51 protein-coding genes and 1 pseudogene (1 of these 52 cut by a window edge) are annotated in these 57,166 nt (G+C 72.7%); 28 read left to right on the top strand and 24 right to left on the bottom strand.

From position 1 onward, the window contains the following. Positions 1–663, bottom strand: a 663-nt coding sequence (locus HHX41_RS25345) for an acyltransferase (protein ID WP_182907990.1), incomplete at its 3' end; no start/stop codon positions are given. Positions 664–819: 156 nt separating this feature from the next. Between HHX41_RS25345 and HHX41_RS25350 the strand changes: the two genes are divergently transcribed. The 9 genes from HHX41_RS25350 to HHX41_RS25390 all read left to right on the top strand — a co-directional run bounded on the left by HHX41_RS25350 (position 820) and on the right by HHX41_RS25390 (position 10,479). Next, complete coding sequence (locus HHX41_RS25350; protein ID WP_169978244.1) at positions 820–2,490, top strand: CTP synthase; 1,671 nt, start codon at positions 820–822, stop codon at positions 2,488–2,490. After that, positions 2,487–3,128, top strand: a complete 642-nt coding sequence (locus tag HHX41_RS25355) for an NUDIX hydrolase (protein ID WP_310742170.1) — start codon at positions 2,487–2,489, stop codon at positions 3,126–3,128. The genes HHX41_RS25350 and HHX41_RS25355 overlap by 4 nt, the downstream gene beginning before the upstream one ends. 35 nt (positions 3,129–3,163) lie before the next feature. Beyond that, the gene (locus HHX41_RS25360) at positions 3,164–4,090 is read left to right on the top strand and encodes a site-specific tyrosine recombinase XerD (RefSeq protein WP_396795141.1); all 927 of its coding nucleotides are present in this window, start codon (positions 3,164–3,166) and stop codon (positions 4,088–4,090) included. A gap of 99 nt (positions 4,091–4,189) precedes the next feature. Next, positions 4,190–5,077: a ParA family protein gene (locus HHX41_RS25365; RefSeq protein WP_142557039.1), complete on the top strand. Its 888-nt coding sequence runs from the start codon at positions 4,190–4,192 to the stop codon at positions 5,075–5,077. Between the two features lie 28 nt (positions 5,078–5,105). Beyond that, on the top strand, positions 5,106–5,981 hold the full coding sequence (locus HHX41_RS25370; RefSeq protein WP_182907991.1) for a ScpA family protein: 876 nt from the start codon (positions 5,106–5,108) through the stop codon (positions 5,979–5,981). Between the two features lie 99 nt (positions 5,982–6,080). Further along, positions 6,081–6,734 (top strand): SMC-Scp complex subunit ScpB, encoded by a 654-nt coding sequence (scpB, locus tag HHX41_RS25375; protein WP_169978240.1) that lies wholly within the window; start codon positions 6,081–6,083, stop codon positions 6,732–6,734. Continuing rightward, positions 6,734–8,782, top strand: coding sequence for a pseudouridine synthase (locus HHX41_RS41940; protein ID WP_182907992.1), 2,049 nt, complete (start codon positions 6,734–6,736; stop codon positions 8,780–8,782). Before scpB ends, HHX41_RS41940 begins: the two co-directional genes overlap by 1 nt. Before the next feature lie 117 nt (positions 8,783–8,899). Then, positions 8,900–9,259: a chorismate mutase gene (aroH, locus tag HHX41_RS25385; RefSeq protein ID WP_142645137.1), complete on the top strand. Its 360-nt coding sequence runs from the start codon at positions 8,900–8,902 to the stop codon at positions 9,257–9,259. 125 nt (positions 9,260–9,384) lie between these two features. Beyond that, positions 9,385–10,479 carry a prephenate dehydrogenase gene (locus tag HHX41_RS25390; protein WP_169978236.1) on the top strand — a complete coding sequence of 365 codons (1,095 nt, stop codon included), beginning with the start codon at positions 9,385–9,387 and terminating at the stop codon, positions 10,477–10,479. On the opposite strand, the gene HHX41_RS25395 is transcribed toward HHX41_RS25390, so the two are convergent. Both HHX41_RS25395 and HHX41_RS25400 read right to left on the bottom strand, forming a co-directional pair. Further along, a complete protein-coding gene (locus HHX41_RS25395; protein ID WP_182907993.1) occupies positions 10,436–11,833 on the bottom strand; it encodes an MFS transporter in 1,398 nt (465 codons plus the stop codon). The two genes, HHX41_RS25390 and HHX41_RS25395, sit on opposite strands and share 44 nt — an antisense overlap. Beyond that, positions 11,830–12,936: a MerR family transcriptional regulator gene (locus HHX41_RS25400; RefSeq protein WP_182907994.1), complete on the bottom strand. Its 1,107-nt coding sequence runs from the start codon at positions 12,934–12,936 to the stop codon at positions 11,830–11,832. The genes HHX41_RS25395 and HHX41_RS25400 overlap by 4 nt, the downstream gene beginning before the upstream one ends. 212 nt (positions 12,937–13,148) lie before the next feature. Here HHX41_RS25400 and cmk point away from each other — a divergent pair, with 212 nt between their 5' ends. Together cmk and der are read left to right on the top strand one after the other, a co-directional pair. Continuing rightward, a complete protein-coding gene (gene cmk, locus HHX41_RS25405) occupies positions 13,149–13,796 on the top strand; it encodes a (d)CMP kinase (RefSeq protein WP_169979661.1) in 648 nt (215 codons plus the stop codon). A gap of 141 nt (positions 13,797–13,937) precedes the next feature. After that, complete coding sequence (gene der / locus HHX41_RS25410) at positions 13,938–15,368, top strand: ribosome biogenesis GTPase Der (protein WP_182907995.1); 1,431 nt, start codon at positions 13,938–13,940, stop codon at positions 15,366–15,368. Positions 15,369–15,413: 45 nt separating this feature from the next. Here der and HHX41_RS25415 read toward each other — a convergent pair whose 3' ends face one another. Next, a complete protein-coding gene (locus HHX41_RS25415; protein WP_182907996.1) occupies positions 15,414–16,160 on the bottom strand; it encodes a hypothetical protein in 747 nt (248 codons plus the stop codon). Between the two features lie 263 nt (positions 16,161–16,423). Between HHX41_RS25415 and HHX41_RS25420 the strand changes: the two genes are divergently transcribed. Further along, positions 16,424–17,671, top strand: coding sequence for a sensor histidine kinase (locus HHX41_RS25420; RefSeq protein ID WP_182907997.1), 1,248 nt, complete (start codon positions 16,424–16,426; stop codon positions 17,669–17,671). Beyond that, entirely contained in the window at positions 17,662–18,309 is a 648-nt protein-coding gene (locus HHX41_RS25425) for a response regulator transcription factor (RefSeq protein WP_182907998.1), read from the top strand. The genes HHX41_RS25420 and HHX41_RS25425 overlap by 10 nt, the downstream gene beginning before the upstream one ends. A 9-nt stretch (positions 18,310–18,318) precedes the next feature. Here HHX41_RS25425 and HHX41_RS25430 read toward each other — a convergent pair whose 3' ends face one another. From HHX41_RS25430 to HHX41_RS25445, 4 genes are all read right to left on the bottom strand, one after another. Beyond that, positions 18,319–20,250 carry a multicopper oxidase family protein gene (locus HHX41_RS25430; RefSeq protein ID WP_182907999.1) on the bottom strand — a complete coding sequence of 644 codons (1,932 nt, stop codon included), beginning with the start codon at positions 20,248–20,250 and terminating at the stop codon, positions 18,319–18,321. Beyond that, positions 20,247–20,705 carry a DUF6220 domain-containing protein gene (locus HHX41_RS25435; protein WP_169978220.1) on the bottom strand — a complete coding sequence of 153 codons (459 nt, stop codon included), beginning with the start codon at positions 20,703–20,705 and terminating at the stop codon, positions 20,247–20,249. Before HHX41_RS25435 ends, HHX41_RS25430 begins: the two co-directional genes overlap by 4 nt. A gap of 206 nt (positions 20,706–20,911) precedes the next feature. Beyond that, the gene (locus tag HHX41_RS25440; RefSeq protein WP_182908000.1) at positions 20,912–21,328 is read right to left on the bottom strand and encodes a cupin domain-containing protein; all 417 of its coding nucleotides are present in this window, start codon (positions 21,326–21,328) and stop codon (positions 20,912–20,914) included. Between the two features lie 65 nt (positions 21,329–21,393). Then, positions 21,394–21,771: a cupin domain-containing protein gene (locus HHX41_RS25445; RefSeq protein WP_182908001.1), complete on the bottom strand. Its 378-nt coding sequence runs from the start codon at positions 21,769–21,771 to the stop codon at positions 21,394–21,396. A gap of 62 nt (positions 21,772–21,833) precedes the next feature. Here HHX41_RS25445 and HHX41_RS25450 point away from each other — a divergent pair, with 62 nt between their 5' ends. Next, positions 21,834–22,301 carry a MarR family winged helix-turn-helix transcriptional regulator gene (locus HHX41_RS25450; protein WP_182908002.1) on the top strand — a complete coding sequence of 156 codons (468 nt, stop codon included), beginning with the start codon at positions 21,834–21,836 and terminating at the stop codon, positions 22,299–22,301. A gap of 41 nt (positions 22,302–22,342) precedes the next feature. Here HHX41_RS25450 and HHX41_RS25455 read toward each other — a convergent pair whose 3' ends face one another. From HHX41_RS25455 to HHX41_RS25465, 3 genes are all read right to left on the bottom strand, one after another. Then, entirely contained in the window at positions 22,343–23,944 is a 1,602-nt protein-coding gene (locus tag HHX41_RS25455; protein ID WP_182908003.1) for an MFS transporter, read from the bottom strand. After that, entirely contained in the window at positions 23,941–24,588 is a 648-nt protein-coding gene (locus HHX41_RS25460; RefSeq protein WP_182908004.1) for an LppX_LprAFG lipoprotein, read from the bottom strand. Before HHX41_RS25460 ends, HHX41_RS25455 begins: the two co-directional genes overlap by 4 nt. Before the next feature lie 125 nt (positions 24,589–24,713). Next, positions 24,714–25,181 (bottom strand): MarR family winged helix-turn-helix transcriptional regulator, encoded by a 468-nt coding sequence (locus tag HHX41_RS25465; RefSeq protein WP_169978200.1) that lies wholly within the window; start codon positions 25,179–25,181, stop codon positions 24,714–24,716. Positions 25,182–25,219: 38 nt separating this feature from the next. Between HHX41_RS25465 and HHX41_RS25470 the strand changes: the two genes are divergently transcribed. Beyond that, positions 25,220–26,161 carry a cation diffusion facilitator family transporter gene (locus HHX41_RS25470; protein WP_182908005.1) on the top strand — a complete coding sequence of 314 codons (942 nt, stop codon included), beginning with the start codon at positions 25,220–25,222 and terminating at the stop codon, positions 26,159–26,161. Here HHX41_RS25470 and HHX41_RS25475 read toward each other — a convergent pair. Beyond that, positions 26,141–26,788: a 4'-phosphopantetheinyl transferase superfamily protein gene (locus HHX41_RS25475; RefSeq protein ID WP_169978196.1), complete on the bottom strand. Its 648-nt coding sequence runs from the start codon at positions 26,786–26,788 to the stop codon at positions 26,141–26,143. The two genes, HHX41_RS25470 and HHX41_RS25475, sit on opposite strands and share 21 nt — an antisense overlap. 97 nt (positions 26,789–26,885) lie before the next feature. Then, positions 26,886–28,280, bottom strand: a complete 1,395-nt coding sequence (locus HHX41_RS25480) for an aminopeptidase P family protein (protein ID WP_182908006.1) — start codon at positions 28,278–28,280, stop codon at positions 26,886–26,888. 165 nt (positions 28,281–28,445) lie between these two features. Here HHX41_RS25480 and HHX41_RS25485 point away from each other — a divergent pair, with 165 nt between their 5' ends. The 4 genes and pseudogenes from HHX41_RS25485 to HHX41_RS40915 all read left to right on the top strand — a co-directional run bounded on the left by HHX41_RS25485 (position 28,446) and on the right by HHX41_RS40915 (position 32,681). Next, positions 28,446–28,874 (top strand): CBS domain-containing protein, encoded by a 429-nt coding sequence (locus tag HHX41_RS25485; RefSeq protein WP_182908007.1) that lies wholly within the window; start codon positions 28,446–28,448, stop codon positions 28,872–28,874. A 75-nt stretch (positions 28,875–28,949) separates the two neighbouring features. Then, positions 28,950–29,204: a Smr/MutS family protein gene (locus HHX41_RS25490; RefSeq protein ID WP_169978190.1), complete on the top strand. Its 255-nt coding sequence runs from the start codon at positions 28,950–28,952 to the stop codon at positions 29,202–29,204. A gap of 116 nt (positions 29,205–29,320) precedes the next feature. Beyond that, positions 29,321–30,205 (top strand): annotated as a pseudogene (locus HHX41_RS25495) (IS481 family transposase); the annotation flags it as partial. Positions 30,206–31,223: 1,018 nt separating this feature from the next. Then, positions 31,224–32,681, top strand: a complete 1,458-nt coding sequence (locus tag HHX41_RS40915) for an arabinofuranosidase catalytic domain-containing protein (RefSeq protein ID WP_182908008.1) — start codon at positions 31,224–31,226, stop codon at positions 32,679–32,681. Between the two features lie 151 nt (positions 32,682–32,832). On the opposite strand, the gene HHX41_RS25505 is transcribed toward HHX41_RS40915, so the two are convergent. The 3 genes from HHX41_RS25505 to HHX41_RS25515 form a co-directional block, all read right to left on the bottom strand. After that, complete coding sequence (locus HHX41_RS25505) at positions 32,833–33,312, bottom strand: cupin domain-containing protein (RefSeq protein WP_169978186.1); 480 nt, start codon at positions 33,310–33,312, stop codon at positions 32,833–32,835. 93 nt (positions 33,313–33,405) lie between these two features. Next, positions 33,406–33,987, bottom strand: coding sequence for a hypothetical protein (locus HHX41_RS25510; protein WP_182908009.1), 582 nt, complete (start codon positions 33,985–33,987; stop codon positions 33,406–33,408). A gap of 68 nt (positions 33,988–34,055) precedes the next feature. Beyond that, entirely contained in the window at positions 34,056–35,126 is a 1,071-nt protein-coding gene (locus HHX41_RS25515) for a hypothetical protein (RefSeq protein WP_182908010.1), read from the bottom strand. Between the two features lie 122 nt (positions 35,127–35,248). On the opposite strand from HHX41_RS25515, the gene HHX41_RS25520 reads away from it, so the two are divergent. Then, entirely contained in the window at positions 35,249–35,404 is a 156-nt protein-coding gene (locus tag HHX41_RS25520) for a hypothetical protein (protein WP_182908011.1), read from the top strand. 197 nt (positions 35,405–35,601) lie between these two features. Here HHX41_RS25520 and dhaM read toward each other — a convergent pair whose 3' ends face one another. The 4 genes from dhaM to HHX41_RS25540 form a co-directional block, all read right to left on the bottom strand. Next, complete coding sequence (gene dhaM / locus HHX41_RS25525) at positions 35,602–35,976, bottom strand: dihydroxyacetone kinase phosphoryl donor subunit DhaM (protein ID WP_169978180.1); 375 nt, start codon at positions 35,974–35,976, stop codon at positions 35,602–35,604. 33 nt (positions 35,977–36,009) lie between these two features. Next, positions 36,010–36,636 carry a dihydroxyacetone kinase subunit DhaL gene (dhaL, locus tag HHX41_RS25530; protein ID WP_182908012.1) on the bottom strand — a complete coding sequence of 209 codons (627 nt, stop codon included), beginning with the start codon at positions 36,634–36,636 and terminating at the stop codon, positions 36,010–36,012. A 28-nt stretch (positions 36,637–36,664) separates the two neighbouring features. Next, complete coding sequence (dhaK, locus tag HHX41_RS25535; protein ID WP_169978176.1) at positions 36,665–37,657, bottom strand: dihydroxyacetone kinase subunit DhaK; 993 nt, start codon at positions 37,655–37,657, stop codon at positions 36,665–36,667. 116 nt (positions 37,658–37,773) lie between these two features. Next, positions 37,774–39,315: a hypothetical protein gene (locus tag HHX41_RS25540; protein WP_182908013.1), complete on the bottom strand. Its 1,542-nt coding sequence runs from the start codon at positions 39,313–39,315 to the stop codon at positions 37,774–37,776. A 148-nt stretch (positions 39,316–39,463) separates the two neighbouring features. On the opposite strand from HHX41_RS25540, the gene HHX41_RS25545 reads away from it, so the two are divergent. From HHX41_RS25545 to HHX41_RS41950, 6 genes are all read left to right on the top strand, one after another. Continuing rightward, entirely contained in the window at positions 39,464–40,237 is a 774-nt protein-coding gene (locus tag HHX41_RS25545) for a cyclase family protein (RefSeq protein ID WP_182908014.1), read from the top strand. Beyond that, positions 40,234–41,976 (top strand): thiamine pyrophosphate-binding protein, encoded by a 1,743-nt coding sequence (locus HHX41_RS41945; protein WP_182908015.1) that lies wholly within the window; start codon positions 40,234–40,236, stop codon positions 41,974–41,976. Before HHX41_RS25545 ends, HHX41_RS41945 begins: the two co-directional genes overlap by 4 nt. 566 nt (positions 41,977–42,542) lie before the next feature. After that, positions 42,543–42,806 carry a hypothetical protein gene (locus tag HHX41_RS25555; RefSeq protein ID WP_182908016.1) on the top strand — a complete coding sequence of 88 codons (264 nt, stop codon included), beginning with the start codon at positions 42,543–42,545 and terminating at the stop codon, positions 42,804–42,806. A gap of 25 nt (positions 42,807–42,831) precedes the next feature. Then, complete coding sequence (locus tag HHX41_RS25560) at positions 42,832–45,441, top strand: lanthionine synthetase LanC family protein (protein WP_182908017.1); 2,610 nt, start codon at positions 42,832–42,834, stop codon at positions 45,439–45,441. A gap of 53 nt (positions 45,442–45,494) precedes the next feature. Continuing rightward, positions 45,495–46,232: a 1-acyl-sn-glycerol-3-phosphate acyltransferase gene (locus tag HHX41_RS25565; RefSeq protein WP_182908018.1), complete on the top strand. Its 738-nt coding sequence runs from the start codon at positions 45,495–45,497 to the stop codon at positions 46,230–46,232. 678 nt (positions 46,233–46,910) lie between these two features. Continuing rightward, positions 46,911–49,835 carry a LuxR family transcriptional regulator gene (locus HHX41_RS41950; RefSeq protein ID WP_182908019.1) on the top strand — a complete coding sequence of 975 codons (2,925 nt, stop codon included), beginning with the start codon at positions 46,911–46,913 and terminating at the stop codon, positions 49,833–49,835. A gap of 60 nt (positions 49,836–49,895) precedes the next feature. On the opposite strand, the gene HHX41_RS25575 is transcribed toward HHX41_RS41950, so the two are convergent. After that, positions 49,896–52,121, bottom strand: coding sequence for a M4 family metallopeptidase (locus tag HHX41_RS25575; RefSeq protein ID WP_182908020.1), 2,226 nt, complete (start codon positions 52,119–52,121; stop codon positions 49,896–49,898). 402 nt (positions 52,122–52,523) lie between these two features. Here HHX41_RS25575 and HHX41_RS25580 point away from each other — a divergent pair, with 402 nt between their 5' ends. Next, a complete protein-coding gene (locus tag HHX41_RS25580; RefSeq protein WP_169978152.1) occupies positions 52,524–52,949 on the top strand; it encodes a PPOX class F420-dependent oxidoreductase in 426 nt (141 codons plus the stop codon). 258 nt (positions 52,950–53,207) lie between these two features. Here HHX41_RS25580 and HHX41_RS25585 read toward each other — a convergent pair whose 3' ends face one another. Genes HHX41_RS25585 through HHX41_RS25595 form a run of 3 tightly spaced genes read right to left on the bottom strand, consistent with a single transcriptional unit; the run spans position 53,208 to position 54,616 of the window. Continuing rightward, complete coding sequence (locus HHX41_RS25585; protein ID WP_182908021.1) at positions 53,208–53,714, bottom strand: SDR family oxidoreductase; 507 nt, start codon at positions 53,712–53,714, stop codon at positions 53,208–53,210. Then, the gene (locus tag HHX41_RS25590; protein ID WP_182908022.1) at positions 53,711–54,184 is read right to left on the bottom strand and encodes a DUF6789 family protein; all 474 of its coding nucleotides are present in this window, start codon (positions 54,182–54,184) and stop codon (positions 53,711–53,713) included. Before HHX41_RS25590 ends, HHX41_RS25585 begins: the two co-directional genes overlap by 4 nt. A 21-nt stretch (positions 54,185–54,205) precedes the next feature. Beyond that, positions 54,206–54,616, bottom strand: coding sequence for a hypothetical protein (locus HHX41_RS25595; RefSeq protein WP_169978150.1), 411 nt, complete (start codon positions 54,614–54,616; stop codon positions 54,206–54,208). A gap of 433 nt (positions 54,617–55,049) precedes the next feature. On the opposite strand from HHX41_RS25595, the gene HHX41_RS25600 reads away from it, so the two are divergent. Continuing rightward, positions 55,050–57,166, top strand: partial view of a ThuA domain-containing protein gene (locus HHX41_RS25600; RefSeq protein ID WP_182908023.1) — the 5' portion only. 283 nt of this gene lie beyond the right edge of the window; the window shows 2,117 of its 2,400 coding nt (coding positions 1–2,117); the start codon lies at positions 55,050–55,052; the stop codon falls past the right edge of the window.

Consider the following 57,166-nt stretch of genomic DNA (forward strand, 5'->3'; position numbering starts at 1 on the left):
GCGGGGGTCGGCGGGGAGGGGGGAGGCGCGGCGGGCGGCCGAGGGGCTGTGCCAGCCGAGGTCGGGGGAGTGCCGCCGGACGACCTTGGCGGGGACCCCGGCGATCACCGAGTGGTCGGGGAACTCGCCGCGCACCACGGCGCCGCCGGCGACCACCGACTGGCGGCCGATCCGCGTCCCCGGCAGGATGATCGCCCCCGTTCCGATCCAGGACCCCGAGCCGATGGAGACCGGCTTGTTGCGCGGCCACTGCCGTCCGATGGGCGTCTCGGGATCGTCGTACACGTGGTTCTGGTCGGTGATGTAGACGTAGGGGCCGGTGAAGACGTCGTCGCCGATGTCGATGGACTGGTGGCCGACGATGTGACTGCCTCTGCCGATCGAGCAGCCCCGGCCGATCCGCACGATCGAGTCGGGTCCGAGATCCACGCCGGGGCCCATGCCCGCCGAGATCGACACCCGCTCTCCGACGAGCGTGTGCGGGCCGATCTCGATCCACTGCTCCCCGAAGATGGCGCCCTGCGGGAAGGACAGGCACACTCCCTCGCCCATGCTGCGGAACCGGTAACCGCCCGGGACGGCCGGGCTGATCGCCGCGGCCTCCCGCACGTAGGCCCACCCCCGGTGGACCAGACGGCCGACGGCGCGCTTCACGAACGACATAACGCGACAAGTTACCGTTAGGTCGGCTTGTCCGCTATGGCAGGTTAGCGCACGTGGCAAGCCCAATGTTGCCCAGCGTTTGATATTCTGAGAGCCCGTGGGCATCGCGGCGTCCAATCCGGACGGCCGGATCGACATCGACCACGGGAGCTCTTCTTGCGCAGCGCCGCACAAACCAAGCATCTGTTCGTCACCGGCGGCGTCGCCTCCAGTCTCGGCAAGGGACTCACGGCCTCCAGCCTCGGTCGTCTCCTCAAGCTTCGCGGCCTCCGCGTCACGATGCAGAAGCTCGATCCCTACCTGAACGTCGACCCCGGCACGATGAACCCCTTCCAGCACGGCGAGGTGTTCGTCACCGACGACGGCGCCGAGACGGATCTCGACATCGGCCACTACGAGCGCTTCCTCGACACCGAGCTGCACGGCTCCGCCAACGTGACGACCGGACAGGTCTACTCGAACGTGATCGCGAAGGAGCGCCGCGGCGAGTACCTGGGCGACACCGTCCAGGTCATCCCGCACATCACCAACGAGATCAAGGACCGCATCCGGGGCATGGCCGGCCCGGACGTCGACGTGGTCATCACCGAGGTCGGCGGCACCGTCGGGGACATCGAGTCGCTGCCGTTCCTGGAGGCCGTCCGGCAGGTCCGCCACGAGGTCGGCCGCGACAACGTCTTCTTCCTGCACGTCTCCCTCCTGCCGTACATCGGTCCGAGCGGCGAGCTGAAGACCAAGCCCACGCAGCACTCGGTCGCGGCGCTGCGCAGCATCGGCATCCAGCCCGACGCGATCGTGCTCCGGTCCGACCGCCCGGTGACCAACGCGATCAAGCGGAAGATCAGCCTGATGTGCGACGTGGACGAGGACGCCGTCGTCTCGGCGATCGACGCCGCCTCGATCTACGACATCCCCAAGGTCCTGCACGCCGAGGGGCTCGACGCGTACGTGGTGCGCCGGCTCGGCCTGCCGTTCCGCGACGTGGAGTGGACCGAGTGGGACCAGCTCCTGCGCCGGGTGCACCGCCCGGCCAAGGAGGTCACGATCGCGCTGGTCGGCAAGTACATCGACCTGCCCGACGCGTACCTGTCGGTCACCGAGGCGCTGCGCGCGGGCGGCTTCGCCAACGACGCGCGCGTCAACATCCGCTGGGTCAAGAGCGACGACTGTGAGACCCCCGAGGGCGCGGCCCGCGAGCTGGACGGCGTCGACGGCGTGCTGATCCCCGGCGGCTTCGGCGTGCGCGGCATCGAGGGCAAGGTCGGCGCCGTACGGCACGCCCGCGAGCAGCGCGTCCCCCTGCTCGGCATCTGCCTCGGCATGCAGTGCATCGTCATCGACGCGGCCCGCAACCTGGCCGGGATCGAGGACGCCGACAGCACCGAGTTCGACGCCGAGACGATCAACCCGGTCATCTCGACCATGGCCGACCAGAAGGACGTCGTCGCCGGTGAGCGCGACATGGGCGGCACCATGCGGCTCGGCCTCTACCCGGCCAAGCTCGTGGAGGGCTCACTGGCCCGCCGCCTGTACGGCAAGGCCAAGGTGGAGGAGCGCCACCGGCACCGCTACGAGGTGAACAACGCCTACCGTGAGCGGCTGGAGAAGGTCGGCATGGTGTTCTCCGGCCTGTCGCCAGACGGCCGCCTCGTCGAGTACGCCGAGCTGGCCACCGACCAGCACCCGTTCTTCATCGGCACGCAGGCCCACCCGGAGTTCCGCTCCCGCCCGACCCGGTCGCACCCCCTGTTCAAGGGGCTGGTCCAGGCCGCCCTCGAGTACGCGGGCCGGCGCGAGAACGTGGCGAAGGCGGGGCGGGCCAAGTGACGGCGGAGAACACGCCGGAGCACACGGTGAACGTGGAGGACACCGAGGAGTCCTGGAACGTCGTCGCCTCCGCCGAGCGCTTCGCGGGGCGGATCATCACCGTGCGCACCGACACGGTGGAGATGCCGGGCGGGGTGACCGCCGACCGCGACTACGTCGTCCACCCCGGCTCGGTCGCGGTGCTCGCCCTCGACGGCGAGGACCGGGTGCTGCTGATCCGCCAGTACCGGCATCCCCCGCGCCGCCTGCTGTGGGAGCTGCCGGCCGGCATCCGCGACGTGCCGGGCGAGCCGCTGGTGGAGTGCGCGGCGCGCGAGCTCGCCGAGGAGGCCGCCTACCGGGCGCGTACGTGGCACACGCTGGTCGACCTGCGCACCTCCCCGGGCATGTCGGACGAGCGGATCCGGGTCTTCCTGGCCCGCGACCTGGAGCCGATCCCCGACGAGGAGAACACGTACGTGCGCCACCACGAGGAGACCGACATGCCGGCGGCCTGGATTCCGCTGGGTGCGGCGGTCGACAAGGCCCTGAGCGGAATGATCCACAATTCTCCTGCGGTCGCCGGTATCCTCGCCGCGTACGCTGCTTCCGCCGACGGATTCAAGGGCCTTCGACCCGCCGACGCGCCGGAGGCATGAGTCCGTAGGGAGACGTCCTGAGCGAGCCCGAGGCGGTGCTGTCCAGCTACCTCGCCCATCTGGCGGTGGAGCGGGGGCTGTCTGCCAACACGCTCGCGTCCTACCGTCGCGACCTGCGCCGATACCTCGAGCACCTGCGGGCGCGCGGGCTCGAGACGTTCGCGCAGGTCGCGGAGGCGGACGTGGTCGCCTTCCTCGCCGCACTCCGGGAGGGCGACGAGGACCACCCGGCGCTGGTCGCGAGCTCCGCCGCCCGCGCCGTGTCGGCCGTACGCGGGTTGCACCGCTTCGCCCTGCGCGAGGGCGTGGCGGGTCACGACCCCGCGCACGAGGTGCGCCCGCCGCGCCAGCTCCGGCGGCTGCCCAAGGCGATCACCGTCGCGGAGGTCGAGCGGCTGATCGCCGCCTGCGGTCCGGAGGACTCGCCGCTCGCCCTGCGCAACCGCGCGCTGCTGGAGGTCCTGTACGGCACGGGCGCCCGGATCTCCGAGGCTGTGGGGCTGGCGGTGGACGACGTGCCCACGGGCCCGGCCCACGAGGAGGACCAGGACCAGGACCAGGTGCGCCTGCGCGGCAAGGGCGGGCGGACCAGGATCGTGCCCCTCGGCCGTTTCGCCCGTAAGGCGCTCGACGCGTACCTGGTCAGGGCGAGGCCCAGGCTGGCGGCGCACGGCCGGGGGACGCCCGCGCTGTTCCTCAACGCGCGGGGCGGACGGCTCACGCGGCAGGGCGCCTGGGAGGTGCTGCAGGCGGCGGCGGAACGAGCCGGACTATCCGGTGTATCGCCGCATATGTTGCGGCATTCGTTCGCAACCCACCTCCTGGACGGAGGCGCCGACGTTAGGGTTGTCCAAGAGCTGCTCGGCCACGCCTCGGTGACCACCACCCAGGTGTACACGCTGGTGACGGTCGACAAGCTCCGGGAGGTCTACGCGGCGGCACATCCCCGCGCCTTGCGCTGAACACGTGCATCTCGGCGGCCTTTGGCGCGCCGCCTTGCCGACCACGTGCCGACCCTTTAGATTCGATCAGGTTCGAGGGCCGTCAGGGAGGACCAACAGGTGACTGCGACCACAGAGGGGACGTGGGTGGGGGCTCCCGGCGCGATCGGGCCTACCGGCCGTCCCCGTCCGGTGTTCCCCGAGCCGACACCGCCGGAGTCCCACGGGCCCGCGCGCATCGTCGCGATGGTCAACCAGAAGGGCGGCGTCGGCAAGACGACGACCACGATCAACCTGGGCGCCGCGCTCGCCGAGGTCGGCCAGCGGGTGCTGCTCGTCGACTTCGACCCGCAGGGCGCGCTGTCGGTCGGTCTCGGCATCGACCCCCGGCCGCTCGAGGCGACGGTCTACGACCTCATCATGGAGGAGCCCGACGTCACGGTCGAGGACGTGCTGATCGACACCACCGTCGAGGGCATGCAGCTCCTGCCGAGCAACATCTTCCTGTCCGGCGCGGAGATCCGGCTGGTCAACGAGGTCGCGCGGGAGTACGCCCTGCAGCGGGCGCTCGAGCCCCTGCTGCCGCACTACGACATCTGCCTGATCGACTGCCAGCCGTCCCTCGGCCTGCTCACGGTCAATGCGCTGACCTGCGCGCACAGCGTGATGATCCCGCTGGAGTGCGAGTTCTTCGCGCTGCGCGGCGTCGCGCTGCTGATGGAGTCGATCGGCAAGGTCCAGGAGCGGCTCAACAAGAACCTGGAGATCGACGGCCTGCTCGCCACGATGTACGACCCCCGGACGTTGCACGCCCGTGAGGTGCTGCAGACGATCATGCAGGGCTTCGGCGACAAGGTGTTCCACACCGTCATCAACCGGACGGTCCGCTTCCCTGACGCCACCCTGGCGGGGGAGCCGATCACGCAGTTCGACCCCGGCTCGATGGGCGCCACCGCCTACCGCGAGCTGGCCCGCGAGCTGCTGGCCAGGTGGCCCGCCCGCGTCTGACCCCGCGGGGCCGCGACGGTAGGGGACAATGGCAGGCGTGACGACCGGCCAGGAGATCGACCAGGGGAGCGAGGAGAGCGCGCCGAGCGGCTTCCAGGTGCACCTGGACGTCTTCGAGGGGCCGTTCGACCTGCTGCTCGGGCTGATCTCCAAGCACAAGCTGGACATCACCGAGGTGTCCCTGCACAAGGTCACCGACGAGTTCATCGCGTACATCCGGTCGCGGGGGCCGGAGTGGGACCTCGACCAGACCAGCCACTTCCTGCTCGTCGCGGCGACCCTGCTCGACCTCAAGGCGGCGCGGCTGCTGCCCACCGGAGAGGTGGAGGACGAGGAGGACCTCGCCCTGCTGGAGGCCCGCGACCTGCTGTTCGCGCGGCTGCTGCAGTATCGGGCGTACAAGGAGGTCGCGAAGATCTTCGCCGGCCGGATGGCCGAGGAGGCGCTGCGCTTCCCGCGCGCCGTGCCGATGGAGAAGCGCTTCGCCGACCTGCTGCCGGAACTCGTGCTCGGCATCGGGCCAGAACAGCTCGCCAAGATCGCGGCACGGGCCTTCACGCCGAAGGCTCCGCCGTCGGTGTCGGTCTCGCACATCTATCAACCGCTGGCGAGCGTCCGGGAGCAAGCCGCTATCCTTGTCGAGCGGCTGAGGCGGCTGCACACGGCGACCTTCCGGGCGCTGACCGCCGACTGCGCGGGGACGTTCGAGGTCGTCGCCCGCTTCCTGGCCGTCCTGGAGCTGTTCCGGGAGGCCGCGGTCTCCTTCGAGCAGGTCGAACCGCTCGGCGACCTGTACGTCACCTGGACGGGCACCGACGACGGCGATGTCACGGTCGGCGACGACTACGACGAGGGCCGGCGCGAGGAGCGGCCCGCCGAGGCGGACGCGGCACGGGACGAGTGAGGCGGGACCACCCCGTCACACCGCCGCGCCACACGCCGAGGCGGCGCGGGGCCGACGGCGGCGGCAGAGACGGAACCACCGCACGACGAGCGAGGAGCGATGGAAGCGAGCGACATCCCCCGTTCCGGCGACGACCCCGGCGCCGGACCGCCCGCCGGGCGGCGGGATCAGGCGTTGGAAGCCGCAGAGCCCGGTGGGGACGGGACGGCGGAGGGACCCTCGCTCATCGCCGCGCTCGAAGCGATCCTGATGGTGGTGGACGAGCCGGTCGCCGAGGTGACCCTCGCGCAGGTGCTCGAACGCCCGACGATGGAGGTCGCCGCCGCCCTTCGCGCGCTGTCCGAGGAATACACGGCCTCCGGCCGGGGTTTCGACCTGCGGGAGGTGGCCGGAGGCTGGCGCTTCTACACTCGTGCGGATTGCGCCGCGCTGGTGGAGAGGTTCGTCAGGGACGGCCAGCAGGCGCGGCTGACGCAGGCCGCGCTGGAGACCCTCGCCGTGGTCGCCTACCGGCAGCCGGTCAGCCGGGCCCGGGTGGCGGCGGTGCGCGGCGTGAGCAGCGACGGCGTCATGCGGACGCTGGTCGCACGCGGCCTCGTGGAAGAGGCCGGAACCGACCCGGAGAGCCAGGCCGTGCTCTACCGGACGACGAGTTACTTCCTGGAGAGACTGGGGCTGCGGAGCCTCGACGAGCTACCCGAACTCGCCCCCTTCCTCCCGGACGACGTGGAAATTCTTGAGGAGCAGAAGTAGTGAACAACAGGCGTGGCACCCCGTCCGGTGAGGGACGCGGTCGGAGCCGGAGCACCGGTCAGCAGGGCGCGAGCGCGCGTGGATCCCGCGGTGGATCCGGCGGCTTCCGCCCCCAGGGCGACCGGCGCGGCGGTTCCCGCGTCCCTGGTTCCCGGTCCGGGTACGGGTTCGACTCCAGGTCCGACAGATCCGACAGGTCCGACAGGTCCGACAGGCCGGACTCTCGGCGGTTCCGCGACGAGGACGCCCCGCGCGGCGGCCGGTACGGCGACCGCCGCACCGGCGACGCACGCGACGACCGTCCCCGCGGCCGTCAGGGTGACACCGGTCGCCAGGGTGACACGGGTCGTCAGGGTGACACCGGCCGGCGCGACGCGCGTTCCGGCGGCGAGCGGTATCGCGACGACGCCCGCGCCCCCTTCAGGTCCGAGCGGGACGGCTCCCGCGCCCGCTACGGCAGGCCCGAGGGCGGCCGTTCCGGCGACCGCGGCTTCAACCGTGAGGGCGGCCGCGGTTTCAACCGTGAGGGCGACCGTGGTTTCGACCGTGAGGGCGACCGTGGTTTCGACCGTGAGGGCGACCGTGGTTTCGACCGTGAGGGCGACCGTGGTTTCGACCGTGAGGGCGGCCGCGGTTTCGACCGTGAGGGCGGCCGCGGTTTCGACCGTGGCTCCGAGCGCGGTTTCGACCGTGATCGCGGCTCCGGCCGGGAGCGCGGCGGGCGGGACGGCTACTCCGCCGAGCGGCCCTCGTTCCGCACCGAGGGGGCCGGTTCCCGTGGCCGTTACGGCAGGCCCGAGGGCGGCCGGGATCGGCTGCGCGACCGCGACGGCGGCTACGAGACGTCCCGTGAGGGGCGTGCGGCCGGGCGGCCGGCCTTCCGCGACGAGGAGCGTGGCGGCGGCAGGACCGGCGATCGCGACAGCTACGGCAGCCGGAGCTTCGGCGGCGACCGCGCGCCCCGGCGTGACGACCGCGACGGCCGGAGCCACCGTGACGACCGCCAGGCGGGCGGCGACCGTGAGGCGCGCGGCGCGCGGCCCGGGCGCGGCGACTACCGCGCGGGGCGCGACGGCGGCAGGGGCCGGGCGAGCCGCGACGAGGTGCAGACGATCGGCCGCCTGGGCGGCGGCACGCGTGGCCGGTCCGGCGGCGCGGGAGCGGGCGCGGGCTCACGGAGCGCGGCCCGGCCCGCCGGCGGTCCCAAGCGTGCCGGCGTGGGCGGCCCGGTGGGCAACCCGTTCAAGACTGCCCGGCAGCCGCTTCGCGACCCGGACTTCTACGACGAGAACTACACCGACGAGCGCGACACGACCGAGGTGCCGGGCGGCGAGCGGCTGCAGAAGGTGCTCGCCCAGGCCGGGGTGGCCAGCCGCCGGGCCTGCGAGGAGATGATCGGCGACGGCCGGGTGAGCGTGGACGGCCAGACGGTGCGCCGCTTCGGCGCCCGCGTCGACCCCGCCAAGCAGGTCATCCGGGTCGACGGGAAGCGCATCCCGACGTCGTCCGACACCGTCTACTACGCGCTCAACAAGCCGATCGGCGTGGTGAGCACGATGGACGACCCCGAGGGCCGGCCGTGCCTGAACGACTACGTGCAGGATCTCGCGCCCCGGCTGTTCCACGTGGGGCGGCTCGACACCGAGACCGAGGGCCTGCTGCTGCTGACCAACGACGGGGAGCTCGCCCACCGGCTGACCCACCCGAGCTACGGCGTGCAGAAGAAGTACTGGGCCAAGGTGCCCGGCCCCGTCGCGCGCGACCTGCACAAGGTGCTGCGCAAGGGCGTGGAGCTGGAGGACGGGCTCGCCAAGGTGGACGAGTTCCGGGTGGTGCAGGAGCACGGTCAGCAGGCGCTGGTCGAGGTCGTCCTGCACGAGGGCCGCAAGCACATCGTCCGGCGGCTCATGGAGACGGTCGGGCACCGGGTGATCGACCTGGCCCGCATCGAGTTCGGCCCGGTCAAGCTCGGCCGGCTCAAGCCGGGGACCATTCGAGCGCTCACCGTGCAGGAGATCGGTGAGCTGTACGCGGCGGTCGGACTGTAGCCTTTCCGCGCGGCGGGCGAAAGTCGCAAGTCGAGCAGAATTGGCTAAAAGCGTGTAGATGGGCCGGACTCGTCCTCTCGGGGAGAGACCGGCCCGTCCCAGCGAGAGGGGAACGACATGGTGCGGGCGATTCGCGGAGCCATCCAGGTCGACGGCAACGATCGCGACGCGATCCTCGCCGGGACGACCGAGCTGGTGACCGAGGTGATGGGGCGCAACAACCTCACGACCGACGACGTCATCAGTGTGATCTTCACGTGCACGCCCGACCTCACCGCCGAGTTCCCCGCCCTGGCCGCGCGCAAGCTCGGGTTCCACGACGTGCCCCTGCTGTGCGCGACCGAGATCGACGTGCCGGGCGCGCTCCCGCGCGTGGTGCGGCTGATGGCCCACGTGCAGACCGACCGCCCCCGGCAGGAGATCCAGCACGTGTACCTGCGCGGCGCCGCCGCGCTGCGCGTGGACATCGCCCAGTAGACGTCCCCAAGGCGTCCCCTGCGGGACCGGGCCGGGACGACGGGTCCGCGCACCATCTCCATCCACCCACGACACATCCGTCGCAGAACAGCGTGTCCGAGGACGGCGACGGCAGGAAGAGCACGATGACTCCCATCGAGGATGCCGGTATCGGCAGTGTGGTCGTTGTCGGGACGGGCCTCATCGGCACGTCGATCGCACTGGCGCTGCGGCAGCGGGACGTGCGGGTCTTCCTGGCCGACCGGGACGCGGGAGCCGCACGGCTGGCGCGTGAGCTGGGCGCGGGGGAGGACTGGACCGGTGAGCGGCGGGTGGACCTCGCGGTCGTCGCGGTGCCGCCCCAGTTCGTCGCGCAGCAACTGCTCGATCTGCAGAAGCGCGACAGCGCCCGCGTCTACACCGACGTGGCGAGCGTGAAGGCGCTGCCGCTGGCCCAGGCCGCCCAACTGGGCTGCGACCTGTCGTCGTACGTCGCGGGGCACCCGCTCGCGGGCCGCGAGCGGTCCGGCCCGGCGGCGGCCCGCGCGGACCTGTTCCTCGGCCGTCCGTGGGCGTACTGTCCGACGGACGAGGCGTCCCCGCGGGCGGTGGCCGCGGTGGAGCGGCTGATCTCGTTGTGCGGCGGCAACGCCGTGCGGGTGGACGCGGCCGAGCACGACCGCGCCGTCGCGGTCGTCTCGCACGCCCCGCACGTGACGGCCGCCGCGGTGGCGGCCCGGCTGGCCGAGGCGTCGGAGACAGCGCTCGGGCTGTCGGGGCAGGGCGTACGCGACGTGACCCGCATCGCCGCCAGCGACCCGTCGCTGTGGACGGGCATCCTCGAGGGCAACGCGCTGCCCGTCGCCGAGGTGCTGGAGGCGCTCGTGGCCGACCTGAGCGCCGCCGCCCGGTCGCTGCGCGCGCTGGCGGGCGACGGCGCCGCATTGGAGCAGGTCACCGACCTCCTGTCGCGTGGCGTGCGGGGGACCGGCAGGATCCCCGGCAAGCACGGCGGCCCGGCGCGGACGTACGCCGTGGTCCAGGTGCTCATCGGCGACCACCCCGGCGAACTGGCCCGCCTGGTCCAGGCCGCCGGCGAGACGGGCGTCAACATCGAGGACATCCGCCTGGAGCACGCCACCGGGCTGGAGCTCGGCGCGGCCGAGCTGTACGTCCGGCCGGAGGCGGCGGAGACCCTCACCGAAGGCCTGCGCGAGCGCGGCTGGCAGGTGCCGGGCTGACCCGGTCTCCCGGTGCGGCCGGTGACGTCCGGGCGGCCACCGGCCCTGGGGTGACAGCGGGGGCGGAATCGGGGGCGGTGTAACGGCGCAGGCCGGGGATCGCCCAGGCGATCGCCGCGACGGAGGCAACGGTGAGCAGGCCGCCCGCGCAGATCACGACGCGCGGGCCGTACACCGCTCCGGCAGCACCGTGCAGCACGTTCGCGATCTGCGGCCCTCCCACCAGCACCACGGTGAGCGCGCCCTGGACGCGTCCGCGAACGGCGTCGCCGGTGTGCGTCTGCACGATCGTGGTGCGGAAGGTGCTGAGAACGAAGTTGACCGCGCCGCCGAGCACGAGCGCCGCCAGCGCGACCCACAGCTCGGCGGCCAGGCCGACGAGCACGACGGCGATCCCCCACGCGACGGCGGCGCCCGCCACGAGGGCGCCGTGGCGCCGGGCGCGGGTGAACGTGCCCGACAGCAGCCCGGCCGCGAAGACCCCGGCCGGGTAGGCCGCGTAGAGCAGCCCCGTCTCCGGGCCGCCCCCGGCCGCGCCGCCGAAGACGTGCCGGGCCAGCTCGGGATACAACGCCGAGGGCATGCCGAAGACCATGGCCGCGAGGTCCACGGCCAGCACCGCCACCAGCAGCCGGTCGGCCGCCAGGTGGCGGAACCCGGCCGGCGTCCGGCGGGCCATCGAGGAGCCTCGGCCGCCGTCCGCCGCGCTCGCCGTGCTCTCGGGGGGAGGCGGAGGCAGCGGCGGCAGCATGGCGACGGCCCACACCACGGCGAGCAGTGCGACGGCGTCGAACAGGTACAGCATGCCGAGCCCGACGACCGGGACCAGCACCCCGGCGAGCATCGGCCCCAGGACGGACCCGCCGTAACGGACCAGCGAGCTGAGGCTGTTGGCCGCCGGCAGCAGCTCGGCCGGGACGAGGCGGGGCACGACGGCCCCCGTCGTCGTCATGACCGTCCCGTAGGCCGCCCCCTGGAAGGCCACCGCCACCAGCAGGACGGGGACGGAGCGGCCGCCCAGAGTCGCCTGGACCCACAGCGCGGCGTACGTCAGCGCCAGGCAGAGGTCGGCGGCCAGCAGCACCGTCCGCCGGTCCATCACGTCGGCGAGTGCGCCGCCGCACAGCGCCGCCGCGACCAGCGCGGCGAACGACACCCCAGCGGCGGCTCCCACGGCCGCCGAGGAGCCGGAGATTGTGAACAGCTGCGTCGGCACCGCGACCACGCTGAAGGACCCGCCCACGGCACAGATCACCGAGGCGACCCACATCCGCCGGAACGCCGGGATGGCCAGCGGCCGGCGGTCGACGCCGAAAGTCCGGGAACGGGGCGGCCGCACCGTCGTGGCGCTCATCGCGGGGTCCCGTCCGCCGCGCACTCCTCCTCCGCCACCACGTCGGCGACCACGCAGGCGACGTTGTCGGGGGCTCCCGCGGCGTACGCGAGGTCGATCAGCTCGTCGACCGCCTGCCGCGGGCCGCCGGAGCCGGCGAGCGTCTCGCGCAGCACGCCGGCCGGCACGACTCCCGGCAGCCCGTCCGAGCAGAGCAGGTACCGGTCGCCGGGGGCGGCGTCGTGCGTCGACAGGTCCGGCGGGGAGGCTCCCGTGCCGGTCAGCGCGCGTACCAGCAGCGAGCGCCGCGGGTGGGAGACGGCCTCCTCCGGGGTGAGCCGGCCCTGGTCGATCAACGACTGCACGTAGGTGTGATCGTCGGTCAGCTGGAACAGGCCACCGTCGCGGAGCAGGTACGCCCGGCTGTCGCCGACGTGCACCAGTCCCAGCCGCGTCCCGGACCACACGAGCGCGGTCAGCGTGGTGACCACCTGACCCGACGGGGTCGAGGCGGCGACGTCCCGGATCGCGCGCTCGGCGTCGCCGACGGCGTCGGCGAGCGCGCCGAGCAGGTCCTCGGGGGGCGGGGACAGGGTCCGCAGGCGCTTGAGCGCGTCGACGGCCGCCGCGGCGGCGCGGTCCCCGCCCGGGCCGCGCATCCCGTCGGCCACCGCCAGCAACCGGTCGCCGGCGTACGCGACGTCCTCGTTGCTCGTCCGCACCCGTCCCGGCTCCGACCGGGCGGCGTGACGGATCCCCAGCGTGGTCGTGGTGTCCTCCACGGCGCCGTTCCTTCCCGAAAGGTGATCGACGAGGAAGGCGGCGAGCCGGCCGCGGGCCGCCGTCTCGGCGGTGACCTGCCGCCAGTAGGCCGCCACCGCCTCGGCCGCGTCCGGCGCGGGCAGGCCGCACACCTGCCGGATGCGTGCCAGCGGCATGCCGAGCCGCCGCAGCCAGGCGATCAGACGGGCCTGCTCCAGCTGGCCGGGGTCGTAGTAGCGGTATCCCGACTCGCCGTCCACCGCGGCCGGGCGCAGCAGCCCGAGCTCGTCGTACAGCCGCAACGCCTTGGGCGACAGCCGGGCGGCCCGCGCGAACGTCCCGATGGTCAGCAGGTCCCCCACGGCTCCTCCTCGTCCCGGCCGTCATGGCCGGTGCGACGATGCTGGGGCTTCACCCAGGGGCAAGGTCAACACGGGCCGGACCCGGGCGTGGATCGATCGCGCGGGAAGCCCTGTCCGGCCGCCGATGCACGCTTTCCGGCCGTATCCCGGTAGCCTCGGGGACGACGATTCGAAGGGGAGAAGGAGAGCCGGTGTCGGGTCTGGTCGTCGCCATGGACGGTCCCTCGGGATCGGGCAAGTCGAGTGCCTCGCGAGGCGTCGCGCGGGCGCTGGGCCTGCGCTACCTCGACACGGGCGCCATGTACCGCGCGGTCACCTGGTGGATGCTCCAGCGGGGTGTGAACCTGGAGGACGCCGCCGGGATCGCGGCGAGGTCCGCCGAGCCCGCGCTGGCGATGGGCACCGACCCCGACGCGCCGGGCGTCACCGTGGACGGCGTCGACGTCAGCGGGCCGATCCGCGGCGCCGAGGTGACCGGCGCGGTGTCGGCCGTGAGCGCCGTGCCCGAGGTCCGCCGCCGCCTGGTGGCCCTGCAGCGGGAGATCATCGCCGAGTCCCTCCCCGGCGGGGGGATCGTGGTCGAGGGCCGCGACATCGGCACCGTCGTCGCACCGGACGCGCCCGTCAAGATCTACCTGACGGCGAGCGCCGACGCCCGCGCCCAGCGCCGTACGGCCGAGCTGGACGGGACGACCGTGGAGGCGCAGAAGGCCGCGATGGCCCGGCGCGACTCCATCGATTCGACGCGCAAGGCCGATCCGCTGGCGAAGGCCGCGGACGCGGTGGAACTGGACACGACGCCGCTGGACCTGGACGAGGTGATCGCCGAGGTGCTCCGGCTGGTCAAGGAGCGGGTCTGACGCCCGCACGCCCCGCCTGACCGCCCCCGGCGCCGCGCGCCGCGTTCCCGGAGGAAGCCCGGGGTGGGCCACGCGGTGCGACATACGAACGAGCCCGGCCCAGGAGACGGTCCGCGGCCGGGGAGAACGGAAGAGCAGCCGATGAGGCAGGGTATGGACGTGACGGGGGAGTACGACGAGGACGAGGGCGGCTGGATCGAGGCCGAGCTCGCCGAGCTTTCCGCCGAGGAGGCGGAGCGGGAGCCCGATTCGGGCCCGCTGCCGGTCGTCGCCGTGGTGGGGCGCCCCAACGTCGGCAAGTCGACGATGGTCAACCGCATCATCGGCCGTCGTGAGGCGGTCGTCGAGGACGTGCCGGGCGTGACCCGCGACCGGGTCACCTATGAGGCGACCTGGCGGGGCCGGCGGTTCACGCTGGTCGACACCGGCGGCTGGGACCCGGACGCGACCGGCATGGCCCTGCGCATCGCCGAGCAGGCGCAGATCGCGGCCGAGCTGGCCGACGTGATCCTCTTCGTGGTGGACGCGAGCGTCGGGGTCACCGACTCCGACGAGGCCGTCGGCGCGGTCCTGCGCCGCTCGGGCAAGCCGGTCGTGCTGGCCGCCAACAAGGTCGACAACCAGCAGATGGAGCTGGAGGCGAGCGGGCTGTGGTCGCTCGGCCTGGGCGAGCCGCACCCCGTCTCGGCCCTGCACGGCCGCGCCAGCGGAGACCTGCTCGACGTGGTGCTCGACGCGCTGCCGGAGACGCCGCCGCAGACGTTCGGCGTGCAGCGGGGCCCGCGCAGGGTCGCGCTGCTGGGCAAGCCCAACGTGGGCAAGTCGTCGCTGCTCAACAAGCTCGCCGGGGAGGAGCGGGTGCTGGTCGACCCGATGGCCGGCACCACCCGCGACCCGGTGGACGAGCTGGTCGAGCTGGGCGGCACGACGTACCGGTTCATCGACACCGCGGGCATCCGGCGGCGCGACCGCGAGCTGAAGGGCGCCGACTTCTACGCGGCCATGCGCACGCGGGCCGCGCTGGAGCGGGCGGAGGTCGCGGTCGTGCTGATCGACGCCTCCGAGGTGCTGACCGAGCAGGACCTGCGGATCATCGGCCTGGTCATCGAGTCGGGCCGGGCGATGGTGGTCGCGTTCAACAAGTGGGACCTGGTCGACGAGGACCGGCGCTACTACCTGGAGAAGGAGATCGACCGGCAGCTCGTCCGCACGCCCTGGGCGCTGCGGGTGAACATCTCGGCGAAGACCGGCCGCCACGTCGAGAAGCTCGCACCGGCCATCGAACGGGCCCTGGATTCGTGGGGCACGCGGGTGCCGACGGCCCGGCTCAACCAGTTCTTCACCGAGCTGGTGCAGGCCACTCCGCCGCCGGTGCGCGGGGGCCGGCAGCCGAAGATCCTTTTCGCCACCCAGGCGTCCACGGAGCCGCCGAAGTTCGTGCTGTTCACCTCGGCGTTCCTGGAGGAGACCTACCGGCGTTTCCTCGAGCGCCGCATCCGCGAGGAGTTCGGCTTCGCGGGTTCGCCGATCGAGGTGACGATGAAGATCCGGGAGAAGCGCAAGAAGAAGTGACCCCGGCCGGGCGCGGGGCGGACGGGAGCGTCCGGCCGGCGCGGATCAGCTCGGCTGATAGGTGTTCTCTTTGCGCGGAAGGGTGAGCTGGACCTTGGTTCCCCACGACGAGAAACGCATGTCGGTGCGGCTGCTCATCGCTCCCGTCGGGTAGTCCGGATCGGCGAAGGTCGTGTAGAGCCGGGCCGGCAGGCCCTTCCGGTCCGTCCACAACCGCCAGTGGACCTTCAGTTCGGCCTCTCGCTGACCGGGCTTCATGTCGGGCTGCGCACGCAGGGACGGCGAGGCCTTGTACAGCGTCCCCAGGGTGATGGCGCCCTGATAGACCCCACCGGTCCGCCTGGTCGTGGTGGCCAGCAGCGCCTTGTATGTGGCCGCCTCGAAAATCGGCGGAACCGAGTAGAACGGGTTGCGGTCACTGGCCGTGAACCGCGCCCTCCACCAGGTCTTGCCATCCGGCAACGCCTGCTGCCGCGGCCCTCCCGACTCGTACGTGTACCCACCCGCGGCGAGCAACCGCATCTGCCCCCCGAGCTGCTTGGTTTTGATGGTGAGGTCGTACGCGGTCAACCCCGGCCGACCGAGCCGTACGGCGCCACGAATGTCGGACTTCTCGAAGAGTTCTTTCCGTATGCGGACCTGGTGCACCTCGCTCACTTTCACCCAGCGCTTGGCCGCCACCTGCGCTTTCAACGCCGCGAGGGGATCGGCCGCCCGCGCATCGGCCGGGCCCGCCGGCCAGGAGACCAGTAACGCCGTGACCAGGCCCACGGAAATCGCCGAGCGTCTCATACATTCACTCCCGAAGTCAGATCCCCCGGCTCGCCGAACGCGCGAGCCGTCGGCCGCAGATTACCCTTGTGGATAGGGCGGCCGCCGGTGACGGAAATTGTCCCGATTGTGCGGACAGGTCGCTCCCTCGTGCGCGACGCCACGGGGGAGCTGCTGAAGATCCTGCCCGAGGCCGCCGGGGTGCGAAGGTAGGGAATGCCCTACCCCCGGGACTGCCGTCCGCCGGATCGATCTCCGGTGGGCGGCTCAATAGCGTTGGAGACATGCGCCGACTTCTCTCCCGCCTCGGCGGCGACACGGTTTACATCCTCGTCGGGTTCCCCCTCGCGACGATCACTTTCTGCCTCACGGTGGCCGGCCTGTCGGCCGGAGCCGGGCTGCTGGTGGTCTGGCTGGGCGTGCCCGTCCTCGCCCTCACCCTCCTCATAGCCCGGGGGATGGGCGACGTCGAACGGCTCCGCATGCGCGCAGTGCTGGGCCGGGAACTGCCCCGGCCGCGTTATCCCGCGTCCCCGCCCGGAGCCGGGGTGTTCCGCAGGACCGTCACCCCGCTCGCCGGCGGGCAGCCCTGGCTCGACGCGCTGCACGCCCTGCTGGCCTTCCCGGTCGCGATCGCGGCGTTCTGCGTGACCGTCACCTGGTGGGCGGTGGCGGTATTCGGGCTGACCTACCCGCTGTTCGGGTGGATCTTGTCGAACATCCCGGACAACCACGAGCTCCCCGAACTGCTCGGCCTCGGGCGCGGCTACGTCGTGAACAGCGTCTTCTACGTCGCCATGGGGGCGGTCTTCGCGCTCACGCTCTACCCGGTCGTCCGCTCCTGCGCGCTGATCAAGGCGTCGCTGGGCCGGGCGCTGCTGACGGGCGTCGCCGAGTTGCAGGAGCGCATCGACGACCTCACCGAGGGCCGCCACGCCGCCGCCCACGCGGAGGCGAACGCGCTGCGCCGCCTGGAGCGCGACATCCACGACGGTCCCCAGCAGCGCCTGGTCCACCTGGCGATGGAGCTGTCGAGGGCCCAGCGGGAACTACAGAAGGACGCCACGGCCGCCCACGAGACGATCGGCAAGGCCATCAGCGCCACCCGGGAGACCCTGGACGAGCTGCGGGCGCTGTCGCGCGGCATCGCCCCGCCCATCCTGGCCGACCGCGGCCTCGCCCCGGCGCTCGCCGCCCTGGCCGGCCGCTGCACCGTCCCCGTGGAGCTGGACGTCCAGACGGCCGAGCGGTATCCCGCGCTCGTCGAGAACACGATCTACTTCGTGACCGCGGAGTCGCTCACCAACGTGGCCAAGCACAGCAGGGCGACATCCTGCTCGGTCGGGCTGACCAGGATCGGTGACACGCTCATCCTCACGATCGGGGATGATGGGGTCGGCGGCGCCCATGTCGCCAAGGGACACGGTCTGTCCGGCCTGGCCGACCGGCTGCGGGCCGTCGACGGAGAGCTGTCGGTGCGGTCGCCGGCGGGCGGGCCGACACTGATCACGGCGGAGGTTCCGTGCGCGTAGTGGTGGCCGACGACGCCGTCCTCATCAGGGAGGGGCTGGTCCGCCTGCTGGAGGAGTTCGGCTGCGAGGTCGTCGAGACCGTGGGCACGGGGGACGACCTGGTCCAGGCCGTGGCCGCCCACCGGCCCGACGTGTCGGTGGTCGACGTGCGGATGCCGCCGACGTTCACCGACGAGGGCCTGCGCGCCGCCGTCGAGGCGCGCGAGAAAGTGCCGGGCACGCCCGTGCTGATCCTGTCGCAGTACGTCGAGGTGTCCTACGCCGACGACCTGCTGGCCGACGCCCGGGGTGCGGTCGGCTACCTGCTGAAGGACCGCGTGGTCGACGTCGAGGAGTTCATGGACGGCCTGCGCCGCGTCGCCGCCGGGGGGACGGTCTTCGACCCCCAGGTCGTCGCCCAGCTGATGGTGCGGCGGCGGCGCGACGACCCGCTGGCCTCGCTGACGCCGCGCGAACGCGAGGTCCTCGAGTTGATGGCCGAGGGCAGGTCGAACCCCGCGATCGCCCGCCGCCTCGTCGTCACCGAGGGCGCGGTGGAAAAGCACATCCGCGGTATCTTCGCCAAGCTCGGGCTGCACGCCGAGGACAGCGACCAGCACCGCCGCGTCCTCGCGGTGCTGGCCTACCTGCGCTCCTGACCGTACGCGTCAGGCCGGGCGGTTGCGGCCGCCCATCTCGTACGGCGTGGTGACCCCCTCGTAGGCGAGGTGGAACTCCATCCCCTGGGCGGCGTGCGCGAGGTCGTGGCAGTGGGACATCCACATGCCGGGGTTGTCGGCAGTCAGGGCCACCTCCCAGACCTCGCCGGGAGCCACGTCGAAGGTGTCCATCGGCAGCCCGGTCGCGGGCACGCCGTCGCGGGACAGGATCCGGACGTGGTGGCCGTGCGGATGCATGGGGTGGGTGTCCGTGCCCCGGTTCACCACTGTGATCCTGACGGTCTGGCCCTGCCGTACGACAGGGGTGGGGATGTTCGGCCAGGCCTTGCCGTTCACCGTGTGCGCGAGCCTCGGCAGGCCGCCGGCCATGGCGAGGGTCTTGTCCAGCACCCAGGTGATCTCCTGGTCGAACCGGGCCGGCGGGGCGGTGGCCGCGCCGTACCGGGTGATGTCCACGATGGGCCCGGCCGCCGCCGGTGGCGTCGCCGGTCCGTTGACCAGCAGGGCGGGGCGGTCCCCCGCCGTCAGCAGCACCGGGCCGGACGGCACCGTGAAGGTCAGGTCGTAGCGGCCGCCCGCGGCGAGGTGCAGGCGGGCGCCGTCCAGGTCGGTCGCCCCCGGCACGTCGCCGCCGTCCACCGCCGCGATCCGGTACGGCGCCCCGGCCAGCCCGAGGACCACGGGCCGGGTGTCGGTGTTCACCACGCGCAGCCGCGCCCGGGCGCCGGGCGGCAGCGCGAGAGGGACGAGCCCGTCGACCGGCGCGGCGCCGTCCATCGACAGCGTGGGCCGCGTGCCGAACGTGTGGAGCGTGAGGAGGTGGTCCTCGCTCTCCGGGAGCGGGACGGCCGGGTCGACGACCAGCAGGCCGAACAGCCCGCGCGGCACGGCGACGCTGGAGTCCTGGTGGCTGTGGTACCAGTACGTCCCGGCGTCCTCGGCCCGGAAGCGGTAGAGGTGGGTCTGCCCGGGGGCCACGGCGTCCTGGGTGACGCCCGGCACCCCGTCCTCGCCGGACGGCACGTCGTATCCGTGCCAGTGGATCGTGACCGCCTGCCCGTCCGTCAACCGGTTGCGCAGGACGACCTCCACCAGGTCACCCTGCCGCACCCGCAGCACCGGCCCGGGCACCTGGCCGTCGAACGACCACGCGTCCACCGCGCCGGACGCGAGCCGTACGGTGGCGGGCCGCGCGGTGAGCGTGAACCGGCGGACCCGCGGCTTCGCCCCGGCCGGCCCGCCCGCGGCCGAGGCCGCCGGGCCGCGCAGCAGGTCGACGGACAGGCCCGGGGCGACTGCGCCGCCGTCGTGACCGGAGTGCGGGGTGCCGCCCGGCCAGACGCCTCCCACGGCCAGGGCGACGGCGAGGGCGAGCACGCCGGTCCCGGCTGTCTGCCAGCGGTGCTCAGGCGCGCGGACCGGGCCGAGCAGCCGCCACGACACGAAGGACGCCGCGGCGAACAGCGCGAGCACCGCCGCCGCCCCGCCGGCCGTGACCGGGTAGGAGACGACCACCCCGCAGGCGACCCCGGCCACCGCGCCGTACGCGGTGACCAGCAGGGGGAACGCGACGAGCCGGGGGGAGGGGACGGGGGCGTCGCCGGACGGCACGCGCAGCAGCCGGGGCAGGCTGACGACGGCCGAGGCGAGTGCGGGAAGGACGACCAGGGGCAGGGCCAGGGTGACCTTCTCCGCCACGAACCACCAGCCCGCCCTGGCGAGGCCGAGCGTGACGGCGACCCGGAGCGCGGTCATGACGATCGCCGCGGCGCACAGCGCCGCGGCGATCAGGCGGGTCCGCCGCCCGTCCGCGGCGGGCTGCCGCAGACCGGCCAGGGCGACCCCGGCGGTCGCGGCCCAGGCGGCCGCGACCAGGACGAACAGGATCTGATCGAGAGCGATCAGCCGTGCGGTGGTCACGCCGCGACGCGTTCCGCGGCCGGGGCCGCGGCCGTGCCCTTCATCAGGGCGCGGGCCCGCTGGACCAGGATGACGGCGACGGCGAGGATGGCCACGCCGTCGAGGGCGTGGAAGCCGAGGACCACGAGGCTGCCGGTCGTGGTCGAGTTCTCGGTCCATCCCGCGATCTCCGCCAGCGAGAAGATGACGAACAGCTGCACCGCGACCAGCACGAACGGCAGGATCGACAGGCCCACCAGCTTGCCGCCCGCACGGGCGATCAGGGCCACGACCGTCGTCAGCAACGACAGGAGCGGCATGATCATCGTGCCGTTCATGGCGTGGTAGCCGATGGCGGCGTTCGGGTCGCCCGGCGCCGGATGCGGCGTCTCGAACGCGCCGAACGTGGAGAGGTAGAACTGGGCGAGCACGGCGACGAGCTGCAGAACGGCGAACCCGAAGAACACCTTGCGCATGTGGGGCCTCCTCAGTGGGAAGGGACGAGCCCCGGGGGTTCTGCGGGGCGGCGGCGAGAGCCGGAACGGTACGCCCGCAATGGTGGACCGTGCGGTGTCCCGGGCACCCGGGACATCCGCCCCTGTCCACCGGGAAGTTCGCCGCCCGGGGAAGCGTGCGCGTCCCGCCCGGCCGCGCCCGCTCCGCGGGGAGGCGTAGGGACTCGTCAGCGGATCCAGGGCGGCACGAGCCGGTCGCTCCCCCGGGGAGCGAGATCGCACGCGTCCGGGGCGGAAACGCCTTCGGGGTTGTAGACCTCGCATCCGGCCGGCGCGACCACGATCGCGCTGAAGCCCGACTCGGCGCCGGCGTGCACCTGGCGGCCCACGTCGGCGGGCATGACGACGGTGTCCCCGGCCTCGACGCCGAGGGTCTCGCCGTCGAGTTCCACGGTCGCCGCGCCGGTGAGGAGGGTCCACACCTGCTCGCCGTCGCAGGCGTGGTAGGGGCCGCTGTTTCCGGCCGGCATGTCCACGCGCCACACGGCCTGAGCGGCGTCTCCCTGGGTGGGCGAGGCGAGGGTGGTCATGACGCCGTTGGGCGTGGTGCTGACGCGGCTGTCCGCGGAGCGGATGAGGGGCATGGGTGACTCCTTGGTGAGATCGGGCCCGGCCGGGCCGCCGGGGGAATGGGGAGGAGGGGCCGGGTTCAGGCGATCCACGGCGGCACGCCGTGCACGGTGCCGTCGGGCAGGATGGCCTTGGCCCCTGCGGGGGCCGTGACGACGGCGGTGAAGCCCTCACCGGCGCCCGCGGTGACGCGGCGCGGGGTCGAGGGCGGCATGACCACGGTGTCGCCGGGCGCGACCGCGAACGTCTCGCCGCCGAGTTCGACCGTGGCGGCGCCGGCGAGGAACGTCCACACCTGCTCGGCGTCGAAGTCGTGCAGCGGCCCGCTCGTCGCGGGGGTCGCCTCGACGCGCCACACGGCTCGGGTGGCGTCACCGAGGCTGGGCGAGGCGAAGGTGGTCATGACCCCGGCGGGGGTCTCGGATCTGCGGCATTCGGTGTGACGGATGACAGGCATCGCCGGCGTCTCCTAAGATAGACAACGTCGTTGTCGTTAATAGTGAACCTGGTTGTCTATCTGTGTCAAACGACCCGCCCGGCTTCGAGCTGCCCCTGCGGCTCTTCCTGGGCTTCCGCGTCCTGATCGACGAACTGCACGCCGAGCTCGCCCGTCAGGGGCACCCGCACGCCCGGCCCATGCACGGGTTCGTCATGCAGGCGATCGGCATCGAGGGCACGACCGCGGTGGAACTGGGCCGCACGCTGGGCGTCAGCAAGCAGGCGGCGGGCAAGACCATCGAGACGCTCGAACGCCTCGGCTACGTGGAGCGCGCCCGCGACCCCCGCGACACGCGCCGCAAGATCGTACGGCTCACGCCGTCGGGGGTGGACGTCCTGGTGCGCTCCGCCCGGATCTTCGACGAGCTGCGCGCGCGCTGGGCCGCCGTCATCGGCGACGAGCGGCTCAGGGAGCTGGAGACCGACCTGCGGAAGGTGACGCCGCCCGACGTCTTCCGCCTCGACGTGCCCGGCTGGTTCGGCGCCTGACCGGCTCCCGATGCGGGATCAGGCGCGGGATCAGGGCGGGATCAGGCGCGGCGGCCGGGCAGGGCGAGGGAGGCGGCGGCGCCGAGCACGCACAGCCCGCAGGTGATCAGGAAGATCTCGGTGTACTCCGCGTGCAGCGCCGCCTGGACCTTCGCCGTGTAGTCCGCGAGCCTGCGGGCGTACTCGGCCGCGTCCACCCCGAACGGCAGCGGCGTGTCGAGGTGCGCGGTGAGCGACTGGAACCGGTGGAAGCCCCAGGCCGACAGCGCGGCCACGCCCAGCAGCATGCCCATCATCCTGGCCACCACGACCGCAGCCGACGCCACGCCGTGCTGCGCCGCCGGCACCAGGCGCAGCACCGCCGACGAGACCGGGGCGATCATCACCCCGAGGCCGAGGCCGGCCACCACGAGGTCGACGTCCATCCGCACCCCGGCCGAGGCCAGGTCGAGCGGCCACCGGGAGATCATCCAGTAGCCCGCGGCGGCCACCGCCATCCCCGCCACGGCCACCGGGCGCTCGCCGAACCGCCGCACCAGGATCCCGCCGAGGAAGGCCGCGACCGCCAGCGCGGCGAGGAACCGGGTGAGCACCAGGGCGCCGCCCACCGCGTCCCTGCCGAGCAGCGTCTGCGCGGCGAGCTGCACGTCGACCAGCGTGACCAGCAGCGCCGCCCCGGCCAGCAGGCTCACCGCCAGCGTGGCGAGCAGCGGCCGCCGGCGCACGCCCGTCAGGTCGAGCAGGCGGACCGGCGAGCGGATCTCCCACAGCACGAACAGCACGACCGTGACCGCCCCGGCGACCACGCACGGCAGTCCCCACGGCGGCAGCACTGCCGTGTCGGGGGAGGGGTTGTAGAGCCCGGCGACCAGCAGGCCGAGCGCCAGCGCGAGCAGGGCGCCGCCGCCCGCGTCCACCTTGCCGGCGCCCACCTGCCCGGCGCCCACCTTGTCCGGGCTCGGCTCGCCGGACCGCCGGCCGTACGGCTCGCGCCCGGCCGGGACGGCCACGTGCACCGCCACGGCGGCCAGCAGCGCGAGCGGGAGGTTGACCCAGAAGATCCCGCGCCACCCGGCGAGCGCGGCCAGCCCGGCGCCGTACAACGGGCCGAGCACGCTGCCGAGCTCCTGCGCCGCGCCGACCGCGCCGAGCGCCACCGGCCGGGCGCGCTCGTCCCACAGGTCGCCGATGAGGGCCATGGTGATCGGCAGCAGCGCGCCGCCCGCGACGCCCTGGAGCGTACGGCCCGCGACCAGCGCGGGGACGCCGCCCGCCAGGGCGGTGACGAGGGAGCCGGCGGCGAAGCCGGCCAGGCACGCGTGGATCAGCGCGCGCCTGCCGTACCGGTCGGACAGGCGGCCGAGCAGCGGCATCGCCGCGACGTAGCCGAGCAGGAACCCGGTCACGACCGGGGTCGCCCGCTCCAGGCGGTTCAGCGGCACGCCGACGTCGGCGGCCACGTCCACGAGCACCGTGACGACGACGTACGCGTCGAGCGCGGCGAGCAGCACGGCGGCCCCGCCGACGCCCAGCGCCAGACGCCGGTGCCGCGTGGAGGGCCCGGCCGTCCCGGCCGTCCCGGTCGCGCCGCCGGCGTCGGTGGCGCCGGTGGGGTCGGTGGAGCGGTTGGTGGCGCCGGTCACGACGCGGGCGGGGCGACGGTCACGGGGGCGTCGTAGTCGCCCAGGGTCACGGTCACGGAGCCGCCGGTGAGCGGCAGTTCGAGCTTGAGCAGGCGGCCGGCGGCCTTGTCGATCCAGAGCGTGCCGGTGACGTTCTGCTGGACGCCGGGGACCAGCTTGGCCAGCGCCTGCTGCGTCAGCGTGGCCGTCACCCGGTAGGCGGCGGCGTCGCCGACCTTCTCCTCCGCCTGCGACTGGGCGTCCTGGGCGGTGGCCAGCAGGTCGGGCACGCCGGTCAGCACGGCGGAGGGGTCGTAGAGCGCCATGAGCTGCTGCCGGGTCATCGTCTGGAAGCCGCCGGTGGGTCCCTTGAAGTAGACCTTGTCGCCGACGAGCACGAACTCGATCTCCTGCAGCCCCACGATCTCGATCTGCAGCGTGCCCTTGGCGTCGCCCTCCCTGGTGAGGCTGCCCTCGGCGTGCCGGACCGGCACGGCCGGCTTGTCCTTGGTCTCGATCGTGAAGGCGACCGTCTTGACCGTCCGCATGGCCTCGGCCGAGCGCTTCAGCAGCGCGGGACCGTCCGGCAGGGCCGTCTCGCTCTTCGCGCTGCAGGCGGTCACGAGCAGCAGGCCGGCCACGACGAGCCCGAGGATTGTTCGCACAGCCGGATCGTAGCGAGCGCGCGGGGACCGCACGCGCCCGCCGGGGGAATCGGTTTGGCGCCACCCGCCGGGGGAAGGCGGGACCGGTGCCCAACCCGCGCCGTCCCGCCGCCTGCGGCGTCCCCTCACCTGGTGCCGCGGACCGCCTGGAGGTGGTCGATGATCGGGGCGTAGATCTGCTCCAGAGCGGACACCTGCTCGGGCGTCATCAGGTCGACGAAGTGCCGGCGGACGCTCGCGACGTGGTCCGGCGCCACCCGCTGGATCGTCTCCCAGCCGTGGTCGGTCAGCACGGCGAACGTGCCGCGCCGGTCGTCCTCGCAGTCCTGGCGGGTCACCAGACCGGCGGCCTCCATCCGGGAGATCTGGTGGGACAGCCGGCTGCGCGACTGGATGGTGACGTCGGCCAGCTCGCTCATGCGCATGCGGCGGCCGGGACTCTCGGAGAGGTTCACGAGGATCTCGTAGTCGTTCAGCGACAGCCCGGTGCCCTGCAACTCCCGGTCGAGCTGGAGGAAGAGCAGGCGGTGGGCGGCCAGATGAGCCCGCCAGGCGCGTTGCTCCTGCGGGGTGAGCCAGGTGGGGGCGTCCATGACCACCAGCATAAGATCAGCTGAGCGGACGGAGCGGAATGCCTGACAGCGAGAACGGCGAGAGCATCGGCACCGTCGTGGTCGCGGGGGCGGCCAACCTCGCCATCGCGCTGGCCAAGCTGGTGGCCGGCCTGATCAGCTCGTCCTCGGCCATGCTGTCGGAGGCCGCGCACTCGGCGGCCGACACGGCCACCGAGGTCGTGCTGTTCGCCGCGATCCGGCACGGCGAACGGCCCGCCGACGCCCGCCATCCCCTCGGCCACGGGCGGGCCGCCTACCTGTGGGCGATCGTGGCGGCCTGCTTCACGCTCGTCGTGGGGGCGGGGTTCTCCCTGACGCACGGCTGGCACACGATCACCGAGGGGGAGAGCCTGGGCGACATCCGCGTCTCGTACCTCGTACTCGCGGTGTCCTTCGTGATCGAGTCGGTCTCCCTGTGGCGGGCCCTGCGTCAGCTGCGCGGCGCGGCCCGCCGCTGGCGGGTGAGCCCCGGACGGCTGCTCCAGCGAACCTCCGACACCGTGCTCAAGGCCGTCGTGCTGGAGGACTCCGCCGCGCTGATCGGCATCGGGACCGCCGGCCTCGGCCTGCTGCTGTCGCAGCTCACCGGCTCGGCCGCGTGGGACGGCGTCGCGTCGATCGTCATCGGGCTGCTGCTGCTCGGCGTGGCGCTGACCCTGATCAGGACCAACGCCTCGCTGCTGATCGGCCAGGCCGCGCCACCGGGGTTGCAGGAGAAGATCCGCGGCGAGCTGGCCGCCCAGCCGGAGGTCGAAGCCGTAGTCGAGCTGGTCACCGTCATGATGGGCCCCGGCCAGGTCATGGTCGCCGCCAAGGTCGACTTCCTCGACGAGACGTCCGGGGAGCGGCTCGAGCTCGCCTCCGACCAGGTGGAGCGCCGGCTCACCGAGCGGTTTCCGGAGATCCGGCAGGTCTTCCTCGACCCCACCCCGGGCCGTTCAGCCACCAAGGAGGCGTAGCTTGGCGGGCTCGTCGGTGACCGCGGCGGCGATCACCGTGCCGGCCGTCCACTCGACGAAGTGGCGGCCCTGCCACTCCAGCGCGATCGACGGCCCGTCATCGAGCGGCAGGGCCGACAGGTCGGCCTCGCGCAGCCGGTCGAGGGTGAGCTCTCCCCGCTTGACCAGCGCCTCCTTGCGCACCCACTGCCGGATCAGCCCGCGGTTGTCGTCGCCGACCAGCGTGGCCTCCGCGGGGGTCAGCGCGAGCGCCGCCAGCCTCTCGTCGGCCGGTCCGTCCGTGGCGTGCTCGGCGTCCACGCCCACCCGTCCCAACCCGGCGACCGCGCAGACGTAGCCCGAGGTGTGCGCCAGGCTGATCGACACCTCGGGGGCCTCGGCCAGCCAGGGCCGTCCATGAGCCTGGCCGCAGCCCTCGCATCGCTGCACCACGGTCAGCATGCAGGCGCGGGTGCCGAGCAGCTCCGCCGCGCAGTGCCGTACGAGCAGGTGGGCGGCGACGAAGTCGAGGCGGTCCCGCTTGCGCGTGAACCGACCGGCGCGCTCGCGCTCGGCCTCGCTCAAGGTGCCGGCGACCATGTCCAGCACGTCGTCGGTGTGGCCGGCCACGGCCAGTGGAGGGCGCACAAGGCCACTGTAGGGAAGCGATGTGACGATCGAGTGAACTGGGGCGCTCCGCCTGGGCGGATCCGGTCCGGGCCGCCTGGCCCGGACCGGAAGGTGCTCAGCCGGCCAGGGCGGCCATCCACGACTCGATTTCGTCCGGCCGGCGGGGCAGCGCGGCCGACATCAGCCGCGCGCCGTCGGCCGTGACGACGAGGTCGTCCTCGATGCGCACGCCGATCCCGCGCAGCTCCGGCGGCAGCGTCAGGTCGTCGGGCTGGAGGTAGAGCCCCGGCTCCACCGTCAGCACCTGGCCCTCCTCCAGCACGCCGTCCAGGTAGGCCTCCGCCCGCGCCCGGGCGCAGTCGTGCACGTCCAGGCCCAGCATGTGGCCGCTGCTGCACAGCGTGTAGCGCCGGTGCAGGCCCGCGTCCGCCTGCGTCCGCGTCAGCAGGCCCCACTCGCGCAGCCCGTCGGAGATCACCCGCATCGCGGTCTCGTGGAACTCGCGGAAGCGTGCCCCCGGCCGCAGCACCGCGATGGCGGCCGTCTGCGCCTCGTAGACCAGCTCGTACACCTGCCGCTGGACAGGGCTGAACCGCCCCGACAGCGGCAGGGTGCGGGTGACGTCGGCCGTGTAGAGGTTGTCGCCCTCGACCCCGGCGTCCAGCAGCAGCATCTCGGCGGGGTCGAGCCGTCCGTCGTTGCGGATCCAGTGCAGCACGCACGCGTGCGCCCCGGAGGCCACGATGGACTGGTAGCCCACCGCGTTGCCCTCCAGCCGGGAGCGCATACCGAAGACGCCCTCGACGTAGCGCTCGCCGCGCGGGTGCGCGAGGGCCGCGGGCAGCGCGCGCACGACGTCCTCGAACCCGCGCACGGTCGCGTCCACCGCCTGCTGCAGCTCCGCGATCTCCCACTCGTCCTTGACCAGCCGCAGCTCCGACAGGACCGCGGCGAGTTCGGCGTCGCGGTCGTCGCCCGCGGGCGACACGAGCGCGTCGACCGAGGCGTCCACCCCGCGCAGCACGCGGGCCGGTCCGCTCAGCGCCGCCGGCAGCGTGTCGATGTGCGCGCACTCGATCTGGTACGCCGACTCGGCCTCCGCGAGGTCGAAGCGGCGGCCCACCCAGAACTCGCCGTACCGCCGGTCGCGGTAGAACTCCTGCGACCCGGCGCGGGACGGGCGGGGACGCAGGAACAGCCGAGCGGCGCCCGACGGCTCGATCACCAGGACGTCGTCGGGCTGCTGGCCGCCGGTCAGGTAGGCGAACGCGCTGTGCGTACGGAACCGGTGGTCGTCGTCGTTGCTCCGGGCCCGCAGCGTGCCCGAGGGGATGACGAGCCGTTCGCCGGGCAGCCGTTCGGCGAGCCGCGCCCGCCGCTTGGCCGCGTACGCGGCGACCGGCAGCGGCGCCACGTCCTCGCGGGTGTCGGCCCAGCCGTCGCGCATGAAGTCCGCGAGCGCGTCTGAGATCGGGAGATCGTGGCTCCCGGTGTTGAGCTTCTCGGCCATCCAGTGCCCCCAGGGTGCGGTGATATTTCGCCATCGTAGGGGTGGGGGCACTTGACGACACAGGACGGCCGCTGTTGCCTGGGGAAACAGGATTGGCCGCTCCGGCCGGCCGGCGGGAGCGGAAACGGGGACGTGTCCCCCGGATGCCCCTGAGAGGCGGTGCCGATGCTCATCGGGACGATCTTGCAGAGTAAGGGAACAGGCGTGGCGACCGTTCCTCCGCACGCCACGGTGTCCGAGCTCCTCACCCGGCTGGCCGAGCTGAACATCGGCGCGGTCGTGGTCTCGGAGGACGGCCTGTCCATCGCGGGCATCGTGTCGGAACGCGACGTCGTGCGGCGGCTCAACGAGCACGGCGCGGCGCTGCTGGCCATGCCCGTCTCGTCGATCATGACCGCGGAGGTGCGCACCTGCGGCCCCGACGCCAACGTCGAGGACCTGCGCCGCACCATGACCAACCACAGGATCAGGCACGTGCCCGTGGTCCGTGACGGCCGGCTGGCCGGCATCGTCAGCATCGGCGATGTCGTCAAGAGCTCCATCCAGGAACTGGAGAGCGAGAAGGAGGCCCTGGTCGGCTACATCAACGGCTGACGGGGGCGCCGGCGTGGGGCGCGGTCACCGCCTCGCCCCGCGCTCTGCGGCGAGCGGCGATTTAGACTCGCTGGCGTGAAGCTGAAGCTGGACCTCCACGACATCTACAACAAGGGCAGCGAGATCGACAAGGCGCTGCACGGCATCATCCAGGAGGCCGTACGCAAGAAGGCGAGCCAGGTGGAGATCATTCCGGGCAAGGGGTCCGGCCAGCTCAAGAAGAAGGTGCTGCGCTTCCTTGAGCAGAAGGAGATCAAGGCGCTCTACCACCGGATCGACAAGGACGCCAAGAACCACGGCCGCCTGTTCGTCTACTTCCAGTGGAAGTAAGGGCACCGCGCGTCTACCAGGGTAAACGTCATATTGATCTTCCCGAGGGCACAACCAGGGCACTCGGCCCGGTTTGCTCTTGAGTGAAGAACGCGTCCATGGCCTTGCGCGCCCGGTCGGCTGCGTTCGGCACCCGCCAATGTGCGCACCGGTGGGTCAAGCGCTACGACCAGCAGGGCTGGGCCGGCCTGCACGACCGTTCCTCCCGCCCCCACCGCGTCGCCAACCGCACCCCGGCACAGCTGGAGCACGCCGTGGTGGACTGCCGCCGGCAGATGCGGCGTGGACCAGCGCACATCGCCGCCCACACCGGCGTGCCCGAGCGCACCGTCTCCCGGATCCTGCACCGCCACAACCAGCCCCACCTGGCCGACTGCGACCCCCTCACCGGGCAGGACATCCGCGCCACCCGCACCACCACCACCCGCTATGAGCGCGACCGACCCGGCCAGCTGGTCCACCTGGACGTCAAGAAAATCGGCAAAATCCCCGACGGAGGCGGCTGGCGTGCCCTGGGACGCGCGGCGACCTCAGCCCACAAACACAAGAAGACCACCATCGGCTACGACTACGTCCACGCCGCCGTCGACGACCACTCCCGCCTGGCCTACGCCGAGATCCTGCCCGACGAAACCGGCGACACCAGCGCGGGATTCCTGCGCCGGGCCGCCGCCTTCTTCGCCACCTGCGGGATCCCCTCCATCGAACGAGTGATCACCGACAACGCCTGGGCCTACCGCCACTCCGCCGCCTTCCGCGCCGCGGTGGCAGCGCTCGGCGCCCGGCAGCAGTTCATCAAGCCGCACTGCCCATGGCAGAACGGCAAGGTCGAACGCTTCAACCGCACCCTGCAGACCGAGTGGGCCTACCGCCAGGTCTTCACCAGCAACACCCAACGCGCCCAAGCCCTGCAACCATGGCTGGAGTACTACAACACCCGACGACGTCACACCGCACTGGACGGCCTACCACCGATCAGCCGACTGTCACCAACGCCATGACCGGGTACAGCTAGAGCGTGGCATGCGCTGGCTTGGTCAGCGGCCTGGGGGCACTTCACTCACCAGCGGAGGCCCGGCAGGCGGGCTCCTCGCCAGGCTCGGCACCGTCGCAAGAGTCGGCCGGATCGCCGGAGTGAGTACAGGCCCGCAGCGATGAGATAAGCCCGTGCCCGTAGATCATCAGCGAGTCCACCCGGCGCCACCCTTCGCATCGGGGATCACAACTGCCCCTGTCGATCGTAATCACATCAACACAATCCGTCATCGGAACGTGTGTTCGCATCGTTCGCTCTGCACAGATACGTCCCTCTCGCGGAACCGCCGGTTAGGGGGTGGTGCGGGATGTGCGGCCACACGCTGGCAAGTCACATGTTTGACAGCGCCGCAGGACCCGCGAATGTAGGGCATCCCTCATGCGGCGGTTCGTGCTGTCTCTAGATGCTTGTCCTCGCGATCAGTGAGGGCACAACGAGGGCACATGACGTCAAGATCAGCCGTGAAACACCGAGAACCACCGAGACAACCATTGCAGGTCATCAAGGTGGTTCTCAGGGTTACTGCAGGCCAGAACGGCGGCCGATCACTTCCAGTGGAAGTAAGGGCGTCTCGCGTCTACCGGTGCCGGTCTTCTGTAAGGGCACACAAGGCCATACAGTTCGCCGATGGCCGCAGTCATCGCGACGCCACCGGCATCCCGCTCGCGGCCGCCGGACGGCGGTCCCCGATGAGGCGGGCGAGGGCTCACCACCCGGCGGACGCGGGGGATGAAAGTTTCACGCCACCTCGTCGGAACGATGCGGACGCGTCACGGTAAGGACGCAGACGGTGGGCCGAGGGCACCCGGGCGTCCGAGAGGGTTGATCCACGTACTTGACGCCGGGACCTTCGTTGAATTGACTCCGGATCACCGTCAACCATCGAATCGATTCGGGCGCTCATCAATGTTAGCGCTAACATTACCTGACGAGGCCTGCCGTCGGTGCCGTCCGATCGTGATTCCTGATCGAGGGAAGAAGGCATGATGCTTTTCGCAAGCCGGAGAAGGGCGCTCGCGACATGGGCGAGCGCGTTGATCGCCGCCGCCTGCCTGGTGGGCGGTGGTACAGCCCAGGCCGCGGCGTCGCAGCCGTGTGACATCTACGCCGCAGGCGGGACGCCGTGTGTGGCGGCGCACAGCACGACCCGTGCTCTGTACGGCACCTACAACGGCCCGCTGTACCAGGTCCGGCGCGCCTCGGACAACACCACCCGCGACATCGGCGTGCTGAGCGCGGGCGGAGTCGTCAACGCCGCCGCCCAGGACTCGTTCTGCTCCGGCACGACCTGCCTCATCACGATCATCTACGACCAGTCCGGCCGCAACAACCGCCTCACCCAGGCACCTCCCGGCTACTGGAAGGGCCCCGCTCCGGGCGGATGGGACAATCTCGCCGACGCGAAGGCGGCCCCGATCACCATCGGCGGCCAGAAGGCATACGGTGTCCGCGTGGAGCCCGGCACCGGCTACCGCAACAACAACACCAACGGCGTCGCGACCGGCGACCAACCCGAGGGCATCTACGCCGTCGTCGACGGCACGCACTACAACCAGTGGTGCTGCTTCGACTACGGCAACGCGCAGACAGATGGCCAGGCCGACGGCCCCGCCATCATGGAGACCGTCTACTTCGGCGCCAACAAACAGTGGGGCTACGGGGCCGGAGCCGGCCCCTGGATCATGGCCGACCTGGAGTGGGGACTGTTCTCCGGGGTGAACGCGGGCTACAACAACCTTCCGTCGATCAACCACCGTTTCGTCACCGCCATGGTCAAGGGCGAGCCGAACCACTGGGCGATCCGGGGCGGGAACGCGCAGTCGGGCGGCCTGACGACCTATTTCGACGGACGGCGCCCCAACGGCTACAACCCGATGAAGAAGGAAGGCGCCATCCTGCTCGGCATCGGCGGCGACAACAGCGTCTCCGGCCGCGGCACCTTCTTCGAGGGCGTGTTGACCTCCGGCTACCCGTCGGAGGCCACCGAGAACGCCGTACAGGCCAACATCGCCGCCGCCGGCTACGCACCGGCGGGCGGCGGCGACCCGCAGCAGAACGTCCAGATCGTGGGCGGCCAGTCCGGCCGGTGCGTCGACGTGCCGAACTCCAGCACCACCAACGGCACCCAGGTGCAGCTGTGGGACTGCTCGGGCGGCACCATGCAGCGCTGGACCTACACCTCCGGCAAGCAGCTGCAGGTGTACGGCAACAAGTGCCTGGACGCCTACGGGCAGGGCACCGCCAACGGCACCCAGGTGATCATCTGGGACTGCAACGGCCAGGCCAACCAGCAGTGGAACATCAACACCAACGGCACCATCACCGGCGTGCAGTCCGGGCTGTGCCTCGACGCCAACGCGGCCGGTACCGCGAACGGCACGAAACTCATCCTGTGGTCCTGCAACGGCCAGGCCAACCAGCAGTGGACCCTGCGCAGCTGATTCTGACCATCTTCGGCCCATGAGGGCGATCAGGTGAGACGCCTTGGGCGGAGGTCCGGACCTTGGGGGGCTACGGCTCCCCGGACCGGGCTTCTGCCTCAGGCGCAACCAGGGCCTCGCCCGGTCTGCGCGTGAAGACAGGGCCGGCGTCTCAGAGCCAGAAGGTGTCGTGGCGGAGGTAGAACTCCGCCTTCTCCTCTTCGCTCATGTTCGCGAGCGTGAGCAGTCCCTCGAAGTACCCCTCGCGCGGCGCGCCGGGCGCGAAGTGCAGCAGCATCGACGCCGGCTCTCCCGACTCGTTGCGGAACGCGTGTACGCCGCCCTCCGGGACGTGCACGAAGTCACCGGGACCGGTGTCGATCCAGCGCCGCCCGTCGTAGATCCGCACCGTACCGGAGAGGATGTAGAACGATTCGGAGATCGAGCGGTGGAAGTGCGCCGCCGGGCCGCTGGGCTTCGGTCCCATGTCCCAGCGGTAGAGCCCGAACTGCCCGTTGGTCGTCGCACCTGTCGCCAGATAGTGCACCGTGGTGCCGCTCGGGTAGTCCAGCTCGGGCGTCGCGTCCGGGCGCCGGTACGACGCCGTCAGCTCGCCGGTGTCACCGTGGTAGGACGGCGGCGGATATGTCAACGGTCTTCCTCTCCCCGGGTTCGAGTCGCTCGTCGGTGGGCCGCGCCGTTCGACGGCGGCCGGACGAGCGGTGTCTCGCCGACGCGGTGAAGGCTAATCGCCGTCGTCGCCCGGTGCGAGGAGTTCCTCGTACGTCTTTTCGCATCGCTCGGCGGGCATGCCGGGTGCGCACAGCAGCACCCGGAGGTTGAAGTCGACCGTGTGCCGGCGGCCCGCCGACGTGTAGGTGATGCGGACGCCCTCGGCTCCTGCGCTGTCGTCACGGGTCTTCCCGTACTGCAGGGCGAGTTCGGTGTGGAGGTCGCTCTCCTCGCAGACGGTGGTGACGGCGGGGCCGCGGGCGGGAAAGCCGAGCTCGGTCAGCGGCTTCTCGGCGTTGCCGAGCATCGGGCCGGTATGCGGCCGGGACGAGAACGCCTGCACCACGATGTCGTTGTACGGCCTGATCGGCTCGACGCTGGTGATGGTGGCCGAACCGGGCCGGTCCAGGCACATGTCCCAGCCGCCCAGGGAGTACGGCCTGTGGGCGACGGTGTCGTGAAGCACGACGATCCCGACGGGCCCGTCCGTGCCGGAGCCTCCGCTGACGACCAGGCGTGGGTCGAAGGCCCCACAGCCGGAGGTCAGGGCAGGTGCCAGGACGAGCGGCAGGACCAGGCGGGTGAGAGCACGCATGAGGGGACCCGATACCCCCGCAGCCCCGTGATAGACGGCCCGGCCGTCGATCGGCCTGCGGGGGAAGGTCATGGGGCGGGGGCCAGCCGGGACGACCACATGCGGGCTTCCTCCTCGGACAGCACGCGGTCGAGAGTGATCGACGGCCGCATCATCGGATAGGTACGGCCGATGTTCCACGTCCGCCGGAACGACGGTCTGTCGAGGACCACCACACGACGCCCGTCGAGGAGCGGGATCTCGGCGGGACGCCCGGCGTTGCGGATCAGCTCTCCCGTCGCGTCGCGCACGTCGAACCGATCCACGATCGGCCCGGCCTCGGGTTTGACAGGCCCGTCCGTGGCGGCCCCGACCCAGGAGGGATGGGGGGTGGTCACCGGCACGTGCTTACTCAGGACGTGCGCCAGCAGCGTGGAGAGCTGGAAGTTGTCCCCGATCCCGCCGATCGTCGTCGCGTACGCGCGCCCGGCCGGCCGGTGCAGGACGATCAGCGGCTCGTCGTCGAGCACGGCCAGAAGCCTCGGCAGGCACCACAGGTCGGGGCGGTCGGCCTCCACGGCGGCGACCGCCGCGGTGAGGCGCGGACGCCGGGAGAACTCCGCGCGAATGGCCGCCGACTGCTGGAGCAGGGTCGTCGCGGCGGTGCTCCAGTCCTCGGCGATCGACCAGCCGACGGACAGATCGAGGGCGCGAGCGAAAGGCAGACGGCGGCCGAGCCCGAACCGTCCGAGGAGGCCGAAGGGGCCGGAGAGCACGCGCGCCGCGTCGAGGAGCACGTGGTCCTCCGGACCGGGCTCCGGGAGGCGCCGGTCGGTGACCGCGCGCCAGGCCCGCGCGAACTCGGCGCTCAGCTCCAGCGCGTCGCACAGTCCCGCGACCACGGGGTCGATCAGCGGGGCGGGGTCGGCCCCGTTCTCGACCATCGCGCCGCCCATGACAGCCAGCCGCGCGCCGAGCCCGGGACTCAGACGGTCGAACAGGTCGCACAGGCGGACGAGGACGGCGTCCGCGGAGGCCGGGTCGCAGTCCTCGGTCCCCTTCCACAGCTCCTGTAGGGTCGCCAGGAAACCGGGAGGGTCCTGGGCCTCCGCTGCGCGGTGGAGGGCGTCGCACTGTCGGTCGGTAACCTGGTCGAGCACCGCATGATGCTACGACAGGGGCCGCTCATCGGGCGGCGAGCGCGGGGGAGAGCGGCTTCTCCGTCGCCGACGAGGCCGCGGTCACCACCGCGGCGGCCGTCTACGAGCCGTTCTACCGGCGGTTGAACGACCTGTTCGCCGACTACACTCCCGCGGAGATCGCCGTGCTGTCCGACGGGTTCACCCGCGCGCGCGACCTCATGCGGGACTACCTGGAGGAGATCCGGCACGACCAGCTCGCCGGCGTGCCCCGCACCCGGCGCACGCGGAGCCGTTGAACCCGGCCCTCACGTGCGGTCTCCCGAGACGCGCCAGAGCGTGCCGTCCACCGTGAAGGGGTCCGGGTCACCCGGCGGCGGCCCTCCGGCCGCCGCGAGCGGGCCGCGGGCCCGAGTCGTCGGCTCCTGGTCGTGGGCTTCTGGTCGTGGGCTTCTGGTCGGGCGCCCCAGAGGCTGCGGGCTCAGAGCTTGCGGGCTCAGAGCTTGCGGACCTGCCACGCCTCCTCCGCCGCCGCCAGCACACCGGCCAGCGAGGCCCCGCCGCCCGCCGCGACGACCGCGGAGATGGCGCCCTCCACGAACGGCACGTCGGCGAGCACGACGTCCCCCGGGGACTCCAGCAGCCGGGCGGTGAGCACCGAGCTGCCGAGATCGGGGATCAGCACGACGCCCTCCCCCCGGTTCACCTCCTCAATGGCGGCGGTAACCCGGTCGGGACTGGTGCCGAGGCCGCCGTCCTCGGTGCCGCCCGCCGCCGCCAGCGGCACCTGCGCGCCGCCGATCTGCCTGGCCAGCGCGGCCACCTCCTCGGCGAGGCCGCTGCTGTGCGAGATGAGTACGATGCCGACCATTCGCCATCCCTGATACGTGTTCGCCACCTCCCGTCATCGGGAGGCGGCGGCCCTGAGTGCGCCGAACAGGAGAGCCGTCGAGGCCGCGCCCGGATCCTCGTGCCCGACGCTGCGCGGCCCCAGGTAGCTGGCCCGCCCCTTGCGTGCCTGCAACGGGACCGTCGCCCCGGCCCCCTCCTCGGCCGCGGCGGCCGCCGCCTCCAGGGCCTCCTCCGCCTTCAGCCCGTCCCGTACGGCCTGGGCCAGTGCCTTGGCGGCCGGGGCGAGGGCGTCGACCATGGTCTTGTCGCCCTCGGCGGCGGCTCCGAGGCGCCGGACGCCGGCCAGGGCCGCGTCCAGGGCGGTGCTCAGCTCGGCCGGCGAGACCTCGGCGGCCTCGCCGAACGCCTTGCCCATCTCACGGAAGGCCGTGCCGTACAGAGGGCCGGACGCCCCGCCGACCTTGCGGATGAGCGTGGTGCCGACGAGGACGAGGAGCGCGCCCGGGGTCCGCGGGGAGGCGCCGGTCAGCGCCTCCCGCGCGGCGGTGAACCCGCGGTCGAGGTTGGCGCCGTGGTCGGCGTCGCCGATCGCGGCGTCGAGCTGGGTGAGGTGGTCGCGCCGCGCCCGCACGACGGCGGCGATCTCGTCGATCCACGCGGCGAAGAACTCGGTGTTCACGAGTGGACTCCAGAGGTTCCGATGGCGGTCAGCGGCCCCAGCGCAGTGCCGGCGTCTCCACGGGCGCGTCCCAGAGCCGGGTGAGCTCGCCGGTCAGCGAGCACGTCGTCACCGAGAAGCCCTGCATGTCGAGGCTGGTCACGTAGTTGCCGACGAGGCTGCGCACGGCCGTCGCGCCCTTCTCCCGGAGGTACGCCTCCACCTCGGCGAAGACGATGTACAGCTCGATGAGCGGGGTCCCGCCCATGCCGTTGACCATGACGAGCGTCTCCCCGGACAGCGGGAGGTCGGCGTGGATCGCGTCCATGGCCGTACGGACGATCTCGCGGGCCTCCCGCATCGGGGCCCGGGCGCGGCCGGGCTCGCCGTGGATGCCGATGCCGAGCTCGATCTCCGCGTCGCTCAGCTCGAAGGTGGGCTTGCCCGCGGCAGGGACCGTGCAGGCGGTCAGCGCCACCCCGAAGGAGCGGCTGCGCTCGTTGACCTCCCGGGCGGCCCGCGCCACCTCGGCGAGGGGCGCGCCGGTCTCGGCCAGCGCTCCGGCGATCTTCTCCACGAACAGCGTGGCCCCGGTGCCCCGGCGGCCGGCCGTGAACAGCGAGTCCTGCACGGCCACGTCGTCGTCGACGAGCACGGTCGCCACCTCGACGCCCTCGTCGCCGCCGAGTTCGGCGGCCATCTCGAAGTTCAGCACGTCGCCGGTGTAGTTCTTCACGATGTGCAGCACGCCCGCGCCGCCGTCGACGCCCTTGGTGGCCTCGATGATCTGGTCGGGGACGGGGGAGGTGAATACCTCGCCGGGGCAGGCCGCGTCGAGCATGCCGTACCCGACGAACCCGCCGTGCAGCGGTTCGTGCCCCGATCCGCCGCCGGAGACCAGGCCGACCTTGCCCGGCGTGGGGGCGCCCGCGCGGAAGACGACCCTGTTCTCGAGGTCCACGCGGAGCGAGGGGTGCGCCGCGGCGATGCCGCGCAGCGCGTCGGTGACGATGGAGTCGGCGCCGTTGATGAGTTTCTTCACGATGCGGTCCCTACTGCCGTTGTCGTGCTCTCCAGCTTGCCCTTTCCTCACGAAGCCGCAAGCGCCCGCGGCGGTCGGACACCCCGGAGGCGGCCCGGGCGAGCGGCCGGCCCGGATCAGCGCGTACGGGCGCGGAGCCCTCCCAGCATCCGCCGGTAACCACCCCTGGCCCGCACGGCGAAGTGCGCGCCGGCGGCGAGGGCGAGCAGGCACAAGGCGATCGCCAGCACCACGGCCGTGCCGTAGTCGTCGGGCCACCCCGCGCTCCAGCCCAGGAAGGGCAGGTAGATCGCCGCGAAGGTCAGCGGTGCGGCGACGATCACGCTCAGCCCCCGCAGGCCGGCGTGTACGCCGATGCCGGCCAGCCCGGCGGCGGCGCTCGCCGCGAGGAGGAACCCGAAGGCGGCGTAGGGCAACCCGAAGATGCCGGGAGGACCCTTCACCATGAGGTAGACGCCGGCCCAGACGAGGAGCCCGAGGACGGCGAACCCGACAGGCGACCGCCGCCACAATCCGGCGGACGCCAGGGCGGCCAGCAGCACCGTGAGCGCGGCGAGGACGGCCGTCCCGGTCTCCGCCTGGATGTTCTCCCCGGGGTCGGACACGAGCGCGGCCGTCTGCTCGGACAGGTCGTCCCGCCCGTCGAAACCGAGCCGGTGCCATCGTCCGGCGGCGTCGCGCAGCGCCACGCCCTCGCTGCCGTTCGCCACGGCGACGAGGTGCCCCGCGGGCACGGGCAGCACCGCCACGGCCACGGACGCGGCGGGGTCGATGCCGCCGTACAGGTAATCGTCGTGGTGGCGGCGGTCGAGGAAGAGCTGCCGGCCCGGCGAGACCGCCCAGGCCGGCGACCAGGTGGCGCCCGCGTTGTCGGACTGCTCGACCGCGAGCCGGTGCGGAACGACGCGGTAACAGCGCGACGGCCGGTCCGGGACGCAGGCGACGGTCCGCGGCGTCCCCGTCGCGGAGGTGTCCCAGCGGTGCCAAGTGCGGCCCTGGTCGCTCGTGGCCAGCCCTGTGCCACGGCTGGAGGGGTTCAGATACACGACGATGACGGCGTCGTGGGCCTCCACGTGCAGCGCGGACGGCCCGGGGTCGGCCGCGCTCGTGGCCGTGACCGCGAGGACGGCCGCGGGCAGGGCGACCAGCAGCCGGGCCCGGCGTAGGGCACGCCGGACACGGGCGACGGTCGCCACGGCGCGCAGCCGGACCAGCCAGGCGAGGCCGAGGGCGGGAAGAGCGAGCAGGTCGGAGGGGTCCGCGACGACGCGGGCGGAGGGGATGAACAGCGCCCAGACGTCCGCGGCCGCCCGGGCCCCCGCCGCCGTGGTCTTCACGACCGTGAAGACCACGGCGGTCAGCAGGATCGCGGCCAGGGCGGCCCGCCTGTCCGCCTCTCCCGGCGCGCCGGCACCGCTCCGCGAGGCGCTGCCCTGAGCGGCGCCGAGGCGCCGGACGGCGAGGGCCGCGGCGAGCGCGAGCAGCGGTGGGGCGACCAGCATGCCCGCGACGTCGCTCAGCTTGCCGGTGACCACGCCCGGCCACAGGCGCTTGAGCAGGTGGTCGTTGACGAGGAGCACGGCGATCGCGGCGAGCGTCGCGGGATGACCGAGCCACGCCCCGGCAGTCGTGCGGGTCCGATCGGCAGCCCGCGCCATCCGCGTCCTCCCACGTGAATCGATGATCAGGTCCCCTGTACGGTTCATCGCGCGGGCGGGTGCGGGCGTTGCATGCCCCCGGGGATATGGCGTTCGGGGGCGGAGGTGTAGGAGTATCGCAGGGGTGTCCTGACTGTTGGGAGGCGCAGTGTCGGTGTTGCGGGATTTGGTGGACGGCATCCGGAGCGGGGGGATCGAGGTGCTCGACCTCACCGCGCCGCTGAGCGACAAGACACCGATCCTGTTGCTGCCGGAGCCGTTCGGGCAGACGGTGCCGTTCTCGCTGCAGGAGATCAGCCGGTACGACGACCGCGGCCCGGGCTGGTACTGGAACAACTTCACCACGGGCGAGCACACCGGCACGCACTTCGACGCGCCCGTCCACTGGGTGACCGGTCGCGACGGCGAGGACGTGTCGCAGGTGGCCCCCGCCAAGCTGATCGCCCCCGCCGTGGTGCTCGACTTCAGCGCGCAGTCGGCCGCCGACCCCGACTTCCTGCTGGAGATCGACCACGTGAAGGCGTGGGAGGCCGAGCACGGGCCGCTGCCGGACGGCGGCTGGCTGCTGTACCGAACCGGCTGGGACGTGCGCGCCCACGACCAGGCGGAGTTCCTCAACGCCGACGAGACGGGGCCGCACACGCCCGGCATGTCGCCCGCCTGCGCCCGCTTCCTGGCCGAGGAGACGCCGATCGCGGGCATCGGCGTGGAGACCGTGGGCACCGACGCGGGCGCCGCCCACTCCTTCGACCCCGCGTTCCCGTGCCACTCGTACCTGCTCGGCGCGGGGAAGTACGGCCTGACGCAGCTGCGCAACCTCGACCGGCTGCCGGTGACGGGCGCCGTGGTCGTCGCGGGGCCGCTGCCGATCGTCGGCGGCTCGGGCAGCCCGGTCCGCGTGCTCGCGCTGGTGGAGCGGTGAACGTCGCGGAGGCCGTCGGCGCGGCCCTCGCCGCTCTCGGCGTACGGGCGGCCTTCGGCGTCGTCGGCAGCGGCAACTTCCACGTCACCAACGCCCTCGTCGAGCACGGCGTGCGGTACGTCGCGGCGCGGCACGAGGGCGGGGCCGCCACGATGGCCGACGCCTACGCCCGGATGAGCGGCACGGTCGCCGTGCTCACCGTCCACCAGGGACCCGGCCTGACCAACGCGCTGACCGGCGTCACCGAGGCGGCCAAGAGCCGCACCCCGCTGCTGGTGCTCGCCCCGGAGGTGACCTCGCCCACCTCCAACTTCCGCGTCGACCAGGCCGCGCTCGCCGAGGCCGTGGGCGCGCACTGCGCCCGGGTCGGGTCGGCGGAGACGGTCGTGGACGACACCGTGATGGCCTTCCTCGCCGCCCTGCTCGGGCGCCGGACCGTGGTGCTCAACCTGCCTCTGGACGTGCAGGCCGAGACGCTGCCGGAGGAGGCGGCCGAGGCCGTGCGCGAACTGCTGGCCGGACGCGGGCACCGCGACGTGGCGAGCCGCGTGCCGGCGGCGTGGGGGCTGACGTTCCCCGTCGATTCCGGGGACGACGAGGAGCCGGAGGGGCTTCCGGCGGAGCCGTCCGACGCGTTGACGCGGTTCGCGCGGCTGCTGGCGGAGGCGGAGCGCCCGGTCTTCGTGGCCGGCCGGGGAGCCCGGGGCGCGCGGCGGGAACTGGAGGCGCTCGGCGAGCGGGTGGGGGCGCTGTTCGCCACATCGGCCGTCGCCAAGGGCAACTTCCACGGCAGTCCCTGGGACCTCGACGTGAGCGGCGGGTTCGCCACCCCGCTCGCGGCCGAACTGATCCGCGATGCCGACCTCGTCGTCGGCTGGGGCTGCTCGTTCACCATGTGGACCACCCGGCACGGCGCGCTGATCGGGCCGGAGACCAGGGTGGTCCAGGTGGACCTCGACCCCGACGCGCTCGGCGTGCACCGCGAGATCGACCTCGGCGTGGTCGGCGACGTACGCGAGACCGCGCGGGCGGTCGCCGCCCTGCTCGGCGACGGCGGGGCCGACGGCGAGGCGGGCACGCGTGGATACCGCGCCCCGGAGATCGCCGGGCGCATCGCCCGCGAGGGGCGCTGGCGGGACGTGCCGTACGAGGACCTGAGCGCCGGGGGACGCATCGACCCCCGCACGCTGACCATCGGGCTCGACGACCTGCTCCCGCAGGAGCGGCTGGTCGCCGTGGACTCCGGGAACTTCATGGGATATCCGTCGATGTTCCTCACGGTCCCGGACGGCGGCGCGTTCTGCTTCACCCAGGCGTTCCAGTCGATCGGGCTGGGCCTGGCCACCGCGATCGGCGCGGCCGTCGCGCGGCCCGACCGGCTGGCGGTCGCCGCGCTCGGCGACGGCGGGGCCCTGATGGGCGTCGCCGAGCTGGAGACGGTCGTACGGCTCGGCCTGCCCATGGTGGTCGTGGTCTACGACGACGACGGGTACGGCGCGGAGGTCCACCACTTCGGCCCCGGCGGGTTCCCGCTCGGCACGGTCACCTTCCCGCCGGCCGACATCGCGGCGATCGCCCGGGGCTTCGGCTTCGAGGCGGTGACCGTACGGGGGGAGGAGGACCTGTCCGGCGTCGCCGAATGGCTGAAGGGGCCGCGCGACAAACCCCTGCTCGTCCACGCGAAGGTCACCGCCGACCGCCCGTCGTGGTGGCTGGAGGAGGCGTTCCGCGGCCACTGATCGGCATCGGCGTCACAGCGGGCTCACCCAAGTGACCGCCGGGCGCTCCGGACGGTCCCGGGAGCTGTAAGACGAGGCGCCTCCCGGGTTCCGGTGGTCCTCGGTAGTGCGATCGTCACGGCGGCCGGGGCGCGTTCGCCTGCTGGTCAGGCAGTGGTCAGTTCTCACCAAACAGGCGCCGGTGACGTATGTGCCCAGGCTGACTCGGGTACGACGCCCAAAGCGGACGAAAGGGATCATATTGACCCCGGGCCGTCCCGACGCCCTCGCGACGGGGGCTGACCACATCGCCGGGAAAGGCGCCGGCGGGCGAGTTCCCGATCGCGGCTCGACCTCCTGCCTCGCGGCTTCGGAGTCGGCCCGCGACCGCGTCCCGCCGGAGCGGGCGCGCCCGCGCCGAGGGTCCGCCGTCGGCCCGGAGCCGCCGGGGGATCGCACCCTGACCGGCGGCACATCCGGCCGCCTGCGGACCGCGTGAGCCGCGTGGTGAACGCCCGTCCGCACGAGATCTCCCCGCCGGGCCGGGGACGACGAGGGCGGGCCGAGCAGAGAGAAAGGTAGCCGAAATGTCTTCGAGCGCAGAACAGACCTTCGTCATGCGCGCCGGCCAGGCCGCGCCGATCGCCGACGAGACCTCGGTGCGTGACCTCTGGTCGCGGATCAGCGTCTCGCTGGAGCGGGACCACGCGCTCCGTGCCCGTTTCGCGACGGACCCCATGGGGGTCCTGTCGGAGCATGGCCTCGGCCGGGACCTCCAGGAGGAGCCGTTCGACGACAGGGGCGGCAGCGTGACCAAGAGGCCGTGCACGTATCGCCGCTGTCCGGACTGACGAAAGGCGCGGCGAGAGGTCGCTGATGGAAAGGTCATCGTCTGCCGAGCGGTTCCACGCTCGGTATGCGCTGGCTCTCGAGGCGTTCGTCGCCGGCCTGCCGCAGGAGTGGTCGACCGGTGTTCACCGGGACGGCCCGGTCTCCTGGCGGGTGTGCGAGCCTCCCGGGGAGTTGCCGGCCCAGGGGTGGAAGCTCCATGTCTCCGCTTCGGCGGCGGACGCCCTCGACCTGCTGGACGTCGTGCTTCCCGCGCTGGTGGAGGCAGGTGCGGCCTTTAAGCTGCCGGACGACGTGCGGTCGATCCTCCGGATCAACGCAGGGCTCGCCGGCCGCTCCCAGGTGGGGAAGATCGTCACGGTCTATCCCTCCTCCGATGCCGCGCTGGCCGCCCTGATCGACCGCCTCGACGCGGTGTGGCGCCCCGGCCAGGCCCCCGCCGTACCGTCCGACCTGCCGGTCGGGCCGGTCAGCGAGGCCCTGTTCATCCGGTACGGAGAGTTCACCCCCGTGGGAGAGGTGGTCGACTCCACCGGTGTCCGCCGTCCTGCCCTCCGCGCGCCGGACGGAAGCCTGCGCCCGGACGTGCGCGACATCCGGGGCCGCCAGCCGGAGTGGGCTGTGCCGCCCGTGCGGCCGGCGGATCGCCCCGTGAACCCCGGGTTCGACGGCCCGATCGAGATCGACGGTGCCACCTACCTTCCGCTGAAGCTGCTGGGGGAGGACGCCCGCGGATTCGTGGCCCTGGGCGTGCGGCCCGCCGATCAGCGGCTCGTGGTCATCCGGCACCGGCGGCGCGGGGTCGAGGGCGACGAGTTCGGCGAGGACGTGGTGACCAGGCTGGAGCCTGAGAGACGGGTGCTGGAGCATCTGAGCGGTTCCGGTCTCGCCCCCGAGCCGCTGGCACACGACGCCTCGGCCGGATATCTCGTCGTCTCGGACGTGGGAGGGGGCCGGCTGGAACGCCTTCCCGTGGAGGAACGTCTCGACCTCATGCCGGAACTCGCCGCGGCCGTCGCCCGGTTGCACGCCCGGGGCATCGTGCACCGGGATCTGAAACTTCCCAACGTGCGGGTCGGGCCGGACGGCCTGCGCCTGGTCGACTTCGAACTGGCGGCGCCGATCGGGACGCGGCACCCCGTGCCGTGCCTCACCGACGGGCACACGCCCCCGGAAGGGCCCTTCGCGGCGGTGGAACCGGCGTACGACGTCTACGGGCTCGGCTCCTGCCTGGCCCACGCCGTCCTGGGGTGCTGCCCAGGCGAACTGCCGGAGCGAGGCAACGCCGGCCGCCAGGCCGGTCTGCTCCTGCGGCACGGGCAGCCGACGGCCGCCGCCATCGTGCGAGAGTGTCATCATCCCGATCCAGGACGGCGGCCGGCCGCCGCGCAGGTGGCCGAGCGGCTGAGGGCGGCGCTGCCCGCCATGCGGGACGAGCGCGCGGCCGGCCCCTCGGCGTACCGGGGCGAGCTCGACGTGCGCTGGGCACGCGGCGCGGCGATGAGCGCCGGGACGGCGGCCCGCCGGTTCAGGCCCCACGGCCGGCATAACGCCCACGACCTGCCCGGGGACGGAGACGAAGGGCTGAACCTGGGCGCGGCCGGCATCGTCGTCGCGCTGGCGACGCTGGACACCGCCCTGGGGACCCGGCGGTTCACCCACGACATCACGGGCGCGGCCACGTGGCTCGCCGAGCGTCCGCCGTCCCCCGCGCACGGCCTTTTCACCGGCGACAGCGGGGTGGCGGTGGCACTGGCCGTGGCAGGCGGACGGCTGGGGCGGGCGGACCTGGTCGCCGGGGCGCGGCGGCGCTTCGAACACGCGGCGGCCAGCCGCGTTCCCGACTACGACCTGTTCTCCGGGGCGGCGGGGATCGTGTGGGCGGGCTGCCTGCTCGACGCGGTCCTGGACGCCACCTGGGCGCGCGACCTGGCCGGACGGCAGGCCGGAAGGATCGTCGAAGCCGCCCGGCACATCGACGGCCTCGTCGCATGGCCGTCCGACCCGGACCTCGAACCGTCCGGCAACGTGTTCCTCGGGGCCGCCCACGGGACGGCGGGTGTGGCGATGGCCCTCGGGATCTGGGGCGGCTCCACCGGCGACGCGACCGCGGTGGCGCTCGCCGAGGACGCCTTCCGCGGCGTCGCGACCCACGGGCTGACCGGCGACGGGACCAACATCCTGTCCACGACGACCGGGGAGAGCCGCCGGGCGCAGCACTGGTGCCACGGAATGGCGGGCTTCCTCTGGTGCCTGCTGCAGGCGAACGCGGGGGACGACGGGGTCCGGGAAGCGGCGGTCGCGGCGTTCGACCGTGCCACGCCGCTCCTGGACGGCCCGACCATGTGCCACGGGCTGTCGGGCGTGCTGGAGACGTGGCGGATGCTCCAGGCCCTGCCGGGGCACCGCGCACGCGCACGCCGCCGCGTCGCCCAGGTCGCCGACAGCCTCCGGCCTCTGCACCACTCTCAGGACGGCGTCACGGTGTGGTCGTCCGAGAGCTCTTCGGTTGTCGCCCCCGGCCTGTGGCTGGGTTTCCTGGGCCCGGCGACCCAGCTCGCGCTCGCTGCCGCCGGATCGGCCGATCCGCTGCTGTCCGCCCGATGGTTGCGGCGCTGCGCCCGGCCCGTGCGATGAGATGACCCGGGGCGGGGCCGGAAGTTACGGGCGAGTAGGTTACGGTTTTCAGTATGGCTGAGATCGTGTACCCGCCGGTCCTGAGGGCCGCGCTGACCGCCTTCAAACTGCTCGACCTGAGGTTCCACATGGAGGGCACGGAGCGGATACCCCGCAGCGGCGGCGCGGTCCTGGTGAGCAACCACGTCAGCTACCTCGACTTCATCTTCGCCGGTTTCGCCGCCCACCCCGCGCGGCGGCTGGTCCGCTTCATGGCGAAGAAGGAGGTCTTCGGCCACCCCGTGTCGGGCCCGCTGATGCGCGGCATGCACCACATCCCGGTGGACCGGTCGGCCGGGGCGGGAGCCTACGACGTCGCCGTACGGGCCCTCAAGGACGGCGAGATCGTGGGCAACTTCGCCGAGGCGACGATCAGCAGGTCGTTCACGGTCAAGGAGATCAAGAACGGCCCGATCCGGATGGCGGCCGAGGCCGGGGTGCCCGTGATCCCGGTCGCCCTGTGGGGCGGCCAGCGGCTGTGGACCAAGGGCCGCCCCCGCAAGCTGCTCCAGCGGCACGTCCCGATCACGATCCTGGTCGGCGAGCCCATGCACCCGATGCCGGACGACGACATCGCCGCGCTCACCGACGACCTGCGCCGGCGGATGGCGGACCTGCTCGACGAGGCCCAGCGGACCTACCCCGACCAGGCGCGGGGCGTGTGGTGGCAGCCCGCCCACCTCGGCGGCACGGCGCCCACCCCCGAGGAGGCCGCCGCCCTCGACGCCGCCGCCCGGCCGCGCCGCTCCTGACAGGGGCCCCGGGCCTGACCTGGACGAGGCGCGACCGGTGCTCGGACGCACTTGGGAAAATCTGTGCCCTCGTCACGCCGGCCGGATCACGGCGCCCATATGGGGGCGACCGGGAGTCCCTTCCGCCATCACCCTGGCCGGCCTGCCTGTGCTAGACGGCAAACTCTAGGTCCAGAATGGACCCCAGGAGTATCCACTCGCCCTGTACTCCGTTGTACCAAGCGCGGGGATGCACCTCGATGAATGTTGCTAGGCTGTAGCATCACCCGGCGGATTCCGGCTTGTATAGTGAATCGACGACGCCGATCCGTACGGCATTTCACGAGATCCGTCTGAGACGATATGCGCCGTGACGATCAAGCGGTCCCACATGCCGAAATGCCTCCTGATGCCGCGGTTGAAATCACGCGGATACGTCAACCGATGCGGTTTTGGTCACTCCTGATATCTCGCTGCGGTCAACCCATCCGAGAAGCGATATCGGGAGGGGGACGGAAGATGAGCGGTCTCTCGTGTGGTACCCGGGGTGACCTTCCTCGCGCCGGCCGTCCTTTCCGGGGGCGGCCATGGGAAGCGGCTCCGATATGCAACACGGCCGTTACGCAGGAGGCTTGACCACGGGTCAGGGGACGGGGATAACTGACCCGGGGGCCCGCAATCCGTAGGTTGGAGCCGTGGATGAGCATCGTGCCCTCGCCCCCGCTGGTCGGACGCGCCGCTGAGCTGCGGACCCTCATCGACGCGGTGACCCGGCCGCCTGCGGTCGTGCTGGTGGAGGGCGAGGCGGGCATCGGCAAGACCCGGCTCGTCCGCGCCGCGCTCGACCGGCTGCCGTCCGGCGACCGGGCCGTCCTGCTCGGCTACTGCCACCAGATCCGCGAGCCGTTCCCGTACGGGCCGGTCTTCGAGGCGCTGCGGGACATCAGGGGACGGCTCCCGGCGGCGCACCGGCTCAACCCGGTCACCGGTGCGCTCCGCGGCCACCTCCCCGAGCTGGCCGGCGCGCTGCCGCCGCCGCCCCAGCCCCTGGACGACCCGAGGGCCGAGCGCCACCGGGTTTTCCGCGCGATACGCGCCCTGCTGGCGGCCGTCGGACCGGCCGTACTCGTCGTCGAGGACCTGCACTGGGCCGACGACGGCACGCTCGACTTGCTGCGCTTCCTGGCCGGTCAGCCGCCGCGGGGGCTGGCGGTGGTCGCGACCTGCCGGCGGGACGGCACGGCCGGGCCGCCGCTCGGCAGGGCCTACCGGCACCAGCCGGACACGGCCAACGTGGTCGTACGGCTGGCGCCGCTGGACGTGCCGGGTGTGGCCAGCCTGGCCGGCGCGCTGCTGGAGCGGTCAGACCTGGCTCCCGGGTTCGTCGCGCGGCTGCACGAGCGCACGGCGGGCATCCCGTTCGTGGTGGAGGAGCTGGTCCGATCGCTGCCCGCCGGTCTGCCCGGCGCCGGCGATCCTGACTCGCTCGACCGTGCCGTCGACCGCGCCGGCGTCCCGCTGCTGCTGCGCGAGGCGATGGCCGAGCGGATGGCGGGGCTGTCCCCGGCGGCGGCGAGCGCGGTCCGGGCGGCGGCGGTGCTACGGCTGCCCGCGGACGAGGAGATGATCACCGCGGTCGCCGGAAACTCCGCCGGGCTGAGCACTCTTGGGCCGGGCTCCGCCGGCCTGGGCACCCTCGGGCCGGGCTCCGCCGGGCTGGGCACCCTTGGGCCGGGCTCCGCCGGCTTGGCCGAGGCGCTGCGCGCCGGGGTCCTGCACGAGCACCCCGGCGGCCGGTACGGCTTCCGCCACGCGCTGGCCCAGCAGGCCGTCTACGACGCCGTCCCTGGTCCGGAACGCCGGTCGGCGCACGTCAGGGCCATGGCCGCGCTCGCCGCCACGGACGCGCCGCCGCTCGTGCAGCTGGCCTTCCACGCCCGGCGGGCCGGGGACACCGGCGCCTGGGTGCGCCACGGGACCGCCGCCGCCAAGCAGGCCGCCGCGCTGGGCGACACCGCCCTGGCCGTCGAGGTGATCGAGGGCATGCTCGACGATCCCGATCTCCCGGCCACCGGGCGCGGCCCGCTGGTGCTGATGCTGAGCCGCCTGGCGGCGACGGGCCTGTCGCACCAGCGGGTGGTGCGGCTGCTGCGCCAGGTGCTGCGGGGCGACTTCCTCTCCCGGGACGTGCGCGGCGAGGTGCGGCTCAACCTTGGCGTCGTCCTGTCCAACCAGGCGGGCGACGCCGCCGCGGGGCGTCCGGAGATCCTGGCCGCCCTGGCCGAGCTGAGTGACCGGCCGACGCTGGCCGCCCGCGGCTGGGCCAGCATCGCGATGCCGGAATGGGGCACCGAGTCGCTGGCGGAGCACGCGGAGTGGATGGCCCGCGCCGAGGCGCTCGTCGCCACCGCCGACAACCCGGAGCTGTCGGCCGCGGTCCTGGCCAACCGGGCCTCCTTCGAGATGACGACCGGTTCTCCCGGCGCGTTCGACGTCGCCGCCCGGCTTCCGGCCGCCGATCCGCGTTCGGCCGTCCGGCGGGAGGTCGCCCGGGCGTACTGCAACCTCCACGACTCGGCGACCACCGTGGGGCTCTACGCGGCGGCCGAGCGGTTCGCCCGGGAAGGCCGGCGGCTCGCCCTGGAGACCGGCGCGCAGTATCCCGCCTTCCTCCTCGACGCCTCCGTGATCCGCAGGGAGTGGCTCACCGGACGGTGGGACGGGCTCCGTGACCGGGCGGCGTCCCTGGGGGAGTCGGCGACGGAGACGCCGCTGATCGCGGTGGACCTCTGGCTGGTGCTCGGATTGCTGGCCCTGGCGAGGGGCGAATGGGAGGAGGCGGTCAGGCAGCTCCACCGCGCCGGGCTGGACGCCCCGGACGCCCGCAACGTCCCGGTCGTGACGGCAGCCGCCGGGGGGCTCGTCGACCTGCATCTCGCCCGCGGGACGGCGGACGAGGCGGCCGCGGAGGCCGGGCGGGCGGTCGCCCGGCTGCGCCGCAAGGGCGTGTGGGTGTGGGGGGCGAGCCTGGTCCCGTCCGCCGTCGCCGCGTTCGCCCGGGCCGGGCGGACGGGGATGGCGGCCGATCTGGTGGACGAGTACGCCGCCGGGATCGCGGACCGGGTGGCGCCCGCGGCGCACGCCGCGCTCGACGCCGCCCGGGGCGTGCTCGCCGCCGCCGAACTGCGGCACGCCGACGCCGCCGCCTGCTTCGCCCGGGCCCGCGAGGCGTACGCCGCGCTGCCCCAGCCGTACGCGGCGGCGCGGGCGGCCGAGGGCGAGGCGCGGGCCGGGCTCGCGCGGGGGGACGTAGCCGCGGCGGCGGGTTTCCGGGAGGCCGCCCAGTGGTACGGCCGGCTCGGCGCCACCCACGACGCCGCCCGGTGCCGGCGGGCCCTGCGCGACATCGGGGTGGACGTCCCGCTGCCGCGCGGCGGGCGGCGGGGCGCCGGCGCGCTGTCGCAGCGGGAGCGGGAGGTGGCCCGGCTCGTCGCGCTCGGCCGGACCAACCGCGAGATCGCCGACGTGCTCTTCCTGTCCACGCGCACGGTCGAGACCCACGTCGCCACCGTGCTGCGCAAGCTCGGCGTACGGTCGCGGACCCAGATCGCGCCGCCCTCCTGACCTGCCCTGGACGCGGAAACCCCCGGGACCGCGTGGTCCCGGGGGCCGCGCCGCCGTCACTCAGAGCGTGATGCTCCAGGAGTCGAGGTAGCCGGTGTCGTAGGTGTACTGGTCACGGACCTCCAGGGTCCAGGTGCCCGCCGCCGTCTGGGTGACCGGGACGGAGTAGGTGCGGGTGCCGAAGGAGGCGCAGCTCCCGCCGCTGGACTTGACCGTGTAGTAGGTGCCGTTCGGGCCCTGGAGCCTGATCCGCAGGTCACCGGCGCAGGTGTGCGAGATCGTGATGCTCAGCTGCACCGGGGAGATCGCCGTGCCCGTGGCGGTCGAGGTGATCGGGCTGTTGATCGTGCTCAGGTCGTTGATCGTGTAGTCGGTGCCGTTGGTGAACGTGCGCGTGCCGGAGGTGCCCGACACGGTCAGCGTGTACGCCGCGGTGTGGGCGCCCGACGATCCGCTGCCGGTGACGGTGACGGTGTAGGTGCCCGCGGGTGTCGACGCGCTGGTGGCGATGGTCAGGGTGGAGGAGCCGCCCGAGCTCACCGACGACGGGCTGAAGCTCGCGGTGGCGCCGGAGGGAAGCCCGGAGGCGCTGAGGCTCACCGTCTGCGCGCTGCCCGAGGTCGTGGCCGTCGCGACGGTGGTGGTGGCGGAACCGCCCGGCGTCACCGTGCCCGCGGTGGGACTGAGCGACAGCGAGAAGTCGCTGCTCGATGAGCTGCAGCTCGCCTCGCCCGACTGCGCCGGCACGCCGGCCGCGCTCCACGCCGCCTTGGTGGCCGCGCACTCGGCGCTGCTCGCGCCGTACAGCTCGACCGCCGCCGCCAGCGACGCGGTCCTGACGTTGACGTACTTCCAGGTCGAGGTCTTGCGCATCAGCGCGCCCATGTAGATCTTGCCGGCCTTCTGGATGCCGATGCCGGTCACCGAGGAGGGGCCGCCGGAGCAGATCGGGCTGTTCGGCTTGCCGCCGCCCGGCGACGAGCCCTCGGCGAGCAGGTAGAACCAGTGGTTCAGCGGACCGGCCGCGGAGTGCACCTCGGTGCTCGGAATCGAGCTCGAGTAGCAGTTGGGGTCGCCGGCGAGGGACGGGTTGTACATGTAGCGGATCGGCCCGTCACCGACGAGGTTGACCTCCTCGCCCACCTGGTAGTCCGGCGGGTCGTTCGGGTTGTTGGCGTACGCCTCGGTGAGCGCGCCGAAGATGTCGCCGGTGGCCTCGTTCAGGCCGCCGTTCTCGTTGCCCGAGCCGGCGTTCCCCGGGGTCGTCTGGAAGATGGCGTGGCCGAACTCGTGCGCCACGACGTCGATCGGCGTGGCCTGGCGGGCGTTGTCCTGGGAGTGGCCGAAGTTGGTGTAGCTGCCGTTCCAGTACGCGTTGACCTGGTTCAGGCCAACCCGGGCGGGGAAGCCGCCGCCGTTGCCGTTGATGCCGTTGCGGCCGAGCCAGTCGCGCAGCATGTCCCACTCGCGCTGCACGGCGTAGAGCGCGTCCACGCAGGCCGTCTCCAGGTTGGTCCCGCCGCCGTTGCCCCAGGAGTCGTCGGTGCCGGTGTAGGCCGAGCCGTTCTGCCCGCCGCACCGGATGCCGCTGCGGGTGGAGTCGGTCATCGAGTACGACGTGCCGGAGCCGCTGGTGTTGATGGTGACCGTGCCGTAGTAGTAGCCGTTGCCGGTGCCGGCCCTCACCTGGTCGTAGGAGTCGGCGATCTCACCGGTCGTCGCGTCGACGAAGACGTGCTGGATGCTCGGCTTGCCGTCGGCGATGCCGGAGACCACCGCCTCCCACGCCAGGCGGGGCTGGGCGCCCCACGCCAGGACCACCAGGCGCGGGGCGGCGCTGTCGTCGACGCGGGACAGCACGGTCTTCGCCGTCGCGGTGGCGGTCTCGGCGGTGACCGCCGGCGAGGTCGGCACGCCCAGGGGGAGGGCGCCGGAGGCCGCCTCGGAGTCGCGCACCCGCCCATTGGCGTCGGTGACCACGACCGCGTCGCCGCCCACGATGGGCAGGCCCTTGTACGCGCGCTCGTAGGTGACGTAGTACATGCCGGCACCCGCCGTCACGGCGGTGCGCCGGTAGGTCTCGTTGGGGGACATGCGCAGGTCGTCCAGGCCGCTCGCGACGGCCTGGTCGGCCGCGGCCGCGGCCCGCTGTGCCGGATCGTCGGCGAGGGACCTCACCGCGACCTCGCTGCCGGGCGGGGGCTTCGCGGCGGCGGCTGTGGGGGGTGCCACGACGCCGGTCACGGCCAGCGCGGCGGTCGCCGCGAGCAGTGCTGTGCGCCTCATGGGCGTCTTCCTTTCTCTGCCTCCCACGCGGCGTCCCGCCTTGTGGGCGGGCACCGGCGGTCGCGCGGCCGGGAGACGAGCCCGGGCGGCGGACACCGTGGGAAGTGGGGGGTGATGAGAGAAATGGAGGGGGATGTCCGCTGTGCGGGGCACGAGCGGGCACGTCTCTCCCATGGCGGAATAAAAGGCTGGGAGAAAGAGAGGGGTTCTACGTCACGGGGCTCCTCGCTTCGCCGACCCGCCGGGGAAACCGGCTCGTGCGCGACGTTAGAACCATGGTCGGGACGCGAACATCCGTAGCGATATCCGTACATCTACGGAAAAGCGACTGCCATGGTGCGTAGGGCGTAAGAAGCGGCCGGCGAGGCGGAGAGCCGGGGGAGGGGCACTAGGTTCGAGGGCATGGAAAGGATGACCGAGGCGGAGTGGCGGGAGTTCGCGACGAGCGGCACCAGGACCGGCAAACTCGCCATAACCAGGGCGGACGGCCGGCCACACGTGACCCCGATCTGGTTCGCCCTCGACGGGGACGACGTGGTCTTCACCACGCACGAGAGCAGCGTGAAGGCCCGCGAACTGCGGCGTGAACCACGCGCGACCCTGTGCGTGGACGACCAGCGGCCGCCGTACTCGTACGTGATGATCGAGGGGGAGGCGACGCTGTCGGACGACCTCGACGAGGTGCGCCACTGGGCGACGGTGCTCGGCGGCCGCTACATGGGGGAGGACCGGGCCGAGGAGTACGGCAGGCGCAACGGCGTCGCGGGGGAGTTCCTGGTGCGGTTGCGCGTCGGCAGGGTCGTCGCCTTCAAGGACGTCGCCGGCTGACCCCCGCCGGCCGGTCCGCTTGTCCGCACACGGCCGCACACGGCCGCACACGGCCACGCGGGGGCAGGCGGGCGGACCCGGGACGGAGGATCCGGCTCGCGGAGCCCGGTTTCGGCGAGGCGCTCGCCCAGGTCGAGGACGTGCACCGGCTGGACCCGCTGCGGGCGATCGGCGGACGGGTCATCCCCGCCGTCGCCTTCCTGCGACGCCGAGGGGCGGGTGGGTTCCCGCCCCTCACCGATTCTCGCTCCGGCGGGCCTACTCGTCCCCGGCCGGGGAGGTGCCGCCCTTGCCGGGTTCGGCCATGCGGCGGTGCATGGCGGCCTTGGCCGTGTCCGGGGTGATCCGGCCCGCCACGCCCTGGACCTTGTTCACGAAGGACCCGGCGACGACCTTGTCGTCGCCCTTCATCAGCGCGTCGAAGCCCTGCCGGGCGACCTCGGCCGGGTCGTCCTTCTTGCCCGAGCCCACCCGCGTGTCCTCCTTGCCGGCCCGCTCGAAGAACTCGGTGTCCGTCGGTCTCGGCAGAAGCGAGGTGACGGTGACCCCCGAGTCCTTCAGCTCATTGCGCAGGGCCTCGGCGAACGAGTGGAGGAACGCCTTGCTGGCGGCGTACACGGCCTCGAACGGCCCGGGCGTGAGCGCGGCGACCGACGACGTGAACAGGATCTTCCCCGTCCCGCGGGTGGACATGGCGGCCATGGCGTATCCGATGCCGCTGGAGGCGCCCGTCACGAGCGCCAGGGGCCGTTCCGTCGTCGTCATCTCTCCTCCTTCGCGTCGTTTCGCCCGCCCGTCCCGCGCATGGCGCGGACCGCGAGCGCCAGCGTGGTGCCGTACACCACGTGCGCCGCGGCCATGACGACCGGGCGGCCGCGCGCGGGGTCACGCGAGGCGGGCGGCAGGATGTTCAGGGCCGGCACCCAGCCCTCGTAGGCGCCGAGCCAGATCAGCAGCGCGTAGCCCACGCCGAGGGGGACGCCGGCCCCGCGCCCGCGGGTGAACACCGCGAACGCCGCGCCGCAGGCGGCACCGAAACCCAGGTGCGCGGCGGCGCCGAGGACGTTCTCCCCGGGTTTCGGCCGGTGCCGGTGGCCGGGCAGGGCCGCCCGCACGATGTGCTTGGGCGGCTGGCCCGGCATCAGGCCGGTCTTCTGCCCGGCGAGCATCACCGTGCTCATCGTGACGGTGGACAGCGCGCCGGCGGCCGCGCCGCGTACGAGTTGGCGGATCAAGGTTCTCCCTCCAGGAGGCTGTTACAGGCGCCGGGAGAGCTTCTCGGCGAGTCCCGCGGGATCGGCGACCGTCATGGTCAGGCCAGGGTGGCGCAGCAGCCCGAACGGCTCGCCGCCCCGGATCGGCTCGTGGAACCGCACGCACAGTCCTCTGCGGGCGTTGGTGGCGAACGTCAGGCCCCGGTCGGCGAGCGACACGTGGACGCCGATCGCCCGGAACGGGGAGTAGGGGCCGGTCGTCTCGACGCCGGAGACGTTGGCCAGCGGGGTCTCGGTCACCCACGGCCCGAACCGGACCCGCAGGGTGCCCGGGCCGACCAGGACGCCGGCGGTGTCCGGGCGGATGCCCAGGACGGACAGAAGCGGGGCGAATCGAGGGTCGAAGTCGAACGCGTAGCGCTCCGGTTTGCCCGCGGTGGTGTCGTCGGTCATCGCCACCCCTCCCGGCGTCTGGGGTCCTGGCCCAGGATCGAGCACGTGTGCCGCGGGCCCGGTCGTCGCGGCGCGGCCCCCGGCTGCGGCCGGGCAGGGCGCCGCAAGGCCGCCATACCCTCACGACCGTGCCCAAACAGGGCGCCTCCCACAGCCGTCGGGGCGCGCGCCCGCCTCCCTCCTCGATCGGGGGATGACTTCTGCTGCGTACGGGAGAAGTGCTGACAGAAATAGGAACAGCTATCTCACTTCTGTCAGTAACTTTTTATGTTACAGACGAAAGTTCGTCAGGTCATTGACAAAGTTCCGAGATGCGGCTCACACTTCCGGAAGTCATCGCGTTAATCCGTAGATCATCGCCTCACCCGGGTCGGCGCTCGTGGGGTCGGCGTCCGAGGCGCGATGTGTTTTTCGTCCCGACAAGAGGAGTGACATGCGATCCTCTCGCACACGTCCCGGGCTGCGGTCGCGATCGGCTCTGGCTGCCGCCGTGCTCGCGGTGCCGGCCATGGTGCTCGGCTCGCAGGGCCCGGCCGCCGCGGCCGAGACCGGAGCCGCGCCCGTTCTCGACGCGGCCACGCTGTCGCCGGTCGCCGAGCCGAACTACAACGGTGCGACGAACACCGCGTACACCCCGTCGACCACGACCGGGACCAACGGCTGGTTCACCAACGGCGATGTGACGCTGAACCTGTCCGCCACGGACGACGACGCCGTCGCCTCGTTCCGCGTGACAGTGGGAACGGAGGCCGCCGTCGAGGTGCCGGCCGTGCGGAACGGCACCCGCGGCACGGCCACCTACGTCGTCACGGGCGACCGCAACAGCACGGTCCGCTACGTCGCGGTCGACGCGGCCGGCAACGTCTCGGCCGCCAGGACGATCAGCGTGCGGATCGACACCAAGCCGCCGGTCGCCGCCTGGCCGGGCGTCGCGAACGGCAAGGTGCCGCACAGCGCGGCGGCCTCCTCCATCACGCCGACGCGGACCGACCCCACCCCCGGATCGGGCGGCGCCGCGGTGCGGGACATGTGGATCGACGGCAAGTGGACCTACCCGCTGCCGCTCGACCCGGCCACCCTGTCCGTCGGCGCGCACACGTGGGCGGTCACGCTCGGCGACGCCGCCGGCAACGGGGCCACGTACACCCTGACCTTCCAGATCACCACCTCGGTCGCGGACGTCCGCGCCCTCGTGCAGCGCTACGTCGCCGCCGGCAAGGTCTCGGCCTCCAACGGCGACCGTCTCCTGGCGCTGCTCACCCAGGCCGACGCCGGTGGCGACGCCGCCGTGGCCGCGCTGACGCGCTTCGGCGCCCTGGCCGGCCAGGTCGTGCCCCAGGGCCACATGCGCGACTCCCTCGTGAAGGACGCCGCCTACCTGGTCGAGGAGCTCCGGGGGGTCCAGCACCCCGACGTGGCCACCGGCGTCACCGTGAGCGCGGCGCGCGGCATGGAGCGTGCGCCGTTCCGGCTCCCGGGCGAGTCCGTGCGCAACGAGAAGCCGAAGTTCAGGGTGCTCGCCTTCGGCAACAAGCCGGGCGCCTTCCGGCACGAGCACATCCCGCTCACCATGGCCGTGCTCCAGGACATGGGCCGGGCCAACAACTTCGACGTCGACGTGTACGACTACCTCAGCCCCGACGTCTCGGTGCCGAACCCCTTCGAGAGCATCGAGCGCCTGTCGCAGTACGACGTGATCATCGGCGTCTCGAGCGTCGGCAACGACACGTTCTCCACGGCCCGGCCCACCGAGGCCGACCCCAACGTCAAGGTGGACGAACAGGCCGTCCTCAAGCAGTACATCAACAACGGCGGCGGATTCGTCGCCCTGCACGGCGCCACCGACTCCATGCACCGGTGGGACTGGTACAAGGGCCTGGCCGGCGGCGAGTTCGACAACCACGGCTCCAACGGCAGCGGCCTTCAGAACACCTGCGGAGCCTGCAACATCGGCGAGCTGGTGACCGAGGACGGCACCAACCCGGCCACGCGCCAGTTCCCCGAGAAGCTGAAGATCGTGGACGAGCTCTACAACTGGATCGGCCTGCCGCGCCAGAAGACGCACGTCCTGCAGACGCTGAACGAGGCCACGTACGTGGGCAGCATCGGCGCCACCGCGGGCCGCGTCGAGGGCGCCGACCACCCGATCTCGTGGTGCCAGAACTACGACGGCGGGCGCGCGTTCACCCAGGCGCTGCTGCACAACTGGGCGAACACGCTCGACCCGTTGTTCCAGAAGAACATCCTCGAGGGCGTCAAGTGGGCCGCCGGTCAGACCGAGGCGAACTGCGTCAGCCACGAGGAACTGAGCAAGCTCGTCGCCGCCGGCGCGGCGGACGGGTCCGTCGGCGCCGACCTGGCCGCCCGGCTCAGCCAGGCGCTCACCGCGTCGTACGACGCCTACCTGGTGAAGGACTACGCCGGCGCGCTCGCGCAGGCGAAGGCGTTCCGTCAGACGGCCGACTCCGGCCACCTGGGCGGACGTGCCCAGAGCACGCTCCGGGATCGGGCCCACGAGCTCGTCGAGTGGATGAAGACGCTCGACGACAA

It is taken from the genome of Microbispora sp. H13382, assembly GCF_014161445.1.
Lineage (GTDB): Bacteria > Actinomycetota > Actinomycetes > Streptosporangiales > Streptosporangiaceae > Microbispora.

What these genes read in the sequence shown, in the direction of transcription:
- HHX41_RS25370 (WP_182907991.1), top strand. Translation starts at nt 5,106, where the DNA reads ATGGCAGGCGTGACGACCGGCCAGGAGATCGACCAGGGGAGCGAGGAG.
- scpB (WP_169978240.1), top strand. Translation starts at nt 6,081, where the DNA reads ATGGAAGCGAGCGACATCCCCCGTTCCGGCGACGACCCCGGCGCCGGA.
- aroH (WP_142645137.1), top strand. Translation starts at nt 8,900, where the DNA reads ATGGTGCGGGCGATTCGCGGAGCCATCCAGGTCGACGGCAACGATCGC.
- HHX41_RS25390 (WP_169978236.1), top strand. Translation starts at nt 9,385, where the DNA reads ATGACTCCCATCGAGGATGCCGGTATCGGCAGTGTGGTCGTTGTCGGG.
- HHX41_RS25395 (WP_182907993.1), bottom strand. Translation starts at nt 11,833, where the DNA reads ATGAGCGCCACGACGGTGCGGCCGCCCCGTTCCCGGACTTTCGGCGTC.
- cmk (WP_169979661.1), top strand. Translation starts at nt 13,149, where the DNA reads ATGGACGGTCCCTCGGGATCGGGCAAGTCGAGTGCCTCGCGAGGCGTC.
- der (WP_182907995.1), top strand. Translation starts at nt 13,938, where the DNA reads ATGAGGCAGGGTATGGACGTGACGGGGGAGTACGACGAGGACGAGGGC.
- HHX41_RS25415 (WP_182907996.1), bottom strand. Translation starts at nt 16,160, where the DNA reads ATGAGACGCTCGGCGATTTCCGTGGGCCTGGTCACGGCGTTACTGGTC.
- HHX41_RS25420 (WP_182907997.1), top strand. Translation starts at nt 16,424, where the DNA reads ATGCGCCGACTTCTCTCCCGCCTCGGCGGCGACACGGTTTACATCCTC.
- HHX41_RS25435 (WP_169978220.1), bottom strand. Translation starts at nt 20,705, where the DNA reads ATGCGCAAGGTGTTCTTCGGGTTCGCCGTTCTGCAGCTCGTCGCCGTG.
- HHX41_RS25440 (WP_182908000.1), bottom strand. Translation starts at nt 21,328, where the DNA reads ATGCCCCTCATCCGCTCCGCGGACAGCCGCGTCAGCACCACGCCCAAC.
- HHX41_RS25445 (WP_182908001.1), bottom strand. Translation starts at nt 21,771, where the DNA reads ATGCCTGTCATCCGTCACACCGAATGCCGCAGATCCGAGACCCCCGCC.
- HHX41_RS25465 (WP_169978200.1), bottom strand. Translation starts at nt 25,181, where the DNA reads ATGGACGCCCCCACCTGGCTCACCCCGCAGGAGCAACGCGCCTGGCGG.
- HHX41_RS25470 (WP_182908005.1), top strand. Translation starts at nt 25,220, where the DNA reads ATGCCTGACAGCGAGAACGGCGAGAGCATCGGCACCGTCGTGGTCGCG.
- HHX41_RS25480 (WP_182908006.1), bottom strand. Translation starts at nt 28,280, where the DNA reads ATGGCCGAGAAGCTCAACACCGGGAGCCACGATCTCCCGATCTCAGAC.
- HHX41_RS25485 (WP_182908007.1), top strand. Translation starts at nt 28,446, where the DNA reads ATGCTCATCGGGACGATCTTGCAGAGTAAGGGAACAGGCGTGGCGACC.
- HHX41_RS40915 (WP_182908008.1), top strand. Translation starts at nt 31,224, where the DNA reads ATGATGCTTTTCGCAAGCCGGAGAAGGGCGCTCGCGACATGGGCGAGC.
- HHX41_RS25510 (WP_182908009.1), bottom strand. Translation starts at nt 33,987, where the DNA reads ATGCGTGCTCTCACCCGCCTGGTCCTGCCGCTCGTCCTGGCACCTGCC.
- dhaM (WP_169978180.1), bottom strand. Translation starts at nt 35,976, where the DNA reads ATGGTCGGCATCGTACTCATCTCGCACAGCAGCGGCCTCGCCGAGGAG.
- HHX41_RS25540 (WP_182908013.1), bottom strand. Translation starts at nt 39,315, where the DNA reads ATGGCGCGGGCTGCCGATCGGACCCGCACGACTGCCGGGGCGTGGCTC.
- HHX41_RS25555 (WP_182908016.1), top strand. Translation starts at nt 42,543, where the DNA reads ATGTCTTCGAGCGCAGAACAGACCTTCGTCATGCGCGCCGGCCAGGCC.
- HHX41_RS25560 (WP_182908017.1), top strand. Translation starts at nt 42,832, where the DNA reads ATGGAAAGGTCATCGTCTGCCGAGCGGTTCCACGCTCGGTATGCGCTG.
- HHX41_RS25565 (WP_182908018.1), top strand. Translation starts at nt 45,495, where the DNA reads ATGGCTGAGATCGTGTACCCGCCGGTCCTGAGGGCCGCGCTGACCGCC.
- HHX41_RS41950 (WP_182908019.1), top strand. Translation starts at nt 46,911, where the DNA reads ATGAGCATCGTGCCCTCGCCCCCGCTGGTCGGACGCGCCGCTGAGCTG.
- HHX41_RS25575 (WP_182908020.1), bottom strand. Translation starts at nt 52,121, where the DNA reads ATGAGGCGCACAGCACTGCTCGCGGCGACCGCCGCGCTGGCCGTGACC.
- HHX41_RS25580 (WP_169978152.1), top strand. Translation starts at nt 52,524, where the DNA reads ATGGAAAGGATGACCGAGGCGGAGTGGCGGGAGTTCGCGACGAGCGGC.
- HHX41_RS25585 (WP_182908021.1), bottom strand. Translation starts at nt 53,714, where the DNA reads ATGACGACGACGGAACGGCCCCTGGCGCTCGTGACGGGCGCCTCCAGC.
- HHX41_RS25595 (WP_169978150.1), bottom strand. Translation starts at nt 54,616, where the DNA reads ATGACCGACGACACCACCGCGGGCAAACCGGAGCGCTACGCGTTCGAC.